We start from the raw sequence: 57,671 nt of genomic DNA, 5'->3' as shown, positions 1-57,671 counted from the left end.
GTATTTGGGATAGCCTACAAACGTTTTGAAGACCTTCAATATGCGGAAGCGCAAGCAAAAGAAGCGCAAATCGAACTATCGCTGGAAAGGATACGATCCAAAGTAACTTCCATGCAGGAATCCACTGACCTTTTAGATATCATGGTCAGTATCCGAAGTGAATTTGTTTCGCTTGGCCACCAAGCTCAATATTTCTGGTACATGCGTTGGCTTACTAGCAAATATGAGAAAGCCATGACCTCTGGAGATGGCGCACAAGTAGGCATGGTCATGACCTTACCTCGGCATATTCATCGAGATATCCCGTTGGTGGCCAATTGGGAGCGCGGCAATGAACCTACCCTGATTTTTCCGATGGATGTAGACACCGCCATGGACTATGTTCAAAAAATGGTCTCCCTAGGCGATTTTGAAAAGGTAGACCCCAATGCCCCAACCATGGATGACATCAGGCATATTGGAGGGCTTACTTTTATTATGGCCAAGACATCCCAAGGAGAAATTGGCTATAGTTTGCCCGGCTATGTACCTAATCCTCCTGAGGAAGCAGTAAGCACTTTAGCCAGATTTGCAGGTGTTTTTGACTTGGCATATAAGCGTTTTGAGGACTTGAAAAAGGCTGAAAAAGACTTGATAGAAATCAAACTTGCCAAGCAAAAAGCTGAAAAAGCCCTATCCGAACTCAAGTCTGCACAGGCTCAGCTCATCCAATCCGAAAAAATGGCCTCGCTTGGAGAGTTGACCGCAGGCATCGCCCATGAGATTCAAAACCCCCTGAATTTTGTCAATAACTTCTCCGAAGTCAGCGGAGAGCTGATTGACGAGGCTCAGGAAGAAATCGAGAAAGGCGACCTGGAAGAAATCAAATTCATCCTCCAAGACCTGAAAGACAACCTCAGCAAAATCAATCACCATGGAAAAAGGGCTGGCTCTATCGTCAAGGGAATGCTGGAACATAGCCGAAAATCTGAAGGCAAAAAAGAACAGGTAAACTTGAACGGCATAGCCGATGAATGTCTCAAACTGAGCTTTCATGGACTGCGTGCCAAGGACAAGTCTTTTTCAGCTGATTTCAAGACCCATTTCGCAGAGGATCTACCCGAAGTCTCAGTAGTCCGTCAGGATATCGGCAGAGTCCTGCTCAATCTGATCAACAACGCATTCTATGCCGTCCATGATTTCGGAAAAACTCAAGACAAGGGATATAAGCCAACGGTCACGGTAAGCACCTCCCAAGTAAAAGACCAAATAGAAATCACCGTTTCCGATAATGGAAAGGGCATTCCAGAGCAAATTCAGGATAAAATTTTCCAGCCTTTCTTTACCACCAAGCCTACTGGAGAAGGGACTGGCTTGGGACTTTCGCTTAGCTATGACATCATCAAAGCGCATGGAGGAAGTATTGCTCTCTCAAGCTCTCCCGGACAGGGCGCTGCCTTCACAATAACTCTCCCCAAAAAATGAAAAGAGCGCTTCTCATATCCATTCTTTTCTATTTTGGATTGACCCAAATCTCAGCAGCCCGAGCTGATGTGTTCTTACTACGCGCAGATCAGTTTCAGTCACACCAACGCCTGTTTTTATCGCCGCTCGAAGAATGGGAATTTAGAGCTGGACCAGAAGACCCTTGGTCCTATCCTGAAATCAAAGATCAACCTTGGATAAAAATGAATCCCATGGCATTGTCGCCGGATCTTGGGGGCACCAATGGCCGCATAGAAGGCTGGTTTTTGATCAAATTCAAGCTGGATCAATCTTTTCAAAATATCCCCCTGGGAATCAGTCGGAATCTTTGGGCAGCCACCGATGTGTATCTGGATGGAGAATTGATTCATTCCTTTGGTGATACCGGAAAGCCTTATGAAGCCTACAATCCTATACTTAAATACCCCATTCCTTTAGACTTGAAAATCGGTAAGGAGTACCTTCTGGCTATTCACTTTGTGGATTATGAAAGTCTTTTTACCCAGCGAGAAATACGTCTCAGTCCTACGAATCTGAAAGATTTTATCAATTTAACAGGTCCAGGCTATGTAGATTGGGTTACCAAGCAACACAAGCTAACTCATATTTATACCACCCTCTGTATATCCGTATCGTTCCTGCTTTTTTTCCTGTATTGGTTTTTAGCCTACCTCAATCCTGACCAAAAAATCTTCCTTATTATCGGTGGTTTCACCACAGTAGTGCTGATAGGCACCCTATTGACTTTTGGAAACACGTTTTTTGAAATCTCCTATACCCTAGAAAAGATACGTTTTGTTCTTTTTGTCACTTGTCAGGCGATTATGGTTTTGTTTGCTCTATTTATTCTAGAGTGGGTCTTGACGGCAAAAATTTCTCGGCTTTCGTGGATCATCTTATCCATACTCCTTCTGGTAAATATCTTAGCACATGTTTTCTCCATTTCGCTTCCTTTTGGTTTGGTTTTTCTAGCCATGCTTCTGCATTTCGCCAGAATCATGAGATCACACCTGCATTTAATCAAAGGGGCCAAAATGGCACTGATTGCCGGAACAGTGGTGCCTACTTTGGCGACCTTGGTGTATATCATGCTACACAAGTACGACCTTGACCTTTACAATGAGTATGACAAATTACTTTTATCACTAACCATTTTAAGCCCCCCTCTTTTTCTCCTGGCTTACATTTCTGTACGATTCAAGGAAACACTTGTAGCACAGAAAATAGAGGCCGAGAAGGTCTTGAAAGTATCAGAGGAGAAGAAAACCATTCTGGCTACCCAAAAGGAACAATTGGAAATATTGGTGAAAAAGAGAACCGAAGAACTATCTAAATCCCTTGAAAATCTCAAATCCACCCAAGCTCAACTCATCCAATCCGAAAAGATGGCCTCGCTTGGAGAGTTGACCGCAGGCATCGCCCATGAGATTCAGAACCCCCTGAACTTTGTAAATAACTTCTCGGAATTGAATAAGGAACTGGTCGAAGAAGCAAATGAAGAACTGGAAAAAGGAGATTTAGAAGAGACCAAAGCAATTTTAAAAGATCTAAGAGAAAACTCTGAGAAGATTAACCTTCATGGCAAAAGAGCAGGTGCCATTGTCAAAGGTATGCTGGAACATAGCCGTAAATCTGAAGGCAAAAAAGAACCGGTAAACTTGAATGCTTTAGCCGATGAATGTCTCAAACTGAGCTTTCATGGACTACGGGCAAAGGACAAGTCTTTTTCAGCTGATTTCAAGACCCATTTCGCAGAGGATCTACCCGAAGTCTCAGTAGTCCGTCAGGATATCGGCAGAGTCCTGATCAATCTGATCAACAACGCATTCTATGCCGTCCATGATTTTGGAAAAACTCAAGACGGGGAATATAAACCTACAGTCACGGTAAGCACCTCCTTAGTAGAAGACCAAATTGAAATCACCGTTACCGATAATGGAAAGGGCATTCCAGAGCAAATTCAGGATAAAATTTTCCAGCCTTTCTTTACCACCAAGCCTACTGGAGAAGGGACTGGCTTGGGGCTTTCGCTTAGCTACGATATTGTAAATGCCCATGGTGGAAAATTGACCGCTAGAAATTCCCCATCCGGTGGCGCAGAATTTACAATTACAATACCCACTAACTCTATTTCTCATGGATAAATCAAAAAAGGATCTGCTCCACAAGACCTATAAGGAATTCATGAAAATCGGTCTGTCGAATGAGAATCTATCTCGTTTGGATCAGTTGGTTGACAAAAACATCTTGGGATTCGGAACAGCTATAGACGAAAAAATTCGAGGCTCCGAAGAGTTAAAAAAGCTCTTAAACACACAAAAAAAACAAGGTGAAAGTCTAGATATCACCTGGCGAATAGACCCTTTTGATCATATTATTTCTGAGGATGAAAATACAGCAGTCTTTGCTGAAAATATTTACGCAACCATCAAAAGCGATGAGGAAACAGTCGAAATGTACATGCGGTTTTCTTCGGTATTGAATTATTCTGATGAGAAATGGAAAGTAATCCACTGGCATGGATCTAAACCTGAGGAAGTAGAAAGTGAAAAAGATACTTGGGGAATAGACATTTGGAAAAAAAAGACTGAAGAGCTAGAAAAGCTCGTCAAAGAAAAAACCGCCGATTTACTGGAGAAAAACAGGGAATTGGAGATTGAAGCAGCATTAGAGAGGATTCGGGCACGGACTATGGCTATGCAATCCAGTAACGAGCTAGCAGCTACTGCATCCTTATTATTTCAAGAATTGCAGGGGCTTGGAATTAGTACCTACAGCTCAGGATTCACTATTTGGGACGAAAAACAAAAACATCTTATTTCTTGGATGTGCAATGCGGATGGATCCTTGAACCCTCCATTCAGAATGCCCATCGAGGAAAACGATTGGCACAAGCGCCAATTTGAATCTTGGAAAAAGAGGGAAGACTTTTTAATAAAAGACTTTTCAGGAAAAGAGATGCAGGCCTATTTCAAGTATTTGCATTCCTTCCCAATGCTTAAAAAAGCATTTCAAAAATCAATGGATGCAGGATTTCCTTTGCCAGAAAGGCAAATCCACCATGTGGCAAATTTTGCTTCTGGCAATCTGTTATTTATTACACTAGAACCCCTATCAGGGGCACAGCCTTTATTTCAACGATTCGCCAAGGTATTCGAACAGACCTATACTCGCTTTCTCGATCTTGAAAAAGCAGAATTCCAAGCGCGTGAAGCCACAATTGAAGCAGCATTGGAGAAAGTCCGTTCAAGATCACTTGCCATGCACAAAAGTGATGAATTGAATGAGGTAGTAGCTGTGCTCTTCGAAAAATTGAAAGAATTGGAAATCCCATTTACAGCTGTTGGAATCGCTACCGGTATTGAAGATTCAAAAGACCTCAATGCCTTTGTTTGTGGACAGAATGAAGCAGGTTTGGTCATCACCAATTATCGTCTTCCTTACTTTGAGAATCCTGTTCCGAAAGATTTATACCATGCACTGGAAAAGCAATTGGATTTTTTTGTCGGGAATTATTCCAAAGAAGAAAAAGATGCTTTCTATCATCATCTGATTGAGCATACTGAGGAATTCAAGCATTTGCCAGAGGATATTCTTAAGATGATATTCAATAGTGAGGCCTATTGCATTTCCATGATCGCAGTCAAAAACGCTGTGTTCAACATCAATGATTTTGAAGGGAAGTCCTTAGCTCAACATGAAATTGATATCATCAATCGATTTGCAAGAGTTTTTGAACAAGCATATACCCGATTTTTAGACCTCCAAAAAGCAGAAGCTCAGGCAAGGGAATCCGAAATTCAATTGGCTTTGGAGCGAGTGCGTGCCCGTTCCATGGCGATGAAAAGCACGGATGAACTGCATGAGGTACTTAGTGTTTTGTTCAGACAATTCGATCAACTAGGCATCCATCCAATGAATGTCTACCTAAGTCTTTTTGATCGGGAAAATAGAACACTCACCTATAGGGCTTCAGGCAGATCAAGACATAGACAACCTAAAAAGCAGGTTGTTCATGTAGATAGTATGGAAGAGTTAAAGGGGATTTATGATAAGTTTATCAATGACAAATCCGACTCAGTAGAAGTCATTTTTTATTCCAAGGAAGTCCTTCCACAGGTTTTTGAAATATTCTCAGAAGCCTTTGATGCGATGCCGGAGGATGAGAGAATGAAGCTCGAGTATTTTCCAGAAGGAGGCTATTCCATGGCAGGTTACACACCTTTTGGTTACTTGGGCTACGACCACCAGCGGCAGGCTTCTGAAGAGGAAAAAGAAATTCTATCGCGCTTTTGTAAAGAGTTTACAAGTGTGTACCAGCGCTTCTTGGACATCCAGAAAGCAGAAGCACAAGCCCGAGAATCACAAATTCAATTGTCCCTCGAGCGGGTACGTGCCCGCTCTATGGCCATGCACAACTCCAATGAACTGGCGGATGTATGTCAGATCTTATTTGAGGAAATAAGCAAATTGACCAAGACTCCGGATCGATTTAATCTCGTGATGCCTCAGGAAGGCGGTGAGTTTTTGGAGGTTTGGCTGACAGATCAGGAAGGGCATAAAGTCAGTAGAAAATTCTTGATGTCCGCCAAGAAATCCGGAATCATCAAAGACATTTTCAAAGCCTTTAAGAAAAAGGAACCTGTCGTGATTTTTGATTTGAAAGGTAAGAAACTCAAAGACTGGATATCCTACAGTAGCAAGGTGCTCGGGATTCCTTTTAAAAAGGGGAAACAGTTGAAAGAAAGGTTCATTACTTCTACCCTGTTTGAGTACGGCTATCTGGGCACTACCGATCACACCGCTCCAAGTCAGGAGCTTATAGAATTGATTCAACGATTTGCCAGGGTATTCGAACAAGCCTTCAGACGATTTCTGGATTTGGAACGTGCCGAAAAGCAAGCCCGAGAGGCTCAAATTGAAGTAGCACTGGAACGAATTCGTGCAAGATCAATGGCTATGCATACCTCGGAAGAACTGAATGAAGTTCTGAGTGTCATGTTTAAGCAAATTGAAGAGCTGGGCATAGACGCCAAATGCGCCCATCTCACCTTGATGGATCTTGAAAGTAACGCATTCAGCTTTAGGATTACCGGTAAAAATGGGGCATCCAATATCGGTGAACAAATCATTGATTTGGATGCCATGCCTACTTGGAAGGAAACCGTAACTAATTGGAAAAAGCAAAAACCACATAGTCACCAATGCCTGGTATATCCACCGGAAGTATTACCGGATTTATTTCAAATTATCAATGAATCTCTTCAATCCCTCCCTCCGAAAGAAAGAATAACATTTGAAGATTATCCTGAAGGAATTTTCGACTGCGAAGGGCACAATAAGTTTGGTTATATAGGATTTAATAATTCCCGTCCTCCAACAGATGAGGAAATCGCAATCGTCATTCGGTTTGCCCGGGAATTTGAACGCGTTTACCAGCGATTCCTTGATATTAAAAAGGCCGAGGCGCAGGCCCGAGAAGCACAGATCGAAGCATCCCTTGAGCGAATTCGCGCCCGGGCTATGGCCATGCATCATACCGATGAGTTGACCGACGTGCTTTGTGTTCTCTTTGAGCAATTCGACCTGCTCGGAATCAATCCAGTTCTCACTCATCTGACTTTGTTTGATGAAGCGAATGAAACCTTCAGCATCAGGCTGACGACTACCGCTGACAATGGCGTGGTGGCAGAACAGCTAATCGATATTCATGCCATTGAGCCTTGGAAACAGGCCTTTGCACAGTGGAAAAGCTGTGAGCCCAATTCGGTAAATACCATTGATTATGCGCCAGAGGATCTTCCCTATTTATGGGAATTGCTATCCGAAGTAATGGGTGCGCTGCCGGAAGGGCACAAAATAAATCCAAAAGACTTTCCAAAAGGACTATTTACCACACAGGGTCATTTTCAATTTGGTTACTTGGGTTTCAATCATTCCCGTAAAGCCACCGAGGAAGAAAAGAGTATAGTCAGTCGCTTTGCCAGAGAATTCGGCCGAACCTACCAGCGGTTTTTGGATTTGCAAAAAGCAGAGGCACAGGCAAAGGAAGCACAAATTGAAGCGGCCTTGGAAAAAGTAAGAAGCCGCTCATTGGGTATGCAAAACACCAAAGAGATGCAACTCGTGGCCAACGAAATCCGGGAGCAGTTGCTGGCCTTGGGAGTTCCAATAGATGCTATGGCCATGAGCGGGGTAATTGATAATGACTCGGATTACGATGTCTGGGTAGGAGGAGCTATTTCAGAAAAGCCCCTTCGAATCACCCACAGTAGTGGTACCCAAGTCCAACGCGAATACAATCAAGTGATTAAGGAGCGACCAGAACTCTTTATGAAAACCTATTCAGGTAAAATCATGAAAGAGTATTACCAACAATTGTTGGACACCAATTCCTTCAATCCGGAAATAGAGAAATTCATGAAGGAAAGTTCTGCTTTTACGACGACTTTAACTTTCATGAAAAACTCAGGATTACAAATCCTCCGGTATACTGAAGAGCCCTTTTCTGATAGTGATAATCAAATCGTCATCCGTTTCGGTAAAGTTTTCGAACAAGCCTATATAAGGTTTCTGGATTTGCAGAAAGCAGAAGCTCAGGCGCGAGAAGCCCGAATTGAGACAGCATTAGAAAAAGTCAGGTCTCGGACCATGGGCATGCAAAGCAGTTCGGAACTACCCGAAGTAGCCAATTTGCTTTTTTTGGAAATACAAGCTTTAGGTATCCCTGCATGGAGCTGCGGATATAATATTCTGGCGGAGGATAAAAAAACAGCTTCCTGTTGCATGAGTAGTGAAGGAACTCTTCAAACCCCATTTCAACTTCGCCTTTATGGTGAAGCTTCATTCGATGAGATGGGTGAATTCATTCGGAGTGACGATACGATGTTAGTTCAGGAGCTTGGAGGTAAAGCCTTGGAGGAGCACTATACCTACATGAAATCCTTCCCTGACCTGAAGCCCACTTTTGACGAAATTGAAAGGCTTGGGCTTTCGCTCCCCACCTATCAGATCAATCACTTGTGTAAATTCAATCAGGGGTTTATTCTGTTCATCACCTATGAAAAGGTGCCCGATTCCCATGATCTTTTCAAAAGGTTTACCAAGGTTTTTGATCAGACATATACCCGATTCCTAGACTTAATAAGAGCTGAAGAGCAAGCAAGAAATGCTCAGATAGAAGCGTCTATGGAGCGGGTCAGAGCAAGAGCGATGTCTATGCAAAAACCAGATGAGTTGGTGGATGTGGCAACTCTCCTCAGAAAAGAAATGGGACTCCTGGGGGTCGAAGAGTTGGAAACCAGCTCCATCTACATCCACCATGCAGACGAAGGAACTACCGAATGCTGGTATGCGATTCAGGATGATAAAAAATTGATTTCCGACTACATGACTATCCGCTTGGAGGATACATGGGTAGGAAGAGAAATGCGCTCATTTTACAATTCAGATTCTTCCAAAACCTCCATAAAGATGCAAGGCCAGCACCGAACGGAATGGATATCCTATTGTGCAGAAAAGTCACATCACTTCAGCATTCAGGAGTTTTATGGAGACCAAATTCCCGAGCGAACCTACCATCTCTACAAATTCAGTCACGGATTTATGGGTGCGGCCTCTCCAGGAGAAATTTCTGAGGAAAGCTGGAAACTTTTAAAAAGAGCGACTAGCGTTTTCTCTTTGGCTTACACCCGATTCAGCGATCTAAAGCAGGCAGAAGCCCAAGCACGGGAGGCTCAAATAGAGGCTGCCTTGGAGCGGGTTAGATCCAGAACTATGGGAATGCAGCGATCTGAAGAGCTTTCCGAAACAGCCTCCGTGCTTTTCGAACAGCTGCAAAATCTAGGAGTAACTCATGAGCGAATCAACATCGGAATCATCAATGAGAAAAATCAAACGATTGACTTTTGGATCACCGCTCAGGGTGGAAATCGGTTAGACACAAGATTTTCTGGAAGAATCAGCGAAGAAACCACCCTTTCTAAAGCCTACCAAGCTTGGAAGAAAGGGAGAAAGTCCTTGGTAATTGATCTTCAGGGAAAAGAATTGGATCAGTGGTTATACTACATGGAGCATGAAATCAAGATTCCCTTTAATCGAAAATACTTCCACAGCAGACGTGTGCAGACCGTAGGCTTCTTTTCCAAAGGTATGCTGGTAGTGACCAGTCCCGAGCCACTTCAGGAAGAAGCCCTCTACCTGTTGGAAAAATTTGCAGGCGTATTTGATCTGACCTATACCCGATTTACAGATTTAAAAATCGCAGAAGCTAATGCTGTTCAGGCAGAAAAGGATTTGGAAGCAATTAAACTGGCAAAATCCAAGGCAGAATCGGCTTTGAAAGACCTGAAAGCTGCTCAAGAGCAACTAGTACAGCAGGAAAAGCTAGCGAGCCTAGGACAGCTGACAGCCGGCATTGCCCATGAGATCAAGAATCCGCTGAATTTTGTGAATAACTTCTCCGAACTCAGCAAAGAGCTGATTGAGGAAGCCTTTGTTGAGCTGGAAAAGATCGAACCTAGCCCTCATCGGGATGAAGTCAAGGCACTTCTTGAAGATATTCAGAGTAATCTTACCAAAGTCTATGCTCACGGATCCCGGGCAGACAGTATCGTCAAGTCCATGCTTCAGCATAGCCGGGGAAGTTCGGGGAAAGCAGATGACCTGGATGTCAACAGACTTGCACAGGAATTTACGAATCTAGCCTTTCATGGCATGCGAGCCAGCAAAAATCCGATCAATGTATCGCTAAACTTTGACTTGGAAGAGGGCCTGGGTAAAGCCCATTTGATCATGGAAGACTTTTCCCGTGTCATTCTCAACATCTGCAACAATGCCTTTGATGCGATGAGAGATAAATTCAATGTACAAACCCATCCCGGGTACTCGCCCGAATTGAAGATCCGAACCTTCTCCGAAAAAGGAAACATCAAGCTATCCTTCAAGGATAACGGCTCAGGGATTCCAAAAGAGATTTTGGACAAAATCCTTCAGCCTTTTTTCACCACCAAAAAGGGTACCGATGGAACAGGTTTGGGGCTTAGTATAACTCATGATATCATCAAAGCCCACGGAGGAAAACTAAGCGTAAACAGCAAAGAAGGGCAAGGTGCTGAGTTCCTTATTTCTCTACCCGGAGTCCATTAATTGTACTCCGGCTAGGAAGCGCTTCCCCGGATTTTTGCATTTTTTGCAAAATAAAATGCTGATTTTCAGCGGTAATACAGAATTTTTGAAATAGCTTCATTGAGCAAACAGGCTCAGATTACCTAGAGATTCTTTTGCTCCAAGGCTGATTGCTTTTTTTCAGCACATTACTTTTCCCTAGTTCTATTCAATTGTTAATTCTCGCCAATGACAGAACTTTCTCTTTCTTACTCTCCATCACCAACTGGCCAACACCGATTAGAGAAATTTCGAGTTCTCAAAAGTCAAAATATTATCCTCTGCTCTTAAACCTATTACTCCCACCAAAACCACTGATTTTATGTAATTCTTTATTTCACTTAACACAACCCTAGCTATGAAAAATGTAATTGGATTAACCCTTATCGTCTGGATACTCATGTCCTGCCAAAAAGAATCACGGTACACCCAACAGGCGCCGGAAATCGAATCCGTAAAGGCAATGTTTGCGGCCTATAATGCAGGAGATTATGAAGCTCAGCGGAAATTTTACGATGCCAATGCGGAGATTTTCATAAATGCCCCTGAAACAAAGCCTACTACCCTTGATCAGGCCATTGCAGATATGAACAAGGATAAAGACCTCTTCAACAATGCCCAAATTACTATTCAGGAAGATGCCATCGAGCGAGTGATTACCGATAAAGGAGAGATTTGGGTAAATGTCTGGGGAGAATGGAAAGCAACCTTGGCAGCAACAGGAAAGGAGTACCTCTTACCATTTCATGAGACTTTTCAATTCATGGATGGGAAAATCGTCAAGGAATTCGGGTATTGGGACAATAGTCCTATTGTGCAAGACATGATGAAGGCAGAAATGGCCAAAGCCTCAGCAGATTCTACGATGAACCAATAACCCTGATTTCTCAACAAATTAGGCAATGGCCAAGAAAATCTTTTTAAGCCTGCTATCGGTGATGGTGGTCTTGATTCTGGGTCTGTTTGCATTTGTAGAAGCCTCTTGGGATAAAACCTATGATATTCCCCTTCCACAACTTCAAACCAGTACCGACTCAGCCGTAATCGCAAGAGGTAAATACCTTGTCCATGGTCCGGCTCATTGTTCCAACTGCCACGTAGGAAGCGTGGATGAAATGATTGCGGCGGATGCTGGACAAGATATTCCTCTGAAAGGCGGTGTAGCATTTCCTTTTGGGCCTTTGGGAACCCTGTATGCTCCTAATTTGACTCCGGATCCCAAAACAGGGATTGGAAGATTCTCCGATGGCCAGATTTTCCGGATGATGCGGCATAGTGTGAGACCTAGCGGCATGGCTTCCATTCCCTTGCTGATGCCTTTTTCGAATATGGCAGATGAAGATTTGATCGCTGTGGTCTCTTACTTAAGATCCATGCCTCCCATAGAAAATGAAGTCCCTCCTTCCCAATGGACTTTAATGGGTAAAATCATGAAGTCCTTTATGCCTATTTTCAAACCTATCCAAAATCCAAGTCCTCCCTCCCAAGCTCCGGCCATGGCTCCAAGTATAGAGAGGGGAGAATACATCGCTCGCTATGTAGCCAATTGCGTCGGATGTCATACCGAAAGGGATTTGACAACTTATGATGCCATAGGGCCGGAGTTTGCAGGAGGAATGGAATTTGAGCCAGATCCTGCACTCAACATGGCTGTGGGGGAGGACCCTGAACTTTGGATCAAGACTCCCAACATAACCCCCGATCCAGGAGGTGCCTTTGCCAATTTCAAAACCCCAGAAGAATGGAAATCACGGTTTAGGCAAGGAAGGACCATTAAAATCTCCCCTATGCATTGGGGCCCATTCTCGAGAATGAGTGATGAGGATATCGAAGCCCTTTATCTGTATCTGAAAAGTTTGGCGCCGGTACCTCATGAAGTAGAACCTTTGGTTTACAAAAAATAGGAGACTTGTTGTACCAAGCTTATTTGGAAAAAAGAGAGGTCGACTGATGAAATCGACCTCTTTTTGTTTACTAATCAAAAGACTTAATTCTTCCCGTTCTTAAAGCTGTAATCCGGATAAGCTGGGGGATTCGGCACAGGTCGAGGATCCTTTTGAATCAATTCCTTCAAATGCTCTATCGCCGCATCCAATTGGGCATCTTTTCCTTCGAAAGTCGCCTTCGGCAGATTGATGACCTCGATATCAGGAATAAAGCCCACTCCCTCAATTAACCACTCGACATTTCCTTGGTTGTTGTCCTCACCAACCACTCCATACACCCCCATCATCGGAGCTCGGGCAATTCCATTATCTGAAAGCGTATTTACCCCGGAAAGCCAAACCTCACCTCCCCAAGTCCTGGCACCGATCGATTTCCCCAATTCCAGCCTACGGAATCCTTCTGCAAAGGCTTCTCCATCGGAAGCAGTAAACTCATCCACGAGCAGCACCAAATGGCCGCGGAAGGCATACTGCATATTCCAGTAAGGCTCCCCGGCTCGGGATTTCCAATAGAAAAAGGCCTCTCGCATCAGTTTTTCCAGAATAAAGCTGTCAATATTTCCCCCTCTGTTATTTCGGACATCGATAACCAATCCCTTTTTCTTGAACTGAGGGTAAAAATCCCTATACCATTGCGAAATATCTCCTGCAGTCATCGCACGTAAATGCACATACCCGATATCTCCGTTTGATTTTTCCTCCGCCATCAGTCTTCGGGTATATTCCCAGTCGTTGTATCTCAAATTGCTTTCCTGGCTGGAACTCATGGGCTTCAGAATAAAATCTCCCTTTTGGGTTCCGTCGGATTTAACCACGGCAATTCTCACCTGCTTACCTGCCTTATCCCGAAGCAAAGACTGCATATCCGGAACCTCCATGACCGAAACCCCATCAATGTGAGTGATTACATCACCTTTCACCAAAGCTATACTTGGGTGTGCCAAAGGCGATCTTTCATCCGGATAATCCGGGTCACTTTGATAGATATAATCCACCTGATATCCTTTCAAGGATTGGTTTTTTGAAAACCTGCCTCCCAGCATTCCGAATTGGATTTTATCCTCTCCCTCGCGAATATCTCCTCCACGAACGGAGGTGTGCAGCACACTCAGTTCCCCGACCATTTCTCCGATGACATCAGAAAGCTCTTCCCGGGTAGTGACCCGATCTACCAAAGGCAGATATTTCTCGTACATCTTTTTCCAATCTACCCCATGCATTCCGGGATCGTAGAAATAATCACGCTCCATTCTCCAAGCATCGGTAAATATCTGTCTCCAGTCTTCTCTGGGGCTCACGCTGAATTTCCATCCATTAAGATCCAAGCGGTTTTTGGATAAGTCGGAAATCGGGGAAGTGCCCAATTCGGCCACAAAATGCGAAGAACCACTGCGAAGCAGCACAAACTTATTGTTGGCAGAAGTGACATAGCTGTTGATTTTATCAGCAAAAACCTTGGTCTCCGGCTTTTCCCCGATTGTGGTCATCATCAAAGCCGGATTATCCTCTGAGGAAGCCCCTCCACCATAATAGACTCCTGGCCCAGGTCCTACCCGGTGGTAGTAAAGTGCCTTATCGGTAACAATCAGATTTTTATAGTCCCCGGCAGGTATCGGCACCTCTTGGACTCTTTCGATCAGCCCCTTTTCCTCTATGGTTACAGCAACAGGCCCGTTGGATTTCTTTTCCTCCTCCACTTTCAGCTCGTTTTTGGGAGTGAAAGGAGAAACCAGCCCTGACTGAAGCGGAATATGATAGATTTTCATTTGCTTCTCCCAAAAAGGCTCCGGCTGACGCTGTCCCCAAGGTGCGCCTACCCGAGAATCAAAATTCCGGTCCGAGAGAAAATAAATCCATTTTCCATCGGCGCTCCATTGGGGAGACATGCTATTGGTTCGGTCCGAGGTCAAGACAATCCGCTTAGAAGTCTCCGGATTGAAGACAAAAAGTTGCATAAACGTATTGGATGCTGCCTGACCAAAAGCTAACCACTTACTGTCTGGGGACCAGGCCATCGCCCCATTGATATCTTCTTGGTTGACGGAGGCTTTTACAGCTTTTCCAGTGGCAATATTCATCACCCATAGATCATTTTTCAGATCATACCAAGCTAGCCATTTGCCATCGGGAGAAGGCTTGAGTCCAAACCTCAATGTCTCTCCGTTGCTTGTCAGCTTTTTCCCTTGGTCAAGCCCCAAGCCCGAATATTGATGGATTTCAAACTCCCCACTTTCATCCGAAAAAGAAAAAACCTGCTTAGAATCTGAGGAAAAAACAGCGTCTCGATAGCGAACCCTGTCCTTTTGACTTAAGCGAAGCATTCTCCCGTCTTTAGCAGGAAAGACAAATACCCTTCCCCTTGCCGTCAAGACCACTTTTTCACCATCATTGCTGATGTCCGAATTGGTAATAAAGGAGGCGGGATTATCGATCCAGTTTTCTCTCAACTGATCAAAATCCGAAACCAGTCGTATGGGAATGAGCTTTTCCATGCCTGAATCCAGCTGATGCACGTACAAATCAGCTCCTGCTCTATAAACAAGCGTGTTTTGAGATAGACTGAATTCTCTGACATCAAAGCTATTCTGACGAGTATGCTGCTTAATATCTGTTCCTGATTCGTTCATGGACCAGATATTTTGGATTCCATCCCGGGAAGAAATGAAATAAACTCGCCCTTGATGATGAATGGGATGATGGTCCTCACCCCGATAGTCCGAGGTCAATTTGATGGCTTCCGCCTGACCAGAGGTATATTTCCACAGCTGTCGTGCAGTGCCACCTTGATATCTCTTAGTCACATTGTTATGAAAAGTCGGCCGAACAAAGAAGAACGTCTGTCCACTGGGGTCAAAGCTTCCTTCAGCAGCCATTTCCAAAGGAAGGAGTGCCTTATTTCCATTTTCAATATTGTACACAAGGGTATTAAGTCTGGGCAAGGTGGAGTATTGACTCGTCACATAAGCCACTTCGGTGTTGGATTTCCAACTGGTAGGAATTGAAGCTGAAGGCTCATAAGTCAATCTCCTTGGAATGCCACCCGAAATAGGAATCAGGTAAACTTCAGTGGGCCCTTCGTAGGAAGCCGCATAGGCGATCCATTTTCCGTCAGGAGAGATTTTGGGATAAGACTCATCTCCGGGATGGGTCGTCAGGCGGGTGGCCATTCCTCCGGAAAGAGGAGCCCTCCAGATATCTCCTTCGGCTACGAAAACGAGGGTGTTTTCATGCACATCCGGATGCATGAAGTAGCCGGGAGTGCTTTGGTTAAACCCGATCAATGGGGATAGTAGGGCAAAAAGAAAAAGCGTAAATTTTTTCATGATCATTCTATCATTTGGTCTAGCGGAACAATTGGGAATTTAGGAAAAATAAAAAGGTATACCGGATGAATTTATTTTAATGAATCCTTAGCTACTGCTATTGGTCAAGTGAATTTTTCAGAATAATTTAAGAGGAACAAAGTCTTGATATAAAAGGATTTGAATGAATAAATCCTTTGAAAACGGTTAGTACTCCAATTAAGATTTTGATTTACTTCATTTCCACCAAACTAGTGCCTATACACATTTCTATCTATTCTTCTTCTATGACACTTTTTAGAAATAAGATTTCCTCAGCCGTTTTATTTGTCATACTAGTTTATTTTTTAACAAAGCCCAATGTCAGTTTTTCCCAGTCTGGATTAGAACAGGTGGGCAGGCTGCCAGTCACTAGCTATTCTGCTGAGGAGTATGGCGGATTTCCTCAAGTATGGGCAACCATTCAAAGTAAGGAGGGGCTGATGTATTTTGGAACTGGCCAAGGCCTACATGAATACGATGGGGTATCTTGGAGATCTATTTTTGATAGAAAAATTTCTTCAGGCGTACGCAGCTTTGCCCAGGATGAAGAAGGTAGAATTTTTTATGGAGGGTTTGACTTCGGATACTTAATGACCAACCCAAACGGTGAAACCAAACCCATTTCTTTGCTTCACTTATTAGGAGACCAATTACAATCAAGTACTGAATTTCGCGCTATAAATTTCCTAAATGGGTTTCTATTTCTTCAAAACTTGAATCAATTAATCAGAATTGAGCTTTCGGAAGACTTCACGTTGAAATCACTAAGGACTTGGACTGCAGAGAATTCTTTTATTTATAGTTTCGTTCAAAATGGCAACTTTTATGTCCATCAATATGAACGGGGACTTTACCAGTTGGTAGCAGATGAGCTTCAACTTGTGCCCGGAACAGAATTTCTTGGAAAAGACCGCTTCAGGATTATGCTTCCATTTAAGAGTGAAAGTGGTAATATTTTTCTATTGGGAGGTTTTTCCACCGGGTTTTATCTTTTCGATGGGACTACCCTAACCAAATTCCCAACCAGCGTAGATCGGATCCTTAAGGAAGAAGGCGCTGGGAGTCTATATCATGCAATTCCTTTTCACGGGAATTACCTCCTTGCTTTTACCGGTGCAGGAATAGTCCTAATGAGTCCTTCAGGAGAAATCCTCAACCGATTTGGTACCGAACAGGGTTTACCTTCTAATGTCGTGACCAGTGTATACCTGGACCAAGGCCAAGGACTATGGGCAACTACCGAGGATGGAATGGCAAGAATTTCCATAGATTCTCCTATCCAAACCTTTGGAAAAGAATTCGGAATTACCTCAGCAGTCTACGCAATTCAAAAACAAGGTGGGGAGTTCTTTTTAGGCACTTCCAATGGACTGCTTGGATTTGATGAGGAAACCAAAACCTTCAGATCAATTGAAGGAATTCCTTCCAACCAGACTTTCAGTTTGATTCGTGACGGGAAAGACTTAATCGTGCCCGCAGGAGGAGAGTTGAAAGTATACCGTGCGGGTAAAACCATCCCATTAGAATTTCCGATAGATGGAAGCCGCCCCATAGCATCCTTCATTCCAAAAAGAAACCCCAACATCTTATTAGTCAGCACCAATACAGGACTGTTACTTTATGAACGTGGACTTTCCAAAGACTTTCCTTGGGAATTGAAAGGGCGAGTTCCTGGCATTGGTCCTGCAAATGAGTACTTTTTTGAAGGAAAAGAGGGGACGATCATTATTCAAGGCCTAATGGGAAAATTATATGCTCTTGACCTAAAGGAAGGCCTAATAGAATCCTTAGGACCTGAGTCCATTAGCTCGAAAGAATTTGATATATCAAATTCAACTACTTACTCCAAGATTGATGGAGAATTGTATATCAAGACATCAGAGGGCATGCGAAAGTTTTCGGAACAGGAAAAGGACTTTTTACCCACGGATGCCTTTGAGGAAGTAGAATCAGAAATTTGGGATTTCAACCAAGATAAATCTGGAATAATCTGGTTTGAATCTACCTCTGGGAAAAAAATAGTCCTCAAAAGGAATGGACAAGGGAAATATATAAAAGATAATGCACCCAATTCCATCGCCCCATATCTAAGTCTATATGACTTTATGGATGAAGACAGCATCCGATGGTTTGGCTCTCCCAAAGGTCTGATTCGCTATGACGCCAAGAAAGACCATCCCAATCAAAAACCGTTTTTCACCTTAATCCGTCGTATAGAAACCAAAACGGATACAATTCCCTTGCCTTTTTATGGAAGAAAAAAGGATTTGGCTCCTGTAGAAAGAACCGAAAATTCTTTCCGCTTTGAGTTTGCAGCCCCTTATTTTGAAGACGAGAAGAAAACCAAATACCAGACTTACTTAGAAGGCTTTGATCCGGAATGGGTGGACTGGAATGATAATCGCTTTAAGGAATACACCAACCTTTCTCCAGGAACCTATACTTTCCATGTCCGGGCGATGAGCTACACCGGAAGAGTCAGCGAAGAGGCTGTTTATTCCTTTATGGTCTTGGCTCCATGGTATGCCACATGGTGGGCTTGCTTGATTTATGCCTTCCTTATTGGAGGGCTGATTACCGCTATTGTCAAATGGCGCTCCAAAAAGCTCAAAGCTGAAAATCGCCACCTCGAAGACCGAGTGAAGGAGCGTACAGTAGCATTGGAAAAATCTCTAATGGAACTTCAGTCTACCCAAGCTCAACTCATTCAATCCGAAAAAATGGCATCGCTCGGGGAACTCACTGCCGGTATCGCCCATGAAATTCAGAACCCTCTCAATTTTGTCAACAACTTCTCCGAGCTCAGCGTGGAGCTTATCGAAGAATTGAATGAAGAAATCGAAAAAGGTGATTTTGAGGAGGTAAAGGCACTTGCCAGCGATCTTAAGGAGAATCTATCCAAAATAGCCCACCATGGAAGCCGTGCTGGATCTATCGTCAGAGGAATGCTCCAGCACAGCAGAAAAAGTGAAGGAAGTAAAGAAATCACGGACCTAAATCAATTGGCGGATGAGTGTTTAAGACTGTCATTTCATGGCATACGAGCCAAAGACAAATCCTTTCAGGCTGAGTTTAAACTTGAATTAGACCCCAACCTCCCTAAATTAAATGTGGTGACCCAAGAAATTGGCCGGGTTTTAATCAATTTGATAAACAATGCTTTTTATGCTGTCAATGAGCGTAAAAAAGTTGAATTAAATGAATACTCTCCCCGAATCCTTATTTCCACCAAGTACTTAAATGGAGATGTGGAAGTCTCTATACAAGACAATGGCCTAGGAATTCCAGCTGAAATCAAGGAAAAAATCTTCCAGCCATTTTTTACTACCAAGCCAGCCGGAGAAGGTACAGGTCTAGGCCTCTCCTTGAGCTACGACATCATCAAAGCACATGGGGGTCAGTTAAATGTCAAAAGTGAAGTGGGAGTAGGAACTGAGTTTACCATTATCTTAAAATGATAATGAAGTCGGCAACCGAATTTTCTTCCTGGTAATAATGCTGTTCTGTCTATCCTTATTTCGAAACAATGAGTCTTTATGGATTAAACCTTCATTGATGGCAGTCTAATACTCATTTTCTGATGGATTGAATAGCCGAAGGACTTATCTGAACACCGGAGTGATTCTTTAAGATTTTAAAGGATTTCTTCCCCCGATTAGCCTGTTATTAATTAAATGAAGTCGATTCCTGATTTCCAGAACAACAGAAAAAAGTCTATGACAACGATAATCCCGGCAAAGCCATCTCCAAAAGTTACCCTGCATTACTTGTGGAATTAATTCCTGCAGACTGGGCAATCGATTAAAACTCAAAGGTTGAACCTCCACTCGTCCTTCAAATATTTGCCTTGCACTTATCCTTGATTTTGGAATTGGCTATTTAATTTGCTTTTTGGGAGGTGAGAAAAGATTATTTTTCTCAATTATCACATGCATTTTCTCTTCAAATTCCCAGATTCTCTTAACTTTTGAACTACAAAATCAACCTATGAACGAATTCAAAAATTATACTGTCCCTTATCAACCAGCCCCGGAATATTCCAAGTCTGTGGCCTATTTTTCCATGGAATTTGCCGTCCATCAACCTTTGAAAATCTACAGCGGTGGACTGGGATTCCTTTCTGGATCACATTTGCGCAGTGCTTATGAGCTCAAGCAAAACCTGATTGGAATCGGGATTCTCTGGAAGTATGGCTATTATGACCAAAGCCGGAATCATGACCAAACCATGAAAGCTGAATGGTATGAAAAGACCTACAGCTTCTTGGTGGACACCGGGATCAAATTCACAGTACCGGTTCACAATCAGCCTGTCTGGGTAAAGGCCTGGTATCTTCCCCCTGACACTTTTAAGTCGGCACCTCTCTTTTTGTTAAGTACCGATCTTCCGGAAAATGATTACTTGAGTCAGACCATTACCCATAAGCTTTATGACTCGGATACTGCTGCCAAAATCGCCCAAATGATGATCCTGGGTCTTGGTGGAGCCAAGCTTTTGGAAGAGCTGAATTTCAATCCTGATGTCTATCATCTCAATGAGGCTCATGGGCTCAGTAGCGTTTTCTATTTATTGAAGAAATTCGGCAGCAAAGAAGAAGTCAAAAAAAGGCTGGTGTTTACCACACATACCCCAGAAGAAGCCGGTAATGAGAAACATGATTATTTCCTTCTGGACAAGATGAGCTTTTTCTATGGACACTCCATCCAAGAAGTCCAAAAGCTCACCGGAATGGAAGGCGGCACCTTTAACCACAGCTTGGCTGCTTTGAGGTTTGCAAGGGAAGCGAATGGTGTCAGTCAGCTGCATGGAGAAGTAAGCCGAAAAATGTGGGGAGATTATCCCGATGTCCCGGAAATCAAAGCCATTACAAATGCTCAAAACTGGAAATATTGGGCTGACAAGCAACTTTACCGGTTTATGGAGGAAGGGGACAATGAGGCTTTTGACGACCGGAAAAGATACTTGAAAAAAAGAGCTTTCGAAGTAGTCGCAGACCAAACCGGCAAGCTGATGGATCCGGATGTTTTAACCATTGTGTGGGCAAGGCGATTTGCTTCCTACAAAAGAGCCGAACTCATCACCCGGGATCTAGAAAAATTCGAAGCATTGGTCAACAACACCCAACATCCTGTTCAGATCATCTGGGCAGGAAAACCATATCCTATGGATTATGGGGCCATTTCGATTTTCAACTCGCTCGTTCATTTAAGCAAGCGATATAAAAATGTGGCAGTCTGTGTGGGCTATGAGCTTTCACTCAGCAAGCGACTCAAACAAGCATCTGACCTCTGGCTCAACAATCCAAGAGTACCCAGAGAGGCTTCCGGTACTTCGGGAATGACTTCCGCCATGAATGGCTCCGTCAATTTCAGTACTTACGATGGTTGGATATGCGAATTTGCCCGGCATGGAGAAAACTCCTTCATTATTCCCCAAGCAGATTATCATAAACTGAGCATTCAAGATCAGGATGAGTGGGACTTGAATCATATGTATGAAATTCTTCAAAACGAAATCTTGCCACTTTATTACAGCAACAAGCGGAAGTGGAGAGATATCACCCAAGCGGGAATGACCGATGTCCGATACGAATTTGAAAGCGACCGAATGGCGAAGGAATATTATCAGATGATCTATAAATGAATCAAAATGGACCGGGAGGATGAATTCCGGTCTTTTTTTAAAAAGTGATCACAAAATGGGCGCCTTCTCCGGGAGAGCTGAAAACCTCCACTTTCCCTCCCATTTTGGTGACATGATGATGCACTAGATATAGCCCAACGCCTTTACTGTCCTGATTGGAATTAAACTTCTCCTGAAGGCCAAAAACTCTGTCACCGACTTTCTCTAAATCCATCCCAATCCCGTTGTCCTTCACATGAAGCCTCTTTACTTGAGCCGATTGGTCGGTCCAAATCTCGATGGAAGGAGGTAAGTCTTTCTTCGCGTATTTGATGGAATTGGTCAATAGATTCAAGAGAATACTTTCCAGCATAACCCGGTTAAAATCCACTTCTTCGAATTGAGAGAAGTTATATCGCACCTCGGCTTTGGAATCCCGGATCAAGTTAGGGATTGAATTCATCACAGATTCCAGAGTATCTACCAAGTTGATCTTTTCTTTTTTGTTTTGAAGGGCACTGTCACCTATCAGTGTATCCACGTAGGAGTTGAGTGTGGATTTTAGATTCTGGCTGGAAAGCTTTAAGATTTCGAGAATTTCTACAGTCTCTGGATCTACTATTTTGCTGGTATCCAACAGCCGAAATGCCGAAATAAGGTTGTTTACAGGAGTTCTTAGGTCATGGGAAGTCATGTAAGAAAACCGTTTTAGATCTTCATTGATCTGGGTCATTTGGGCAATGAGCGCATTTCGGTCCGCTTCCTGTCGCTTTTTGTGGGTGACATTTTTGGCAATCGCAAAAACCACCTTTTCCTCCTCCAAAGGCATGGAAGTCCAGTAGAGCCAGACGATTTCACCGGATTTGGTTAGATACCTATTTTCGAAATAATAAAGCGGATTGGACCGATGCAGCTGCACCCGCACTTCTTCGGTAGTCTTTTGGTCATCCGGATGGACAAATTCATTGATAGGCTTGCTATATAACTCCTCTTCGGTATAGCCCAAGGTATTTACGACAGCGGGATTGATCCGCTTGAAATACCCATCATATCCTGCAATACAGAATAAGTCAGGAGAAAGGTCAAAGAATAACTCGTAGTTAAAAACAGGCGCTGGCATAAAAATTCAATTAGTCCAAATTACAAAGCTTTGGATATCTCCAATCTAAAATTTTATTAATGGACAAATAAAATTACACAATCCCCCCCCGAATAAGCTCTTAGGGGTTATTGCATTTTAATTCAAGGCCTTAGGTTTTGGATCTTTCCTTACTTAATCCGGTAAATTTTCCCCTGATTTTTGCTCATGATATACACTCTCTTTTCGGCATCAATCCCAAATTTCAAATCCACTCTTCCGCCAACGAGCTCTTCCATGGTCATCTCCTTTCCTTCAAAAATCACCTTCAGACTCTTGACTTCAGGAGATGGTTTTTGATTCAAATCGGCAAAAAACAAACGCCCGGAAAGAATATCGCCAAAGAGGAATTTCCCTTTGAGAGGTCCGTAAGGCATAATATATCCGGCAAAAATCGCCGCAAGTTCATCATGCTCCATTTGAATCAAAGGATAGGTAATCCCTAGTTTGTGATCGTCCTCAGGCAAAGGAAAAACTTTTCTGAAGCTTCCATAGGGATTGATTACAAATGTCCCTTCCCGAATCGGCCAGCCATAGAATTTGCCCGGCTGCACCAAATTCAGCTCCTCGATCGTATGCTGCCCAATATCGGTAGCATACATCCTTCCCTCCTGATCCCAGAATATCCTGTTGGGGTTGCGGAATCCGTAGGCATAAACCTCCCCGGCTTTGCCTTCTTGTTTAGCAAATGGATTGGAAGGGGGAATACCATATTGGCCATTCATTGAGTTTTTCCCAGCAGGATCAATTCTCAAAATACCGGTATAAAGCTGTCGGGCTTGATTGTGGGCAATGTTTGGAAATCCCCTTTCCGCCGAGGCTCCGTCTCCATACCCGATGTAAAGTAGTCCGTAATCTTCGTCACCCTTTTTGGCATTTGGATTAAAAGTAAGCTCCTGCATTCCATGCGCTTGGGAAGGGTTATCTACTCGAAGCAATTCTCTGCCGATTCCTTCGAAAGTTTTTGCAGCCGGGTTGGTTGCTTTCCACTCAGTGAGAACCCATTGCATAAAAACCTGAAGACTGTCTGTATAGCCGACATCTGAGGGTTTGGTCCCTCCGGGTTCGGTGTGTGCGGTATAAAACAATCCATTGTTGACAAACTCCGGATGAAAAGCAAAACTCCCCAAGCCTGTAGCCCATCCCGGCTTACTGACCAAGTCAGGTCTGAGCTGAAGGAGATTCATGTATAGTACCGGCTTGCCCTCGATCATTTCATACAATCCGATTCTCTGATCATTGATGAACAAACGCTTGGAGACAGCTTCTGGCTCCATTTTGGTCATTTTGGCCATCGGAGGAACTGTATCTGATGCTGGCAATTGGGCTACAAATTCAAGCTCAAGCCGGATTCCTGAATCTTGAATGGCAGGCTCGATCAGGTTTACCACCGCATCCGCATCTGTGTCAGGTATGACCATTTCAAAAGTATGGAGATAGCTCAAGAGCGATCCTATTTTTTCATCGCCCAAATGGGCAAAAGAAGGCATGACGGATTTATACTTTGCCAATAATTCCAAGGCTCTGGCATCCTGCGCTTCTAATTTTGCTTGGGGGTTTTTAATAAAATCCCGGATCCAGGAACTTTCCACTTGCCGGGTCAGCCCACTCAAATTTGGGCCAATCGCGTTTGCATTAAAATTATGGCAGGTACTGCACTCCTGCTCAAAAATCGCTTTTCCCTTGAGGATTTGATCTTGAGCAGTGGAAATATCCTCTCCAAATTTTTCGCTTTCCTTGCTAGAACACGCAAGAAAAACCCCACCAAAAAGCAGAATAGTTAGAAGCCTAGAAATCATAAGAAATACTACGGAATACCGGAGGTTAAATTGAGTTTCAACCGAAATTATGCAAATACTTCTTGTGATTAAGAGGATTACAAATAAATGAGCTGAAATTTTACGGAAAGGAATCCGTGAAAATGAATCTATAAAAAAGCCGGACCCTTAGCTAAAAGGAGTCCGGCTTCGGCTAAAACCCTGACGGGGAGTTAGAATTAGGAGAATAAAAGTCCTCCGTTGATATCGATATTAGTCCCGGTAAGGAAGGAAGACTGATCAGAAGCCAAATAGGCCACCAAGTCAGCTACCTCAGAAGCTTTGCCTTCTCTTCTAAGTGGAGTGGACATGGCTACTTTTTCTCGTACCTCATCTTTGGTGAAGGTATCGTGGAAGGTGGTGGCAATCATGCCAGGACAAAGGGAATTCACGCGGATATTTTTTGGTCCTAATTCCTTTGCCATAGATCGGGTGAAAGTAATTACTCCACCTTTCGCGGTAGAATAGGCTGAAGCTCCAGGGCCTCCTCCGTCTCTTCCTGCCTGGGAGGCAAAATTGACGATGGATGCACCGCTTTTCATCAAAGGAACCACTGCTTTGGTTACCAAAAAGTTGGAGGTCAGGTTTAGTTTAATCAAGAAGTTGAAGAAATCTAGATCCATTTCTTCCAAAGTCTTCCTAGCAACCAATCCTCCGGCAACGTTCACCAAAACGTGAACTTCCTCGCCATACGCTTCTTTGGTTTTAGCTACCAAATTGGCGATATCCGCCTCACTGGTCATATCTCCTTGTACCAAAATAGCCTCTCCGCCTTCAGCTTTTACTTCAGCCAAAGTGGCTTCTGCCTGATCTGCATTATCAAAATAATTTATGACAACCTTCGCTCCCAGAGCGGCTAATTTTTTCGAAACTTCTTTGCCGATGTCTCTTCCGCCACCGGTCACAATTGCTACTTTTCCTGATAGGTTCATAACTGTCTAGATTTAATATTATTGAGAAACTGATTTTTTAATTGGGGTGATTTTTCCACCAAGCAATCCGAGGGAAAGCAAGGCCATAGGTACTAATGCTGCTCCCAAAACAAAGAAGGGAACATAGGAGGTGACCGTAATTACCGGAACAATCCACGTGGTAATCAAGACTCCGAGTACAGCAGCAGATCCGCTGACTCCGGCTAGAGATCCCACAGACTTGCCGGAGAAATAATCACTGGGAAGGGTTTGGATATTACCGATGGCAACTTGAAACCCAAAAAGGATCACGGCAATCAACAAAACTGCAATAAGGGGAGTGGCCGCATAAGCCGTCATTACCAAAGGAGGAAGCATGATCAGGCAACCCAAATAAATGACTGACTTTCGGGCTTTGTTGACTGACCAGCCTTTGCGAAGCCAAAGTCCGACCAACCAACCCCCGAAAAGGCTACCCATCGCAGCTCCTACATAAGGAACCCAGGCAAACAGACCAATCTGTTTGACATCAAAGCCAAACTGGTCCGCCAGGTAAATCGGTAACCAGGATACGAATAGCCACCATACGGGATCGATGAAAAAGCGCATCAAGATCACCGCCCAGCTCTGCTTGTGCTTGAGCAATTGGGACAAACTAGGGGCATAATCATCCGTACTTTGAACCGAAGCTTCTTGCTCAGGCTTTTGCCCCTTGAGGATATAAGCCCGCTCCTCCTCAGTAATCCAAGGGTGGGTGTCCGGAGAAGATTTGTAAACAATGAGCCATGGAATGATCCAGATCAAACCCAAAGCAGCGATGATCACAAACGTAGCTTGCCATCCAATACTCACATAGAGCCAGGCAATAATCGGGGCCGAAATTACAGCACCCAGAGAAGCTCCTGAATTGAATATTCCCTGCGCCAAAGCCCGTTCTTTTACCGGAAACCACTCCGCATTGCTTTTGGTAGCTCCCGGCCAGTTGCCGGCCTCTCCAAAGCCCAAAGTGAATCGGAATATCCCAAAGGAAAGCACCGATTTTGCCACTGCATGCAAGGCAATAGAAGCTGACCAGATCACAATCGACAGGAGAAAACCTACCCGTGTGCCTACCTGGTCAAAGATTTTTCCAAAGGCTGTCTGCCCGATCGCATAGGCGATCATAAAGAAGGAGAGGATCAAGGCATAATCTTCTTTGCCCATGCCTAAGTCCTCAGCAATCCCCGGCCACATGACCGCAAGGGCATTTCTGTCAATATAGTTGATGACAGTAGCCAAGCCCACCAAGCTGACAACCAGCCACCGAAGTCCTTTTACTTTCTTCATGATTACTTCTTGTCAGCAGGGAAGAAGTCCTCACGGATAGGACTAAACACATCGATTAAAACGCCAGCCTCAAGGCACACTGCGCCATGGGGAGCATGAGGAGGGATATAAAACCCATCCCCAGCCTTCAGGACTTTCTTTTCTCCATTGACGACTACTTCAAAAGCACCTGACTCCACATACGTGGCCTGGCTGTGAAAATGGTCATGAATAGGTCCGATGCTGCCCTTTTCGAAGGATACCTTTACAATTAAAATGTGGTCATCGTGGCCTAGAATCTGTCTTTTGACACCTTCTCCCACGACTTCCCATTGAATTTCTTCTCCGTTTTGAAATACCTCACTTTGAAATTTCATCTGCTCGTTTTTTAAGATTAATAATTAGCTTAATCCACCGGATAGGATTTGCTTCCAGCGTCCTTGGTGGTGATTTCTATATATTTTTTACCGTCTTTCTCGATGAGCTCCAACCTTTTGATTTGGTTGGAAGCATTCACTGTCAGCTCATTCTTAGAGTCAAATGATCCATGGGTCTCCAAGGCTGAAAGAAAATAGTGATTGCCCTTGCCTTGACTTCTGAGAATCAAAGCCCGCTCATTTCTCAGATTGAAGTTGGGATCGTTTGCTCCGAGCTCCACCATGATCAGTTCATCTGAAGTACTGGTCTTGGTGCTCCACGTGTAAAAGCGGTCTTTTAGAAGCCAGGTAAATTGGCTGAGTTTTTCATGGGCCTTGCCTTGGGCAAGATTCCAGAGGTGCTCATATCCGTGAGTTTTTCCCAAGGGAAGCAATTGGCTTTGATTGGCCGAAAGGGGCGTGTTTAAATAAATAATCTGCCCATTGAAATGGAGTGGCAAATCATATTGGTGCTCGCCCTGACTTTGGATTTCAAACAAATCAAGAACCAGCGGATATTCGAATGCCGAATCCTGTACATAGATCATCGTTCGTTTGAAAGCCACACCCGGATAGATTTCCTTGATCTGGGCACTGGCGATTTGAAAGTTCGGGTTGCTCGTGTCGAAGCTCAGCTCCGTAGGATAAGCCGATTCAGCTATGGAATACTTCCCATTGAAGTGGGATTGCTGATCTACCACCACAGTGTTGTGGGCGATAGACTGCTTTGCCCAGGTATTGTTTTCCGGAAGGTAGTGGCCTCCATACTTCGCCTCAATATTCAAAAATCTCGCAGCGCCATAGTCACGGATGATCTCTTCTCCATTGTCATAAAACAACCAGGTAAACTTATCATAATGCCCGTGACCCATACCCTGAGCGGTGTATTTATAGACTAAGGCAGAGGAGTTTTTACCGGACTCAGCTCGGAATATCGCCAGCCCACCTTGGTCCCCTTTCTCTCCGTCCCTAAATCTTCTTGATTTGAAAGCAAATGGCTTTTCTTTCCCCTCTCCCAATGCTTGAGCTACCTCAAATCCAGCATCTATCGGGGCAAAATTTCCCTGGTATTTCGCAATGGAAAGCAGGCTTGGATCTTTTGTGATGCTGTAGGCGATGTCAACTCCAAAAACCATTTCGGAGGTCTTAAGATTCTTTTCTTTTAGGGCATCGTTGATGGGGAAAAAGAATCCGTCATACGTCAGGTCAATGGCCGCATAGATCGCTTTGATCAAGATAGAATCCCGATATTCAAAGATTTTCAACTCAGGATTGTTGATCGCCACTGCCTGCGCAAACACTACAAATGGTAGAAGGGCATAGCGCTGGTAATAAGGTCCTTCCGAATAGTATCCATCCGGAGAAAACAACTGGTCGAGCTGCTTGATAAAGCCCCCGGATTGATCCTCGGCCGTACCGTAAAGAGCCATCTTCACCCATTTTTCATCCTCAAGACTATAGCCAGCCATCCCTACAGCGGCAACTGCCCAAGTGCCGTGATTATGGATTTTATTGAAAGTCTCAGCACCATCGACACTTAGGAAATCCACATAGGGCTGGAACAATTCTGATTTGAGGTATTGCCTTTCCTCCACACTCAGATAGGACTTGATGGCATCGAATCCCTGAATGCTGTACACCAGCCAAACGGCTTCATTCAAACTTTGCCAGAAAAGTTTTCCCGGAGTTTGCTCTTTCTTTTCGGGATGAAGCGGCAAGGATTTGTACATCTTGGCATAGGCATATAACAATTGCTTGGCATGCGCCGCATACTTGGTGTCCCCTGTCAGTTGGTAAAGAATACCCCCATAAAAGATCGATAGCTGGTTGGCTTTATGCTGCTCATGGGTATAACCTCCACCAGCATCTTTCGGGATTGGAACCTGGATAGGCTGTCCAAGTTCTGCATCTATTTTCTGCTTGATTTGAGCAATTTCCTGCACCGAGGCAGGATTTTGCGAGGCCAATCGGGAATAGTCCTTCACTCCTTTTTCTGTGAGGAGCAGTTTACTTTGGGTAGAAGGTGCTACTTTCTGAGCAAGAGCGGAGCCCAATCCCATCCAAAAAACCAAGGCAATTATTTTAAGGGTTCTCATTTTTGATTTTGGTTTTTGGAATGAATGATTGCAGGAGTATCCTGGAGTTTGTTTTGGGCAAAGCAGGTATATGGCTTTCCTACCAGCTCAGTGACTTTGACAGGAGCGGAAGCGATCAGCGTATTTTTTGAGAAAACCAGCCATTGCACCCCGATCAAGCTAAAGGAAGCAGACTCTTTGTTTCGGCTGTTTTTCCCGGAGTTTTTCACCGTATTGCTTTCCGCGATGAAGTAAGGCCCGAAAGTACTTTCGTCAGTGCCTCCACGATAGACATCAGCCACCATTCCACCAACTTCCTCAAACTGATTGCCTGTGAGGATCACATATTCTGCATTGTACTTTCCCAGATCATCGATTTCCTTTCTCAGGGAAAGAATTGATCCGGTAAATTTTTTGAATTCAGAATTGAGGATCTGAATCGTATCGGCAAAGCTTCCAGGAGAGACTTCCAGAAAATTGAAAGAATGATTGACATTCATATCACTGAAGCGACTGTTGGCAACCTTCAGTTTATAGTTATAAAGTGTTCCGGCGCGGTTGATCTTGATGACGGCATTTCCGGCAGCATCTGCGGATTTCTCACCAGTGACCTGAATCCCTTCCAAGCTCAAGGATCCCCCGTCATAGATTTCAAAAAGATGAGTACCCACAAAGCTGATCGATGCTTGCTTCCCTGAGCGGATACTCAAAGGAAAAGTAATATCCAATACCTTGGTTTGCTCGAAATTTCCTTCTTTCAGCTCCAATACATCCCCAGTTTGGGCCAATTTCATGGCATCTGAGATCGTATTCAATCCAGGATCAACCGGAATAGACTTTCCTGTCCCAAAGACAATTTCCTTAGTAGCCTTGGGATACCAAGACGGACCCGTTTCAGAAATTTTCAAAACTTTTAAATCTCTTGGAGCTCCGGCTTGAATGCTGGGATCCACGGGATATAAGAGCCCATTTTCTCCTTTTTCGAGCTTGATTTTTTGGATAGAGATGCCGGCACCTCCAGCCGAAGGTTTGAAATTGGCAAAGTTGCCCTTGAAGGAAATTCCATCGATTTTGTCATAGACCTTGAAGATTTCACTTCCTTCATTAGAATAGATCAGGTTGTTGGTAAAAGAGCTCTCCACAGGCACGGCTGTTCTTTCGGCATCACTGCCCACAGCCAATTCGATCTTGGCCACATTGACTAGGGAATTGTTGGAGATTTGTGCGTTTTTGACCTGATGATATCGGTTGATGGAGGAATTTGGCACCCCATTCATGATGGCAATTCCGGCTCTAAACTCTTCCCCCCTTAAATCCTGAAAATAATTGTTGACGATCCTTTGGTCGGCATTGATCACTCGGACTCCCCCGGTTTCAGATTTTCCATTTCCCAGGAATACGTTCCTTTCCACCACATTTCCATTGCCATGACGTAGGGTAAGGGAGCCTTTGGATTCAAAGAATACATTGCCACGGATGATATTTCCTCCGGACTTGATCGAGATGATTTCCGTCTCCCCATTACACTTGTCAAAGAAGTTATTTTCAATGAGTGTATTGGAATTGGTCAGGGAATAGGGGCTAGTTCCCACTCGGAGAGTTTCTCCACCATTTGAGCCCAAGACGGGCCGGGGACCAAAGTAATTGTGATCGATTTGGTGACGGTTGTCTTGACTTTCTTCCGAATTCAGTCTCACGGCCATGGTCACGCCTACATTTCTTTTCCCCTCAATATGGTTGTGGTCAAAGCGGTTGTTTTTTCCAAACATCATCACCCAAGAGTCCTGGGCATTTCGGTCGGGGTTATTGAAGTTGTCAATGACACATTCGGTGACTCTGGAATGGTATGCGAGATTTTTGCTGTCAATGCTGAAGGAAATCACCTCGGATGAAGGGGTCCAGCCATTTCTAAACACCAGTCCTTTGACAACCAAATATTCCCCGCCGATTCTCAGATTAGACTTTCCTTCCAAAAAAACTTTCCCCGGAGTCTCTGCTATCAAGACAATCGGCGCTTGAGCAGTGCCCTTCCCTTTGAATACCATCTCTGCATCCTTCCAGGTTCCATTGGCCAGCATCAGGGTATCCCCGGGCTGTAGGCTCTTCAAGGTTTGGTTGTACTCTTCGAGGTTAGTGACCAATACAGTTTTCTTCTGCGCAAAAGCATTCACACTGACCAAAAAAAGGAGGGTCAGCAGGGAAAAAAGGAATGAAGGGATGACTTTATTTTTCATGGTTAATTTGGGTCGGGGTAGAGGTAAGGGTAATGGATCCGCTTGTACTTTCCAGCAAAACCGGGCCTGGCTCAAAGGATTTTAGCTCCATTCCTGAGGTAGCAAGGGACACTTGAACATCGACTGGGTTGGAAGATTTCAGTGTAAGACTTTCGGATTGGATGCCTTTCATTCCCAAGAGAAAAAGAAGATCTCCTTTCCTCAGGATATAATCTGCGGTGAAATTGATGCCATTCATATCCAGATTTTCCCGGAATGCCTCCCAATCTCCCAGTTGAATTTTCTCTTTAAAACCCTCTAAGGAAGTTCTGTCTTGATAGGAATCGTAGGGTCTGAGTACAGTCACAAACTCCATGGCATTGGAAGGTTCGGAGTGGAAAGTCACCCGGTTTTTTCCGTTCATTCCTGTGGTATTTGCACCTGTGACCTGAGCTCCCAACTGAAGGATGTCCAGTCCTGAGGCGTCCGCATTACTGGATCTTGCCACAATCGGGCCCTCTTCGAGAGAATAGTTCCCCTGAAAGTTTTGGTAATAGGTATGTTTTTTATCACTGGAAAAGCGATCTCTGACCAGCCAAAAGTCTCCCGAAATAAAGAAGATACTTCGCTCATAGCTTACTCCTATTTCCTGGTATCCATCATGACTTCCTTTTAAAGCCTGGATTTTTCCTTTTGGCTCCCAAAGCAAGACTTTCGCCTGAGGTAATTTGCCAAACTTTCCAAATCCACTTCCGCCTTGATTTCCTGTCCATTTCTGACCTTGTGGGATAGAATCGACCAGGGCGACATTTTTAACCCAAGAGTTTTTGAAGAAAGGAAATTCCGGAACAGGGTATCGAACCTGATAATTTGGAACCAACATGTCTCCATTGGCAAAAAGTTGGAACCCTAACACATCTCCGTGCTGGTGATCCGGCTTTTCTTTGGAAACACCCGTGCTGATCAGCATGTATTGGTCTTTTTCTTTCCAGCCTTCTCGGAACACATAGTAACCTGTTGACTCCAAAGCAGTGGATTTTTGGGTAGGCTTGGTTTCGGATTTGGAGCGAAGTTTCGCCAAATCGGTCTGGGAAAGCAACCAGTAGTATTCCTCTGAGGGATTGGTGCTGGCAAAATATCCAAACACAGGATCCGGAAAGAGAGCATATCCCAAGGCCATCACTTCGTCCATTTGATTGACCGTGGCCATGGGATTGTCGGTGTCATCTTGAATCACCGGGGCAAGTTTATTCGGTAAGGCAATAGCCGTCATCGCCTCAAACATGCCTCTAAGCTTCCCTTCCCAAGCTTCAGGAATGGGATTGCCAGTGATTTGGGCGAGTTTGAAAACGCGGAAATAATTGTCGATATCTCCTACATGGTAGTGAAAGGAGCGCTCAAACTGAAAGCCATCAGAGTTTACCTCCAGCTCCAAATGCTTTCCTAAATTGGCAATGGCGAAATCGTAGTATTTTTTTGATGCCTCAAATTCTGGGTACATCATGGCAATCACCGCCAAAGCGACCATGCCTTTGGTTTGGTGGTTACCAAACTGAAATTCTTGATTGGTTTGATAAAGCACCTCTGCATGGTGCAAAAAAGTCCGGAGTAGCGTAATCTGATCTGCATCGGTATATTCCAGAGATGCCAGGAATAGGTGATGAGTAAGGACCCAGTTTTCCATTCGGTTTCCTCCGCGGAAACTTTCATAGGCACCATTTCCATCTGCAATCAGTTCCACTTTATCATTTTGAAAAGCCTGATTGAGGCTTCTTGCCTGATTGGTAAAATAAGGTAGGAGTTCCTTTTTGTCCGACAGAAAATAGCTAAAGGCAAAATCCCCGGATTTATGCTGCCGGAAAAGGTGACGGATTTCGTAAGGACTTACCTGCTTGCCCTTTTTGTTAATAAAAGGAAGCTTCCAAGGAGTATCGGCATCATACAGCTCAGTATGAGAATCCGCATCTTTGAGGTGGTTTTTGGCAGCATTGGGATAAAGCTGCTGGTATTCTTGGAGTCTGGTTGGGACATTTTCCCAGTTGAAATAAAATCTAGACTTGGCTTTTTCTTTGAAATAAGCAGCCAACTCTCTGTGGGCTTCTGCACTATTTCCTTGCGCGTAAAGAGCCTTTATTTTCCCGGAATTAGGGATTGAGGTCGGTAGCTGCGCAAAAAACTGCGCCTCCTCCAAGAGAGGAAAATCTACAGTTTCCACCTGTGCAACAACCCTCTGAAATGCCAGAAAAGCTGCAAGAAAAAGAAATAATCTGAGGCTATACATTGGGTAAATCTTGGGATCCAGATTACTGGAAAGAGGGGGATAAGAAGGCGGAGCAGTCCAGTAAACCCATAAACTGGACTGACCGCCTTCCACCCATCTATCTACAAATTAGGTTTGGTTTTTCTTATTGATTAAAGATGTCAACCTCTCGCTGTGGAATCGGAATGAGGATTTTATCTTCTGACACCGGAGCTACCCCGAAGGTGTATTCGTTGTAGAAAATTTCAGATTTAAACTGCTGATCCAAAGTCTTTTTGACCAGGCCAAAGTGCACCAAATCAAACCATCTCTGATTTTCAAATGCAAGCTCGAGCCTTCTTTCCAGAAGCAGTTTTTCGATGAATTTCTCCTTGGTATCCACATCCGCCATGGTGTAAGCCGCTAACCCCGCTCTTTGTCTTACTTGATTCAGGTAAGTAAGAGCCATGGAAGTCTTTCCATTTTCCATTAGAGCCTCTGCATAGAGCAGGAGCACATCCGAATATCGGATTACCGGGAAGTCATTTTCGGAATCCTGGCTGATAGCTGGATTGGAATAGTACTTATAGATGTAATTATCCGGAACGAATTTTCCTCCAGATCCAATGTAGCCTGTGCGGAAAGAGGTGGTTTTGCGCAGGTCTTTTTCATCAAATAGACTTACCAGTTCATCGGTAGGCTTGTTGAAATGATTTCCATCTCCGTTGATCACAAAAGCCCCAGAGTTTTGCGGAGCAAAATAGTTTGCCAATGGTGATCCAAGACCAAGTCCTCCAGCTTTGAATCTCACCGCAAAAAGGATCTCCTTGTTCATCTCGTTGCTGATGGAAAATACTTGCTGAAAACCAGTGCTTCCTGTAAGCAGAACTGCACCACTTCCTGAGACGATTTCGGCAAGGAGTGTTTCGGCTTCTGCATATTTTCTCTGGGTACGGTAAACTTTGGCAAGCAAGGCTTTGGCAGCCCAAGAAGTAGCTCTGCCTAAGCTGGCAGTAGGATACGATTTGGGAAGCTTAGCTGAAGCTACAGTCAGATCAGAAATGATAAACTGGTAAATTTGCTCAGTAGTGGAAGGGGTAAAATTCACTGCCTCTTTGGCATTGATTCTTCGATCCACCAAAAACACTTCCTTGTACAATCTGACCAAGTTGAAGTAATGGTAAGCTCTGATAAAAGAAGCTTCACCCTGCAATTGATCTCTCAAAGTTTGACTTTGGATCCCATCGAGCTTGTCCAAGACGGTATTTACCCTGGAAATATTGTGGTAAGTGTCCGCCCAATAGTTATAGATATTGGCTTGCTCAGAAGTAAAGGTCATCAGGTCCAGCTCCCGCAGAGGGATATAAATATTGCTGGCCGTCTGCGAATTGTGCATTCTGGTATTGTCCGACCTTAACTCAGTAAGTGCCCATTCATTGAGAATTGGAGCCTGCATACCTGAATAGGCGGCGATGATTGCCGTATTGAAATCAGCATCAGTTCTATAAAAGGTCCCTTCTCCAATTTCGGAAATTGGCTGAAGATCCAATTCACAGCCAGTCAATAGTCCAAGTGAGAATAAACCGGCTAATATATTTCTAGTTAAATTTTTCATGTTGATCTGGATTAAAAGCTTACATCTACACCGAAAACAAATGCTCTAGGCACTGGGAATGACCCTCTTTGATAACCTGATATCAAAGGAGATGCATACTGGGAAGAGGTAGATCTAGCCTCTGGATTGATTCCACGGTAATCTTTAGACATGAAGTAGAAAGCATTTTGGGCTGATCCATAGACTCTTACTCCTTTGGTCTTCATTTTGGAAGCAATCTGTTGTGGAAGTCTGTATCCCAAAACCACATCCCGTACGGAGACATAAGATCCGTCTTCAATCATGTAGTCTGTAAACTGCCAACCCATCCCGTTGGTGCTGTATGGAGTTTTTCCATCTCCTGGAGATTCCGGAGAAACCCAACGGTTTTCCACATATTTTCTATTGGTTCGCTTGGTTTCGTTGTAAAACCCATCTCCGTTGAAGACATCGATGCCTTGCACTCCTTGTAGGAGAACGCTCAAATCAAAGTTTCCGAAAGTGAAGTTGTTGGTAATCCCCCAAGTAAAATCAGGGAAAGGGTTGCCTAAAACCACACGGTCATTGTCATCAATTTTACCATCTCCATTCGCATCAAGAACTCTCAATCCTCCCGGACGGTCCAAGCTGCTGCTTGGATTAGCATTGATTTCTTCCTGAGAATTCCATACGCCGATGGTCTTGTAGCCAAAGTATTGAATGTAAGGCTGTCCAACCGCTGCTAAATAAATCTCACTTCTTTCCCCGTAAGAGAGCACTCGATCTTCGCCGCTAAATTCAACCAGTTTATTTCTAACTGTCGATAGGTTCAAAGAAGTGGTCCACTGGAATTTGGTTTTGTTGATGTTATTGGAACGGAATTCCATTTCGAAACCCTTGTTCTGGATTTTTCCGATGTTGTTCCAATATTCTGTAAAGCCCGTAATGGCCAGAGTCGGCTGTCTCAAAAGGAGCTGATCCGTCTGAGAGCGGTACATTTCCAAGGAAAGGTTGAATCTGTTTTCGAAGAAGGCTACATCTACACCGATGTTGCTGGAGAATGTTCTTTCCCAAGCAATTGCTCTATTGGCCAGTGTATTACCAGATTGAGCCAATCCTGGAGTCAAGATTCCTGTGCCTGATCCCAGAGGGTAATTTTCAGAATAGAGTCTGTTGACATAAGCATAGTTCTGAATGTCATTATTTCCAGTCACCCCGTAGCTTGCTCTCAATTTAAGCACATCAATCACACGGCTTGTCTTTAGGAAATTTTCCTCGGACAGAACCCATCCAGCGGATACAGATGGGAACCAACCCCACTTGTTTTCAGGACCAAACAATGAGCTTCCGTCAGTTCTGGCACTTGCAGAAAACAGGTACTTGTTTCCATAAGCATAGCTGGCTCTCGCCAAATAGGACAACAATACCGTTTCGTCCTTCAGGGTGTTGGTGCTTGCCAAATCGATAACAGTCGCACCATTTAAAGTAGGTACATAGTCCGTTGGGAAATTGGTACCCACGATATTGGCGTAGCTATTGGTTACTTTTTGAGCGGTAAAACCACCTACTGCACTGATCTCATGCTTATCAAATGCTTTTGAGTAGCTGATGATGTTTTCAGAAAGCAAATCAATTCTCAAGCTATTGGCATAAGAACCACGGTTTGGATCACCAGCACGGTTGGTACCGGAATTTCTAAACTCCTCTTGAATTCTATTGGTGATGTAAGCTCCTTGTGAAAATTTCAAGAAGAAGTTTTTAGCCAAATCAACTTGAAAGTAAGTAGATGCCAACATTCTATATTGGTTGTCTACTCTGGAGTCATTATCACTAATGAACTTTGGATTGTTGTTGGAAGTACTCCAAGGTCTGGCAGCAGTGGTAGAAACAGCTACTCCTTGAGGAGTGGTGAACTGATACAGTACGTTGCTGAAATGACGTCCATGTGCCCATTCTCCTATAGGAATACCTGTCAAGGCTGAGGTCTCGGCGGTATGCCGCACAGGCATGAAGGAAGGAGTTCGGAAATAATCAGTGAAATTGGAAGCTGGTAGAATTCTCTTGGTATAAGAAGGATTGAAGTTGACTCCTACTTTCAGCATTTTGCTCAATCTGGCATCCATTTTCGCTCTTAAGTTGAAGCGCTGGAAGTCATTGTTGATCAACATCCCTTTTTCATCATTGTATCCGGCAGAGATCAAATAGGTCAAATCCTTTTTACCTCCAGAGACACCCAATTGGTAGCTACTAATGACGCCAGTACGAAGACCTTCTCGCTGCCAGTCTGTTTCATTCTGGACAGACCAAGCGGCCTGTTCATGGATGGTTGGTGCAGCACCTCCACGTGTTTGTTCTTCCCAAAGCAATTCTGCATATTCTTTGGAAGTGAGCATATCATGAAGTTTGTAAGGATTGTTTACCCCAGAGAACATTTTGAAGGTGAATGATGGCTTGTCCACGATACCATTTTTGGTGGTCACGATGATTACGCCATTTGCTCCTCTGGATCCGTAGATGGCAGCAGAAGCAGCATCCTTCAATACTTCGATGGATTCAATGTCATTAGGGTTGATGAAGGAAAGTCCGTCTGGAGTTGGGAAGCCATCGACTACGACAAGTGGCTCATTATTGGCCCCGATGGAGCTATTACCACGGATTCGAATGGATGGAGAAACACCTGCTTCAGATGTGGTATTTTGAATCTGCACCCCGGCGATTTTTCCCTGAAGGGCCTGGTCGGCTCTTACGGTTGGAAGGTCACCCAGATTGCTGTTCTCAAATTTTGATACAGCACCGGTCAAATGTGATTTCTTCTGAGTACCGTAGCCCACGACAATTACTTCATCCAGTTGGGTCAAATCCTCACTCAGAGTAAGCGAGATTAATTTTTGAGCTCCCACCAGAACTTCTTGTGTGGTGTATCCAATGAAGGAAAAAATCAGGGTATCGGTAGGCTTTGCCATGATTTTGAACTTGCCATCGATGTCTGTCACGGTAGCATTGACAGTTCCTTTGACCAGAATGTTTACTCCAGGAATTGCCAGTCCCTGGTTGTCTAAAACCTGCCCCTCAATGACTGAGGCAGCTTCTCCCTGAAAGGCCGCTACTTGGGCGACACTGCCTAAGAACAGGCAGATACACAGTGAAATGATTTGAAAATAATTCACTGACCCAATCCAAATTTGTTTTGGTAATGGTTGTTTCATTTTGGGTAATGTTGTTAAGAGTTGAGATTATTAAAGAAAAATCAGGGAGATAAATCCGCTTCAAGGCTCCAAAAAATTCCTTAATTTTGAGGAGACATTAGGCTGCTACACAAATAGGACCTCGACAATCTTTAATGAGTAGTATTTAAATCCTGATGTTGAAATTTGGTGGATTCTATCCACCATTTTTTTTTAGCATAGGCAAATCACTTTTTATTGATGATATCCGATAAATGATTGATCATGGCCTTTTCAGCCATCTCTGGATCTTGATTTTTGATATGTTCCAAAATTTCTTTGTGCTCTTGCAAGGCTCCGAATGGCTTTCCTCCACCGCAGACATTGTGCTTGGTGAAATGCGTCAAAATATCCGGAGTCACGATCAGCATGAGGGATTTCAAGACATTGTTCTTGCTTGATTCGGCTATTTTGATGTGGAATAGTAGATCCTCATCAATGGCTTGCTCTCCTACTTTTACCTTTGCTTCATAGAGGGACAATGCCTCTTCCAGCTCTTCAATATCACTTTCCGTTCTGCGGATAGCTGCAAATTTTGCTGTTTGGGCCTCCAGAATCAGTCGGGTTTCGATCAGGGAATGAAAATCACTTCCTTCCATTTTCAAAACATCAGTTATCAATCCTTCCAAAGCAGTGATTCCTAGACCTGCGATCACAGTTCCACTTTGAGGATGCGTTTTGACGATTCCGTAGAATTCTAATTTTTTGATAGCTTCTCGGACATAGCTTCTGCTGATTCCGAGTTTTTCAGACAATTTCCGTTCTGGCGGAAGTTTGTCTCCCGGAACTAATTCTCCGGATATTATCAAGTCTCGAATCTGACCGATAATGATGTCTACGGGACTATCGATTTTTATTTCTTTGAAGTTATTTAGGGTCTCCATCTTAGATTGGTTAACCAATTATTGGTTGACCAATTTTGAATAAAAAAATTTATGCTCCAAATATTTTTTCCCAGTTGGGTAAAAAAAAATGAGCGGTCTTGGAAAAAACCGCTCATTCAGGACGTATTCGCTATTTTTATCAATTAAATTTTTTTATGATTCTAAGCGTTTCACTGACAGCACCTTGAAGTTTTTGATATTCTTCTTTCTCAATCCATTCTTTTTTAAAGAGTTGAGAACCCATTCCAACACATGTTACTCCTGCTTTAAACCAACGCTCCAGGTTCTCCGAAGTTGGCTCCACTCCTCCGGTTGGCATGTAATGCAAGTCAGGAATTACGGATTTTGCGGCAGCAATAAATTCAGGACCCAAAACATTTCCTGGAAAGGCTTTGACCAGTTTTGCTCCCATTTTTTTCGCTTGATACACTTCTGTGATCGTCCCACAGCCGGGCACCCACATCACTTCGGCTTTTTCAGATATTTCTGCTACTTCTGGAATCAAAGCTGGGGAAACAATAAAGTCCGCTTCTGCCTCGATAAAACTTTGAGCTTGCTCTTGGGTGAAAATTGTCCCAATACCGAGGTATAAACCTGGAAATTTGGGAGCCTGCTTTTTCAATTCTTTAAAAACTTCCAGGGAATTTTCATTCCGATCAGTGAATTCAAAAACCCTAATTCCTCCCGCATAGCAAGCTGTCATCACCGACAGGGATTTTGCAACATCGGAGTGGCTAAATACCGGAATCATCCCTGTCTCAGACATGATTTCCAAAATTGGATTAAATAACTTTTTCATGATTAGCGTAATAATTTTCCGACGTTTTCCCCTTTGATTAAATGATTCACCTCTTCTATGGACACCAAGTTGGCATCACCCGGGATGGAATGTTTGAGAACTGAAGCTGCAACTGCAAAATCAATCGCCTCCTGATCTTTAAAATGCAGCAGCCCATAAATCAATCCAGCCATAAAGGCATCTCCTCCTCCAATCCGATCCACGATATGACTCATGCGGTAAGATTTGGACTTCAAAAACGTCTCAGTATTCCACAATTTCCCTTTTAATTTATTCTCTGAGGCACTTATGGATTTTCTTGAAGTCGTGGAAACATAGGCCAGATTAGGACAAAACTCCTTCGCAGCCTGACAGGCTTCCTCGTAATTGTCTGTTTGGATGCCCATGCAGTTTTCAAAGTCCGTTAATCCGGCAATTATCAGGTGTGAAGGACGAATTAGCTCAGGCATGATGTCCATTGGCTGCTTTCCGTATTGCCAAAGGTTTCTTCTGTAATTGATGTCAGCGCTAATTTTTACCCCGAGTTTTTCTGCAGCGAGCACCGCCTCTTTGCAAACCTTTGCTGCTGATGCAGAGATCGCTGGGGTAATCCCCGTCCAATGAAACCAATCCGATCCTTGGAAAATCTGCTCCCAATCCAGCTTCGAAAAGTCGAAATTGGCAAAAACAGAGTCAAATCGGTCGTAAATGATCTTGGAAGACCTTTGCATTGCTCCGTTTTCGACAAAATACAATCCCATTCTGCCGGGACTGAATTGAAGATAAGAAGTGTCCACCCCAGAGGAGCTAAGGTATCTTTTTACCGCGTCCCCTATTTCGTGATTGGGAAGGGCCGTAATGTGCGCCACAGAACAATCCCAATTGGCTAGAGAAATAGCAACATTTGCTTCAGCTCCCCCATATACCGCCTCAAATGAATTGGCATTGACAAAGCGATGATGGCCTGGCGTGGAAAGTCTAAGCATGACTTCGCCAAGCGTAATGATACGTTTTTTCATCAAAATTGAAGTTTTGAGAAGGGTTAAGAAATAGGAAGGAGATTGTCGAGAAAAAATTCTCAGCCGGCAGGTAGGGCTAAGGTCCTGGCCAAAATTAGAAGGAAAAATGGAAAAATTAATATTTGCCTTTAAGAACTTGGGCTAAATAATCGAAGTAGTTCCTAAAAACCCCTTCATTTTTTCAATACCAAAAACAAAAAAAGCCTCCGAATAGCTTTTCCGGAGGCTTTTGCAATCTTACTTTTTTTAGAAAGGATATTTTCCTTCTGCTATCATATAGTCAGCTATTTCTCTTCTGAGTTCCTTGACGTTGATAAAATCAGGCTTGGTAAATCTCTTCAATCCCATTAGCATGACTTTTTGCTCGTCACCTTTTGCAAAGGAAACGATTGCTTCCTTAGCTGCAGCCTCGATCTTATCGATCGCCTCATAAAGGTAAACTCTCGCCATGGCAATTTGATATTTGGCATTTTCTTCACCTTTCTGAAGGGCCAGCTTTTCGGCACGGAGAATTCCGGATTCAGCAGCATAGATCTCAGTCATCACATCTGCAAGATTCATCATGATTTCCTGCTCGTCCTCAATTTTATCCTGAAGAGCCATAGCGGCCTTACCGCCGACCATCAGAAATACTTTTTTCAGCTTCTTGAGAATATCTTTTTCTACTGCGAAAAGCTCTGAAGCATCAATCGTCTCGAAAGAAGGAACGGAGGTCAGCTCTGCTGCAACAGCCATTGCCGGTTCAAACAAATTAATCTCCCCTTTCATCGCACGCTTCAAAATCATTCCCACCATCAGCATGCGGTTGATTTCATTGGTGCCTTCATAAATTCTGGAAATCCTGGCATCCCGATAAGCTCTTTCCATAGGAGCCTCAGCGGAATAACCCATGCCTCCATAAATCTGTACGCCTTGATCCACCACGTAATCCAACACTTCGGAACCATGGATTTTAGAAATGGCACACTCGATGGAAAATTGTTCCAAAGCTTTAAGCTTGGCTTCAGCGTCAGAAAGACCCTCCGCAGCCAAAGCGTCCATGTGATCTTCAATATCCTGACCAGCGCGGTAAGACAAAGATTCACTGACGAAAGTGCGGATTGCCATTTCAGCCAATTTGGATTTAATGGCTCCAAAAGTATTGATGCTTACTCCAAACTGACGTCTTTCGGTTGAGTAAGCGATGGATTTGGAAATTACTGTACGAACTCCACCCAATACACCTGCTCCTAGTTTGACACGACCGACGTTAAGGACGTTTACTGCGATTTTGAATCCGTTTCCTCTTTCAGAAAGCATATTTTCAGCCGGAACCGGACAGTCGTTGAAAAATACCTGACGGGTAGAAGAACCCTTAATACCCATCTTTTTTTCTTCTTCATTCATGGTGATTCCACCAAAGGTCTTTTCAACAATGAAGGCGGTCAGATTTTTGTCGTCTTCAATCTTGGCAAACACAATAAAAAGATCTGCAAAGCCCGCATTGGAGATCCACATTTTCTGACCATTTATCAGGTAGGTTTTTCCATCCGCGGAGAGAGTAGCTTTGGTTTTGCCGCTGTTTGCATCAGAACCTGCATCAGGTTCGGTCAAACAATAGCATGCTGCCCATTCTCCAGTCGCTAGTTTTGGAAGGTATTTTTGCTTTTGTTCTTCAGTGCCATAGTAAAGAATCGGCAAGGTACCAATTCCCGTATGTGCTCCATAAGTGGTAGAAAAAGACCCAGCAGCACCGATAATGTCAGCAATTAACATAGAGGTGTTGAAGCTCATACCAAGTCCTCCGTATTCCTCAGGAACGGATACACCCAAAAGACCCAATTCTCCGGACTTTTTGAAAATGCTCGGAACCAAGTCAGGGTTTTTCATGCTGTCAATTTCCTCGATTTTAGGAGTGATCTCCGTGTCGATGAAATCCTGACAAGCCTGTGCCATCATTTTTTGCTCTTCGGTAAATTCTTCTGGGATAAATACATCCTGAGCCACTGTTTCCCGGATGAGAAATTCTCCTCCTTGGATAGTTTTTGATAAAGTAGTCATATGGTTAAATTTTCTGTTTCTTCTTTATTCTTGATTCGGAGTTCTCCATTCGATATTCTTCTAAAAAGAACACTGAATGTTGAAGCTCGAATTGCGAAGGGTCTTTACTTCAGCAACTCGTATATCCCGGCAACTCCCTGACCACCGCCGACGCAGGCTGTGACCATTCCATATTTTTTATTCTGTCTTCTCAACTCATTGAAAAGCTGAACAGATAACTTGGCTCCTGTACATCCCAGCGGGTGACCGAGTGCCACAGCACCTCCATTCACATTTACTTTATCAGGATTCATATCCAAGGATTTAATCACTGCCAGTGCCTGTGCTGCAAAGGCTTCGTTGAGCTCAATCAAGTCAATATCCTGGAGGGAAAGGCCGGCCTGCTTCAAAGCTTTTGGAACAGCTTCTTTAGGCCCAATTCCCATAATTCTAGGGTCAACCCCTGCCACAGAATAAGACATCATTCTTGCGATAGGATCCAGACCTAGTGATTTCATCAATCGCTCAGACATCACGACCACAAATGCTGCTCCATCGGAAGTTTGGGAAGAATTACCTGCAGTCACCTGACCTCCCATTTTGAAGGCCGGCTTTAATCCTGCTAGGACTTCCAGAGTTGTTCCTTCTCTTGGACCTTCATCTGTATCGACGACAAACTTTCGGGTTTTCTTTTTCCCTTTATCATCCAAATAGGTCTCTTCTACTTCCACTGGAACTATTTCATCTTTGAATTTGCCTGATGAAATCGCTGCCAAAGCTTTTTCATGAGATCTCACGGAGAAAGCATCTGCTTCCTCCCTGGTTATGCTATAGTCTTTTGCCAATTCCTCTGCAGTCAAACCCATACTGAGGTAATAGTTTGGAGTTTGGGTCGCTATTTTGTAATTCAGGGCAGTCTTGTAACCCATCATAGGAACAAGAGACATAGATTCTGTCCCGCCGGCGATAATACAATCCGCCATTCCGGCTTTGACTTTACCTACTGCTAAGGCTATGGCCTCTACACCAGATCCGCAATATCGATTCATGATAAATCCTGGATTGTCAATTCCTAAGGCCAGAAGAGAAATCATTCTTCCCATCTGCATTCCTTGTTCTGCCTCTGGCACCGCATTTCCGACGATCAGGTCATCCACCATTTTTGCTTCAAGGCCTGGGGTATTTGCAACCAAATGCTTGATCACATCTGCAGCCAAATCATCCGGTCGATAAAATCTAAAACCTCCCTTTTTGGACTTGCCAACTGCTGATCTATATCCGTTTATTATATATGCTTCCATTAGTTGTTTTTTTAGTTTTTAAATGTCTTTTAGAGCCCGAGAAACAAGATCCTAGAGACAAGAATCAAGATTGAATCTGCCTAATAAGGATTTTCCTCTATGGTGTTTTTTAATCCAATTATCATTTTCTGAACTTCAGAAAGCTCTTCACTGAATGTGGTGAACCTTTCTTCACTTAGGATTCCAACTCTTCTGGCAATAATTCCTTGAGTTTCTAATTCGAAACTTTCTCCTAAACTGATATCCAAACAATTCGAAAATGATTTTGAAGAATTTCTAGCTGTTCCCTCTGCAATATTTGATGGAATAGATACACTGCACCTTCTCATTTGAGAAGTAATCCCAAACCTTTCTTCAGAAGGAAATGATATAGTCAATTCATACACATTGACAGCTAAATCCACTGCTTTTTGCCAAACTTTCAGGTTCTTGAAATTATGTTTAAGTCTCATTTTCGGATTTGTTTAAAATCTTTTTCAGGATTTAATTTCTTACTTCTTGACTCTTGACTCTCGATTCTTGGCTCTAGTTTCTCAGAGGTTTTCCTTTGAACAAAATACTGTGAATACGCTCGAGGGTTTTTTGCTCTCCGGTCAAGCTGAGGAAAGCTTCTCGTTCCAAATCGAGTAAGTATTGCTCACTCACCTCTGTGGCTGAGGACAAATCACCGCCTGACATCACCCAAGCTAATTTTCTTGCGATTTTGGCATCATGTTCAGAGATATAGTTGCCATAGAGCATTCCTGTGATTCCGGCTTCAAACAAGGCCAGGGAAGTTTTGCCCAAGACCTTGATATTGGTTTGCTGGACGGGCTGAGAGTATCCCAAATCAGATAGGGAAAGTACCTTGGCTTTCGCATCGGCCAGTTGCCTTTTTCGGTTCAACGTGATTCCATCGGTTTTTCTCAAGTATCCCAATCCCCTAGCTTCTTCCGCTGAAGTAGAAACCTTCGCGGTGGCGATATTCATGAAATATTCCTGAAGCTGATTAAGCTCAACATCTCCGTTCATTACACTGTTGGAAAAACGAAGCGTCATCTCCTTGGTGCCGCCTCCAGCAGGAATCAATCCTACTCCGACTTCCACTAATCCCATATACAATTCAGCATGAGCCTGGATATGATCAGAGTGGAGAGAAAGTTCACATCCTCCCCCCAAAGCCATATTGTGTGGGGCAACTACCACAGGAATAGAGGAATATCTTGCCCGCATCATGGTATTCTGGAATTGGGCAATCATCATGTTGATCTCATCAAAATCCTGGTCACCGGCAAACATAAACAGCATCGCCAAATTGGCTCCTGCGGAGAAATTGCCTCCTTCATTACCAATAACCAGTCCTTTGTATGACTTTTCTGCCATTCCAATGGCAGTGTTGATCCCCTCGATGACTTCGGCGCCCATAGAGTTCATCTTGGTATGGAATTCCAAACCGATAACCTCGTCACCCAAATCATATATACTTGCTCCTGGATTTCCCCAGACTTTTTTGCCCGAGGACTTCAGCGTATCCAAAATGATGAAATCTTCAATTCCAGGGATTTCTTGGTAAGATTTGGAAGGGATATCGTAGAAATGCTTTTTCCCTCCAATGACTTTGTAAAAAGACTCATTTCCTGCAGAGAGCATTTCATGTACCCAAGGAGCTGCTTTTTCTCCTGCAGCTTCCATTCTTTCTACAGTCTCCTTGACGCCTAATACATCCCAGGTTTCGAAGGGTCCTAATTCCCAACCAAAACCTGCGCAAACTGCTTGGTCAATTCTATAGAGCTCATCGGAAATTTCCGGAATTCGGTTTGAACAGTACTTGAATAAGTCATAGAAAGAAGCACGATAAAATTCTCCTGCTCTATCTTCAAAATTGACAAGGAATTTGATGCGTTTCTTGAGGTCTTCGATGTCTTTGGAAGCTTCAAGAGCCTTAAATTTTGGCTTTTCAACGTCCTTGTATTCAAAAGTCTGGAAATCCAGTTCTTTGAGTTCTTTGCGCCCGTCCTTATGACGGATCATTTTGAAATATCCCTGTCCGGTCTTATCTCCAAACCATTTGTTGTTGTAGAGGACTTCTACAATTTTTGGCAATTTGAATTTATCACGGGATTCATCGTGTGGAAGTGCTTTGTACAGGTTATTGGCCACATTGACGGTGGTATCGAGTCCGACCACGTCCATGGTTCGGAAAGTCGCTGACTTGGCTCTACCAATTACAGGTCCTGTCAATTTATCCACTTCGGAGACTCCAAAGCCCATTTTTTCGATGGCATGCATTCCGGAAATGATCGCATACACACCGATCCGGTTGGCAATAAATGCCGGCGTATCTTTACAGAGTACTGTCTCTTTCCCCAAAAATCTATCCCCATAATCCATCAAGAAATCAATGATTTCGGGATTGGTTTTGGGTCCGGGAATAATCTCCAAAAGTCTGAGATACCGTGGGGGATTGAAAAAGTGCGTTCCGGCAAAGTTTACCTGGAAATCTTCACTTCTACCTTCACACATCAAATGCATCGGGATCCCTGAAGTGTTGGAAGTAATCAGGGAACCGGGCTTTCTGAATTTCTCAACTTTTTCGAAAAGCTGCTGCTTGATATCCAATCGCTCTACCACTACCTCGATCACCCAGTCGTAATCCTTGATCTTGGGTAGATCGTCGTCAAAATTTCCCGTCGTGATTCTGGAGGCAAAAGCCTTGTCATAAATCGCTGAGGGATTTGACTTCAAAGTATTTTGCAAAGCTGTATTGACCAATCGGTTCCGAACTGCCGGATGCTCTTTGGTCAATCCCTTGATTTGTTCCTCTTTAGTTAGCTCAAAAGGAACAATATCCAATAAAAGTACCTGTACACCGATATTGGCGAAATGGCATGCGATCCTGGATCCCATGACACCTGAACCTAATACGGCAACTTTTTTAATGGTTCTGTTCATTTTTTTGGGTTTTGATTTTAGCTCCCTTTCGGGAGGAGTTTAAAGTTCATAAATGGGTTTGTTGACATTGCTTCCATTAATCTGGTCGATGACCATTTGGATTTTGTCAAATACTCCGAAAAAGGTCTTCAAGTCGTTTTCCGAAACGACCTCCCGGATTTGCTGATTAAAGTCCATGATGGTGTTAATGGATCTTTCTTTTTTTGCCTTTCCTTCCTCGGTGAGAAAAATTCTTACCGAACGCTTATCATTTGGATCGGCCTCTTTATAGACCAATCCTTTTTCTTCCATGGTTTTAAGCATCCTCGTCAGACTGCGAGTTTCCAATCCAATCATGGGAGCAATTTTGGTAGCAGGGGTCCCTTCCTTGGAATTAATATTGATCAGAACAAATCCGATCGCAGTAGTGAATCCTTCTTCCACAGCTTGCTGATTGTACATGCGGGATATGGCATGCCAAGCGCTTTTGATGTGATAGTCAACGGTTTCTTCTCTTTTCATAGGATTCATGCATCCAAAAATGGTTCATCCTAAGTTAAGTAAATTTTGTATGCATGCATACTATTTTTGAAAAAAAGTTATGCATGCATCACAAATTATAAACTGAAAAACAGAGGTTTTATAAAATAATAATCTGAAATTATTATTATGAAAGCTATTTACAGAATAAAATAGATTTTTAAACTAAATTTTCCCAAAAATATTCTGAGATAAAATTTATTTGAAAATTAGTTAAATCTTAACTTTTGTAGAGTTCTTCAATCTGAGAATCAAACTTTTGTAGGATGACCTTACGCTTCAACTTCATCGTTGGGGTAAGTTCACCCGTTTCAATGGACCAGGATTTATCCAGCAATTTGAACCGCTTCACCTGCTCCCATTTTCCAAAAAACTTATTGTAGTGTTCTATCTCCTGCTGATATTTTTCCATGATTTCCGGTTTTTTCACCATTTCCGTATCGGTCAGATAAGGAATATCCTTTCGCTTGCAGAAATCTCTCAATCCCTCAAAACTTGGAACCACCAATGCGGCAGGATAATTTCTGCCATCGCCTACTACCATGAGCTGCTCAATCAGGAGCGATTCTTTGAATTTATTTTCCAAAACCTGGGGAGCAACATATTTTCCACCCGATGTTTTGAACATTTCTTTCTTCCTATCGGTGATCCGGAGGTATTCCCCGTCAAACTCCCCGATATCTCCCGTATGGAACCAACCATTTTTAAGTACCTCTGCGGTGAGTTCGGGTTCCCGATAGTACCCTTGCATGACATTTGGCCCTTTGACCAAAATTTCCCCGTCCTCTGCAATTTTTACTTCTACGTCCAAAACTGGCTTTCCTACCCATCCAATTCTGATTCCCTCGGGAGTACCGATAGATGCGGTGACCACAGGAGAGGTTTCTGTCAATCCATACCCTTCGCATACGCGGATCCCTGCAGCCCAAAAGACTCTCGCCAATCTGGGTTGTAAGGCAGATGCACCTACGTTGATTTGAGCAATATTTCCGCCCAAAGCCTCTCTCCACTTCGAAAAAATCAGCTTGTTAGCCAATTTTAGTTGGAAATCATACCAAGCTCCCATCGAAGTGTTCGGCTCATATCTTAATCCCAAATTAAGGGCCCAGAAGAATAAACTTCTTTTGATCCCAGTAAGCTCATAACCTTTTGCGACGATCTTATCATAAACCTTTTCCAATAGTCTTGGGACAGTATTGAACAGATGGGGTTTAACTTCTTTGAGATTATCTCCAATGGTATCCATACTCTCAGCATAATACACTGACAATCCCATTAGGATAAAACAGAAGGAGGCTGTTCTCTCGAAAATATGGCAAAGAGGAAGGAAGCTAAGAACCGTAGAAACTCCTTTTGGAATGATAAACCGGTCAGAAACTGAAATCACATTGGATAAAACATTGGAATGAGAAAGCATCACTCCTTTCGGCTTTCCAGTAGTTCCTGAGGTATAAATGATGGTAAACAAATCCTCAGGTTTTACCTTGGCTTTTGAAGATTCTAAAACGGCCAAATCACCTGATTTACCTTTTTCTTCCAGGGAAGACCAGTGCTCAATTCCTGCCAACACATCAAAAGAATAAATTTTCCTTCCTTCAGCCGCTTGTTGGGCTTTTTCTGTAATCAGCTCATTTCCCGTAAAAATCAGCTTTACATCGGCGTGATTGAAGATATAGGAATAATCTTCGATCGTGATGGTGGGATACATGGGTACAGAAATGGCTCCAATTTGCTGAAGTGCCAAGTCCACAAAATTCCATTCCGGGCGATTATCCGATATGATGGCAACTTTATCGCCTTCTCCGATATTGATGGCCAGGAGTCCAAGACTGAGATTATCTACAATTCCTTTTACATCTCTGGATGAGTAGGTTTTCCATTGTCCATCCAGTTTTTGAGCAAATGCAACTTCTTTTTCATAAGTAGAAATCTGGTAGGAAATGAGATCGAATAATCGGCTTGGCTCCATTTTTTTTAACAGGTATTGGGTTTATGCTGATTAAGATAATTAAAAACCCGACATGAAGCCAAATCTCGTTTTTCCACCAAATCCACACACTATTTATTCTATTAGAATATTTATTAAAGAAAATCTATTAAGGTTATTAAGGCTGTGGATTTGTGGACAAAGCAGCTTCAAATTGTTAACCACAGTCTTACGAGGGTTTCTAAGATTATCTTAACAGGTTATGCACTGTTTATCCACTTTTAAATCTTTGAAAAATAATGACTTATTGGAAATTGGTAGTTTATGTGGAATTCTACCTGATATTAATCGGTGTGTAATCTCTCTGTGGATAGTAGGATTTTTCTTTGTGGAAAATCTTTGACTTATCCATGTTCATGAATGATTTCGGTTTTAGACTCACTCCATTTGGGGAAAACCCCTGTATTGTCCCAAAGATTTCCACCAATATCCACCGCTCTGTACTGGATTATCCACAGAAAAATTCTCTGTTTTTGTGAATTAATTTTCCTTACTCTTAGTAATAATCTGGTCAGTTAGGGTCCATCCTGCCCTAATTACGAGCTCATTTTTTGTTTCTGGATTGGTGTAATAAAAGACTGGTTCTGCCTTCCTTCGTTGCGTGAAATTGGCAGGATCCCATCTTTTGTTACCATTTAAATCTTCGATTACTCGGATTTTGTAGTTTCCTGGCTCTAATAATTTAAAGGAATAGGTATTTCCGGTAGGAATAAATAATTCACGTGAAACAGTGCCTTTGGAATCCATTAGCTGCACGATATATGGTGGGCTTGCACCTATGATGGTTCCTGCTATTTCGTCTGCCAGGGACTCTCTTTTGATCTTTTTATAGTTTGCCGAGAGGACTGCTTCATTGTATTGGTTTTCCCAGTCTAGGAATGTGGAATCTGCTGCTTTTAATGTAAAAATTTCTTTACTGATGGAATCTGGGATGGAAAGAGATATTTTCAAAAGATCTCTCCTTGCAGAATCTGTAAAATGGAACATGGATTGTTCTATCCTGATTATTCCTGCACTGTCATATTGAACATATAGAGAATCTGTGTTGATTTTGGAAATGGGTTTGTTGAAAGTCAATTCCATTTCCATTTGACGGTAAAAGTTTCTACCTGAATTTGCAGATAGGGTCAGTTTATCTGGTTTTCGTTCGCTTTCAGGAAATTTAGCCCAGATCAAAGTGTCTATTTTAAAACCTACTGAATCTGTCAGTTGGATTGAAAACTGTGTACTATCGGTGATGCTATTTTTTGGATAAATTCTTATTCTTTTATCTGATGTATTGTATTGATAATCAATTTGTTTTGATTCATTTTTTATATCAATACTTACTGGATTTTTATTCAGGATTACATCAAAATTTCTCCCATAGTTTCCTGTTCTTAGGATTCTAATGGGAGTGAAATCAGCTTTTGATAGATTAAATTCTAGATTGCTTAGATTCTGTTCAAGATGGAGAGTATCCAATAGAAAATCATAAGCTTCGGATTTGTATTCTGCCTTTATGCTTCCATTTTCATCGTTCCATGCGTAAGCGAAGTAAGATCCATTTTTAATATTGGAAATTTTAAAGTTTCCTGAAGAATCCACTTGGCTGAGGTAATAAGGTGCTCCGGTGAAGATGTCTGTGGTATCACCTATGGGATACACTCCTACTAGCACATTTTTGTATTCCAATCTGCTATCTGGAAAAAGGTAATTAACCTTTCCTTCTAGAGTAAGGCTGTCTATGGAGTTTCCTGTTGAAAAAACCAGCTTCAGATTTTCTGCCGGGTTTTCTTCTGAAATATCGACTACGGCTTTTTGAAAGTCGAAAACATAAGTGGTGTTTTCCTCAAGCTCTTGATTGAGCTCAACCGTGATCGTGTTTTTGTTTGAAGAGAAAATGACTTCGTCCTTTTTGATCCTCGGAGTGATAACTATGCCTTTGCTTGGATTATCCAATTTGACATATTCATCAAATATCAAAGTCAGTTTTTCTGGTTTGATGTTAAGGGTTTCATTTTTGGGAAAAGACTCCTGAAGTTTGGGAGGATCCTTATCTACAGGTCCACCCATAGGAGTACTTTGCTTCGCACAAGAGGCGATGATGCACACCAGAAATGCTAAAACTATTGAATTTAACTTGTTCACCTTTTTTGAAAAATGAAAATGTTACTGGAGTAGTTGTTGGTTTTTTTTGCCTCAATATTTGAACGCATCCCGGAAGTGAATCCTTTTAGAAAGTTTCCAAGAGATTTTTGGTTTTGATAGCCTTCTGAAAGTAGAGAAACGTAGAAGCTATCCATTTTCATGGGCTTCTCATCTATTAGCTTCATTGTAAATAGTTCTTCGAGGCCTTTGATGCAGGTTTTGTTGAAATGATAAAGATGTCTAGGTACATCCCATCCTGCCCAGAAAGGTCCATATTTTAATGCATCCCAAGATTCCGGATTTGGTACAGCAATAATGATGTAACCATCTGGTTTTAAATGTTTTAATAGTGATTTTATCGTTTTTCTCAAGGAATGGATATGTTCTATAACATGGAAAAGGGTAATCACATCAAATTTCTTTGTTTCTCTGATTTCCTCGATGCTCTGAAAGACTTTATTTTCCAATTTAGCATTTGCCAAACCTCTAGCTTTTTCATTCGGTTCTATTCCTGTGACCTTCCAAGATCGATTCTTTGCTGCTGAAAGCAATTCTCCTGTACCGCAGCCATAATCTAACCAGCGACCACTGTTTTTATAAGACTCGATGAGATTGATCTTTTTCTTTATGTTTTGTTTTCGTGCAAGGTTATAAATGAATTGAGTTAAAGAAGAAGATTGATCATTGTGGGAAAAATATTCCGGGAATTCATAATACCGGGCTATTTCTGTTTCTTCCGGTCTTGGGTTGGTAAATAAAAGTTGGCACTGGGTACACTTACAAATCACAAAGGACTCCTTGGTGACTGCATGATCGATTAGCTCTTGGTGGTTAAGAAAATGCCCACTTTTACAGAGTGGGCATTTGGTGAGTCTTTCTGACATTTTACCTTCCTAAATAGACTGTTAAAATGGATAAATCTGATGGAGAAACTCCGCTAATTCTTGAAGCTTGTCCCAATGTTTCGGGTCTTATTTTGTTAAGCTTTTGTCTTCCTTCAGCTGATAATGCCGTAATGGCTAAATAATCGAATTTATGTGGAATTCTGAAGTTTTCCATATTAGAAAGCTTCTCTACCATCTGCTGCTCTTTTTCGATGTAGCTATCGTATTTTATTTGAACTTCGGCTTGTTCGAGAACTTCTTTCGGGTATTTCTCCAGATAAGTCTTCAATTCTTCATGGATATTTTTCAAATGTTCCATTCCGATTTGTGGTCTCTTAAGGAGTTTTTCTGCACTTGTTTTTTCTGAAATTGTAGCGGTTCCTATATCCTCCAGAGCTGAATTGATCGAATCAGGGCTGAATCTTTTTTGTTTGAGATCATTTAGCAGTTTAGCGGTATTGGATTTTTTCTCCAGCATTTTCTGATGTCTTTCTTCAGATGCCAGACCAATTTCATGACCCATTTCTGTCAATCTCAAATCTGCATTGTCTTGCCTTAGTAATAGTCTAAATTCAGCTCTGGAGGTAAACATCCGATATGGCTCTTCTGTACCCTTGTTGATCAAATCATCTATTAATACTCCGATGTAGGCATCAGAACGTTTTAAGATAAATGGATCTTTTTCCTGGGTTTTCAAACTTGCGTTGATTCCTGCGATTAAGCCTTGAGAAGCTGCTTCTTCATATCCAGTAGTACCATTGATTTGGCCTGCGAAATATAGATTTTCTATGATTTTGGTTTCTAAAGTCTGCTTTAATTGAGTTGGTGGAAAGAAGTCATACTCTATTGCATAACCGGGTCTGAACATCTTTGCATTTTCAAATCCTTCGATTTTTCGAAGTGCTTTGTACTGAACGTCTTCAGGAAGTGAGGTTGAAAATCCATTGACATAGATCTCTACTGTATTCCATCCTTCGGGTTCGACGAATATTTGATGGCGGTCTCTTTCTGCAAATCGGTTGATTTTATCTTCAATGCTCGGACAGTATCTCGGTCCAAGGCCTTGAATTCTTCCATTAAACATTGGAGATCTGTCAAATCCTGTTTCCAAGGTTTGGTGGACGTCTTTGTTCGTGTAAGTGATCCAACAAGACCGTTGTTCTTTCAATGGTTGTGTAGAATCTAAATAGGAAAATTTTTCAGGGTTTTCATCTCCAAATTGTTCTTCCATTCTAGAATAATCCAAACTTCTCCCATCTACTCGAGGAGGTGTTCCGGTTTTCATCCTTCCTGCCTCAAAACCTAATTGCACCAGTTGTTCAGTGATTCCTTTTGCTGCAGATTCTCCTGTTCTACCTCCTCCAAATTGTTTTTCTCCGATATGAATAATTCCATTGAGGAATGTTCCATTGGTCAGAACCACAGATTTACTTTCAATTTCCAGTCCAATGGCTGTTCGCACGCCTTTTACCCGTCCATCTTTGACGATAAGTCCGGATATCATTTCTTGCCAAAAATCCACATTTGGTGTATACTCCAAAGCGAGTCTCCATTCTTCTGCGAATCTCATTCGATCATTTTGAGATCTTGGGGACCACATTGCTGGCCCTTTAGATCTATTGAGCATTCGAAACTGGATCATTGATTTGTCTGAAATAATTCCAGACATTCCTCCGAGAGCATCAATTTCACGAACTATTTGTCCTTTGGCCACTCCGCCCATGGCAGGGTTGCAGGACATTTGCGCAATAGTGTTCATGTTCATGGTACACAATAATACCTTTGAACCCATCTTTGCTGCAGCATGTGCGGCTTCACAACCAGCATGCCCAGCTCCCACTACTATCACATCGTATTTTGGAAACATGGTATATTTTCTGTTAGTGTTTCACGTGGAACAGTTGAATCAGAAATTGCCAATCTATTCGAACATGTTTCACGTGGAACGTTTACATTTCCTGATATTTTTTAATTGCAGATTCTTCTTTGATTCGCATTGTAGAAGCCTGCTCTTTGGTTTTGTCTTTGTAACCCATCAGATGAAATAAGCCATGGGAGATTACCCTGCTTAATTCCTTTTCTTCTGGTTGGCTAAGTTTGATTGCGTTTTCTTTTACCCGATCCACACTGATGAATATATCCCCTTCTATGAATTCCTCTTCTTCTGAATTATCAAAGGTGATGATATCAGTATAGGTATGATGGGAAAGGTAGTCTACATTAATCTGGTACAGATATTCATCTGAGCAGAAGATGTAATTGAGCTCCCCTATTTTGAAATTTTCAGAATTGGCAATTTCCTTAAGCCATTTCTTTCGTTTGAGTTTATCAGAAAGTTTGAAGGGGACGTCCTCGGTAAAGAAATTAATCGCCATGATTTAATCCATATAAAATGAGAGAACTGTCTTTTTTCCCCCATCTTCAAACTTTACCTCATCGCTCAAATGTCTGATAAGGAAAATTCCTCTTCCTCCTGGCTTTTCGATATTTTCCGGCGAGGTGGGGTCTGGAAGTTCTGCTAAATCAAATCCCTCTCCTTCGTCTTCAATGGTGAATTTCAATTGATCATCTTCCATAGTTAATTCCAAGTGAACTAGCTTGGCTTTATCATTTCTGTTTCCATGAATGATTGCATTACTGATGCATTCTGTCACAGAAATCATGATGTTTCCATAGATGTCGTCATTAATCTCAAAGTTCTCCTTTGCATTATCAATGAAACTCTCAATGATTTTTATGTTCTCAATCAGAGATGGAATTGAAATTTTTATAGACTTCATTATGGAAATGTTCTTTGAAAGTGATCTTGTTTACTTATTCTTATTCAATTTCTAATCCAATGGGACAGTGATCCGAATGAATGATATCCGGCAAAATTACAGCACTTTTCAGTTTGTTCTGCATTTCTTGGGTAGCCATGTGATAATCAATTCTCCAGCCCAAGTTTTTTGATCTTGAATTTGCTCTAAAACTCCACCAAGTGTATTGGTGAGGATCTTGATTGAAATGCCGGAACGTATCTATAAATCCGGAACCTGTGAATTTATCCATCCAAGCTCTTTCTTCAGGAAGAAATCCTGAAGAGTTTTTGTTAGAGATAGGATTATGAATATCTATTGGCTTGTGACAGATATTGTAATCTCCACTTAAAATCAATTTTGGCCTCTCTCTTCTCAAATCCTGCATGTATCCATAGATATCATCCAGAAATTCATACTTGAAATCCTGTCGGACATCACCAGTGGTTCCTGATGGAAAATACGACGATAGGAATGAGAAATCATCAAAATCCACTTGGATCAGCCTTCCCTCATCGTCATACTTGGAAAGTCCCATTCCATATTTGACAGATTGGGCTTTTACCTTAGAAAATATGGCTACGCCGGAATATCCTTTCTTGACGGCCGGAAACCAGTATAATTCATAGCCTAAATCTTCAAATATTGCCGGATTAACATCCTTTTCCTGGGCTTTAATTTCCTGTAAACCAATAACATCCGGGTTTTCTTTCTTCAGCCAGTCCACAAATCCTTTGTTTATGGCTGAGCGGATCCCGTTTACATTATAGGAGATAAGCTTCATTTAAATTTCTATTTGGTATTCTTTCTCAAAGTACTCTAAGACCTGCAGCTTTAATAGCTTTTCTTGGTCTAAAAGATCAAAATGAGGTAGTTCTTTGATCAACTTCCAGTGTGGCCATCCTTCCTGATCCACATAATCCAATTCATAAAATCCGGCATAACTCAGAACTTTACAAACGGCAATGTGCATCAAATCCTGCTTTTGTTCTTTGGAAAAGGTCTTGGTTCCTTTGCCAAGTTCTTGGACTCCGATTAGAAAAAGAACCCCGTTAAGATCGTTTGGTTTTTTTCCAATGGTATCTTTTAGCCCCTCCAGAAGTTTTGCCCAGCGTTTTTCCAGTTCTAAATCTCGCTTAAACATCTTATGCCTGATTTTCTAATTCCTCCCAATATCCTACGGCTCTTCTCAGGTGAGGGATGACAATAGAGCCACCGATAATCATGGAAATGGAAAATACTTCAAATACTTCTTTCCTTTCGACACCTGCCTCGAAGGATTTGCCCAAATGATATTTGATGCAGTCATCGCATCTCAAAACCATTGAACAAGCCAATCCGATCATTTCTTTGGTTTTTACATCCAAAGCACCTTCCGCGTAGGTATTGGTATCCAGGTTGAAAAACCGCTTGATGACTTTGTTGTCTTCTGCTAAAATCCTCTCGTTCATTTTAGCTCTGTACTCGTTGAATTCGTCTATTAGATTCATTACCTTCAGGATAATTAGGGTCAAGGGGGCAAATATACGTCATATTGTGCCCCAAGCTGTTACAACACCACTTTTTAGCGATGCGTTTACTTTTTTGGAAAGATTTTTTGGATCTCATATTTCCCAGAAATTGTCCCCAATGTGGGACTAGTCTCCTGGATTTTGAGCCCTGCTTTTGTACTACCTGCCAAGGTTTGTTGCCAAGAGCAAGTTTTCATCTCAGGCCGTTTGATAATGAATTGACTTCCAAGCTTCAGGGCTTGACACAGGTCAACCAGGTCATGGCCTTTCTCAGATTTTCAAAAAAAGGGCAAAGCCAGCATTTACTCCATCTCCTCAAATACAGAAATAAGCCCGAAATAGGAGAAGAATTGGGAAGGCTATTTGGATTGGAATTAATACAAGCTGGTTTCGAAGGAGCTTGGGATGAAATTGTTCCGGTTCCTTTGCATCCTTTGAAAGAAAAAAGAAGAGGATAT

The 57,671-nt window shown here is 42.8% G+C and carries 36 protein-coding genes (2 of these 36 cut by a window edge); 8 read left to right on the top strand and 28 right to left on the bottom strand.

Features of this window, described 5'->3' with window-relative positions:
• From G458_RS22045 to G458_RS0104595, 5 genes are all read left to right on the top strand, one after another.
• A protein-coding gene (locus G458_RS22045) for an ATP-binding protein (RefSeq protein WP_084438816.1) crosses the window boundary here: on the top strand, window positions 1-1,464 show its final stretch. It extends 4,410 nt beyond the left edge of the window; 1,464 of the gene's 5,874 nt are visible here — the last part of the coding sequence; its start codon lies off the left edge, out of view; the stop codon is at window positions 1,462-1,464.
• Window positions 1,461-3,608 carry a sensor histidine kinase gene (locus G458_RS21940; protein ID WP_245579227.1) on the top strand — a complete coding sequence of 716 codons (2,148 nt, stop codon included), beginning with the start codon at window positions 1,461-1,463 and terminating at the stop codon, window positions 3,606-3,608. Before G458_RS22045 ends, G458_RS21940 begins: the two co-directional genes overlap by 4 nt.
• On the top strand, window positions 3,601-10,611 hold the full coding sequence (locus G458_RS20195) for an ATP-binding protein (RefSeq protein ID WP_035467718.1): 7,011 nt from the start codon (window positions 3,601-3,603) through the stop codon (window positions 10,609-10,611). Before G458_RS21940 ends, G458_RS20195 begins: the two co-directional genes overlap by 8 nt.
• 376 nt (window positions 10,612-10,987) lie before the next feature.
• Window positions 10,988-11,506, top strand: coding sequence for a nuclear transport factor 2 family protein (locus G458_RS0104600; protein ID WP_026950866.1), 519 nt, complete (start codon window positions 10,988-10,990; stop codon window positions 11,504-11,506).
• Window positions 11,507-11,531: 25 nt separating this feature from the next.
• Window positions 11,532-12,533 carry a c-type cytochrome gene (locus G458_RS0104595; protein ID WP_026950865.1) on the top strand — a complete coding sequence of 334 codons (1,002 nt, stop codon included), beginning with the start codon at window positions 11,532-11,534 and terminating at the stop codon, window positions 12,531-12,533.
• Window positions 12,534-12,616: 83 nt separating this feature from the next.
• Here G458_RS0104595 and G458_RS0104590 read toward each other — a convergent pair whose 3' ends face one another.
• Entirely contained in the window at window positions 12,617-15,898 is a 3,282-nt protein-coding gene (locus G458_RS0104590; RefSeq protein ID WP_157359699.1) for a S41 family peptidase, read from the bottom strand.
• Between the two features lie 266 nt (window positions 15,899-16,164).
• Between G458_RS0104590 and G458_RS21855 the strand changes: the two genes are divergently transcribed.
• Window positions 16,165-19,377 carry an ATP-binding protein gene (locus G458_RS21855; protein WP_169719252.1) on the top strand — a complete coding sequence of 1,071 codons (3,213 nt, stop codon included), beginning with the start codon at window positions 16,165-16,167 and terminating at the stop codon, window positions 19,375-19,377.
• Between the two features lie 529 nt (window positions 19,378-19,906).
• Window positions 19,907-21,562, top strand: coding sequence for an alpha-glucan family phosphorylase (gene glgP / locus G458_RS0104580; RefSeq protein WP_026950863.1), 1,656 nt, complete (start codon window positions 19,907-19,909; stop codon window positions 21,560-21,562).
• Window positions 21,563-21,599: 37 nt separating this feature from the next.
• Here glgP and G458_RS0104575 read toward each other — a convergent pair whose 3' ends face one another.
• The 27 genes from G458_RS0104575 to G458_RS0104435 all read right to left on the bottom strand — a co-directional run bounded on the left by G458_RS0104575 (window position 21,600) and on the right by G458_RS0104435 (window position 57,192).
• Window positions 21,600-22,661, bottom strand: a complete 1,062-nt coding sequence (locus G458_RS0104575; RefSeq protein WP_026950862.1) for a PAS domain-containing sensor histidine kinase — start codon at window positions 22,659-22,661, stop codon at window positions 21,600-21,602.
• A gap of 149 nt (window positions 22,662-22,810) precedes the next feature.
• Window positions 22,811-24,478, bottom strand: coding sequence for a PQQ-dependent sugar dehydrogenase (locus tag G458_RS0104570; protein WP_026950861.1), 1,668 nt, complete (start codon window positions 24,476-24,478; stop codon window positions 22,811-22,813).
• A 197-nt stretch (window positions 24,479-24,675) separates the two neighbouring features.
• The gene (locus G458_RS0104565) at window positions 24,676-25,428 is read right to left on the bottom strand and encodes an SDR family NAD(P)-dependent oxidoreductase (protein WP_026950860.1); all 753 of its coding nucleotides are present in this window, start codon (window positions 25,426-25,428) and stop codon (window positions 24,676-24,678) included.
• A gap of 18 nt (window positions 25,429-25,446) precedes the next feature.
• The gene (locus G458_RS0104560) at window positions 25,447-26,733 is read right to left on the bottom strand and encodes an MFS transporter (protein WP_026950859.1); all 1,287 of its coding nucleotides are present in this window, start codon (window positions 26,731-26,733) and stop codon (window positions 25,447-25,449) included.
• 2 nt (window positions 26,734-26,735) lie between these two features.
• Window positions 26,736-27,089 (bottom strand): cupin domain-containing protein, encoded by a 354-nt coding sequence (locus G458_RS0104555; RefSeq protein WP_026950858.1) that lies wholly within the window; start codon window positions 27,087-27,089, stop codon window positions 26,736-26,738.
• Between the two features lie 29 nt (window positions 27,090-27,118).
• Window positions 27,119-29,224, bottom strand: a complete 2,106-nt coding sequence (locus G458_RS0104550) for an alginate lyase family protein (RefSeq protein WP_035467717.1) — start codon at window positions 29,222-29,224, stop codon at window positions 27,119-27,121.
• Entirely contained in the window at window positions 29,221-31,437 is a 2,217-nt protein-coding gene (locus G458_RS0104545; RefSeq protein ID WP_026950856.1) for a polysaccharide lyase 6 family protein, read from the bottom strand. Before G458_RS0104545 ends, G458_RS0104550 begins: the two co-directional genes overlap by 4 nt.
• The gene (locus G458_RS20185; RefSeq protein ID WP_157359697.1) at window positions 31,427-33,697 is read right to left on the bottom strand and encodes a heparinase II/III family protein; all 2,271 of its coding nucleotides are present in this window, start codon (window positions 33,695-33,697) and stop codon (window positions 31,427-31,429) included. The genes G458_RS0104545 and G458_RS20185 overlap by 11 nt, the downstream gene beginning before the upstream one ends.
• A 124-nt stretch (window positions 33,698-33,821) precedes the next feature.
• A complete protein-coding gene (locus G458_RS0104535) occupies window positions 33,822-35,270 on the bottom strand; it encodes a RagB/SusD family nutrient uptake outer membrane protein (RefSeq protein WP_051287022.1) in 1,449 nt (482 codons plus the stop codon).
• An 11-nt stretch (window positions 35,271-35,281) separates the two neighbouring features.
• Window positions 35,282-38,434: a SusC/RagA family TonB-linked outer membrane protein gene (locus G458_RS0104530; RefSeq protein WP_026950854.1), complete on the bottom strand. Its 3,153-nt coding sequence runs from the start codon at window positions 38,432-38,434 to the stop codon at window positions 35,282-35,284.
• A gap of 206 nt (window positions 38,435-38,640) precedes the next feature.
• Window positions 38,641-39,336, bottom strand: coding sequence for a FadR/GntR family transcriptional regulator (locus tag G458_RS0104525; RefSeq protein ID WP_026950853.1), 696 nt, complete (start codon window positions 39,334-39,336; stop codon window positions 38,641-38,643).
• Between the two features lie 139 nt (window positions 39,337-39,475).
• Complete coding sequence (locus tag G458_RS0104515) at window positions 39,476-40,135, bottom strand: beta/alpha barrel domain-containing protein (protein ID WP_026950852.1); 660 nt, start codon at window positions 40,133-40,135, stop codon at window positions 39,476-39,478.
• Between the two features lie 2 nt (window positions 40,136-40,137).
• Window positions 40,138-41,133: a sugar kinase gene (locus tag G458_RS0104510; protein WP_026950851.1), complete on the bottom strand. Its 996-nt coding sequence runs from the start codon at window positions 41,131-41,133 to the stop codon at window positions 40,138-40,140.
• Between the two features lie 246 nt (window positions 41,134-41,379).
• Window positions 41,380-43,173, bottom strand: coding sequence for an acyl-CoA dehydrogenase family protein (locus G458_RS0104505; protein WP_026950850.1), 1,794 nt, complete (start codon window positions 43,171-43,173; stop codon window positions 41,380-41,382).
• Window positions 43,174-43,277: 104 nt separating this feature from the next.
• On the bottom strand, window positions 43,278-44,453 hold the full coding sequence (locus G458_RS0104500) for a thiolase family protein (RefSeq protein WP_026950849.1): 1,176 nt from the start codon (window positions 44,451-44,453) through the stop codon (window positions 43,278-43,280).
• 80 nt (window positions 44,454-44,533) lie between these two features.
• The gene (locus G458_RS0104495; RefSeq protein ID WP_026950848.1) at window positions 44,534-44,905 is read right to left on the bottom strand and encodes a four helix bundle protein; all 372 of its coding nucleotides are present in this window, start codon (window positions 44,903-44,905) and stop codon (window positions 44,534-44,536) included.
• A gap of 73 nt (window positions 44,906-44,978) precedes the next feature.
• Window positions 44,979-47,384 (bottom strand): 3-hydroxyacyl-CoA dehydrogenase/enoyl-CoA hydratase family protein, encoded by a 2,406-nt coding sequence (locus tag G458_RS0104490; protein ID WP_026950847.1) that lies wholly within the window; start codon window positions 47,382-47,384, stop codon window positions 44,979-44,981.
• A gap of 39 nt (window positions 47,385-47,423) precedes the next feature.
• Window positions 47,424-47,885 carry a MarR family winged helix-turn-helix transcriptional regulator gene (locus tag G458_RS20180; RefSeq protein ID WP_035467772.1) on the bottom strand — a complete coding sequence of 154 codons (462 nt, stop codon included), beginning with the start codon at window positions 47,883-47,885 and terminating at the stop codon, window positions 47,424-47,426.
• 238 nt (window positions 47,886-48,123) lie between these two features.
• Window positions 48,124-49,872: an AMP-dependent synthetase/ligase gene (locus G458_RS0104480; protein ID WP_026950846.1), complete on the bottom strand. Its 1,749-nt coding sequence runs from the start codon at window positions 49,870-49,872 to the stop codon at window positions 48,124-48,126.
• Between the two features lie 498 nt (window positions 49,873-50,370).
• Entirely contained in the window at window positions 50,371-52,020 is a 1,650-nt protein-coding gene (locus tag G458_RS20175) for an Ig-like domain-containing domain (protein WP_035467714.1), read from the bottom strand.
• Window positions 52,017-52,904, bottom strand: coding sequence for a methyltransferase domain-containing protein (locus G458_RS0104465; RefSeq protein WP_026950845.1), 888 nt, complete (start codon window positions 52,902-52,904; stop codon window positions 52,017-52,019). Before G458_RS0104465 ends, G458_RS20175 begins: the two co-directional genes overlap by 4 nt.
• Window position 52,905: 1 nt before the next feature.
• Complete coding sequence (mnmG, locus tag G458_RS0104460; protein ID WP_026950844.1) at window positions 52,906-54,771, bottom strand: tRNA uridine-5-carboxymethylaminomethyl(34) synthesis enzyme MnmG; 1,866 nt, start codon at window positions 54,769-54,771, stop codon at window positions 52,906-52,908.
• Between the two features lie 82 nt (window positions 54,772-54,853).
• Window positions 54,854-55,279 carry an rRNA maturation RNase YbeY gene (gene ybeY, locus G458_RS0104455; protein WP_026950843.1) on the bottom strand — a complete coding sequence of 142 codons (426 nt, stop codon included), beginning with the start codon at window positions 55,277-55,279 and terminating at the stop codon, window positions 54,854-54,856.
• 3 nt (window positions 55,280-55,282) lie between these two features.
• A complete protein-coding gene (locus tag G458_RS0104450; protein ID WP_026950842.1) occupies window positions 55,283-55,684 on the bottom strand; it encodes an ATP-binding protein in 402 nt (133 codons plus the stop codon).
• Between the two features lie 40 nt (window positions 55,685-55,724).
• Entirely contained in the window at window positions 55,725-56,486 is a 762-nt protein-coding gene (locus tag G458_RS0104445) for an exodeoxyribonuclease III (protein ID WP_026950841.1), read from the bottom strand.
• Window positions 56,487-56,846, bottom strand: a complete 360-nt coding sequence (locus G458_RS0104440; protein ID WP_026950840.1) for a hypothetical protein — start codon at window positions 56,844-56,846, stop codon at window positions 56,487-56,489.
• Between the two features lies 1 nt (window position 56,847).
• Complete coding sequence (locus tag G458_RS0104435; protein ID WP_026950839.1) at window positions 56,848-57,192, bottom strand: carboxymuconolactone decarboxylase family protein; 345 nt, start codon at window positions 57,190-57,192, stop codon at window positions 56,848-56,850.
• Between the two features lie 194 nt (window positions 57,193-57,386).
• Between G458_RS0104435 and G458_RS0104430 the strand changes: the two genes are divergently transcribed.
• Window positions 57,387-57,671 carry the start of a ComF family protein gene (locus G458_RS0104430; RefSeq protein WP_322786236.1) on the top strand. The gene runs 297 nt beyond the window's last position, so the window shows 285 of its 582 coding nt (coding positions 1-285); the start codon lies at window positions 57,387-57,389; its stop codon lies off the right edge, out of view.

This window comes from Algoriphagus mannitolivorans DSM 15301, from assembly GCF_000429425.1.
In the GTDB taxonomy this organism is placed as follows: Bacteria; Bacteroidota; Bacteroidia; order Cytophagales; family Cyclobacteriaceae; genus Algoriphagus; species Algoriphagus mannitolivorans.
Note: the sequence above shows the minus strand (reverse complement) of the source record. Positions and strands in the feature narration are given on the sequence as shown.

Bases quoted from the DNA above. Each gene is read 5' to 3' on its own strand.
- G458_RS21855 (WP_169719252.1), top strand. From the start codon at position 16,165: ATGACACTTTTTAGAAATAAGATTTCCTCAGCCGTTTTATTTGTCATA.
- glgP (WP_026950863.1), top strand. From the start codon at position 19,907: ATGAACGAATTCAAAAATTATACTGTCCCTTATCAACCAGCCCCGGAA.
- G458_RS20180 (WP_035467772.1), bottom strand. From the start codon at position 47,885: ATGAAAAGAGAAGAAACCGTTGACTATCACATCAAAAGCGCTTGGCAT.
- mnmG (WP_026950844.1), bottom strand. From the start codon at position 54,771: ATGTTTCCAAAATACGATGTGATAGTAGTGGGAGCTGGGCATGCTGGT.
- G458_RS0104565 (WP_026950860.1), bottom strand. From the start codon at position 25,428: ATGAACCTATCAGGAAAAGTAGCAATTGTGACCGGTGGCGGAAGAGAC.
- G458_RS0104440 (WP_026950840.1), bottom strand. From the start codon at position 56,846: ATGTTTAAGCGAGATTTAGAACTGGAAAAACGCTGGGCAAAACTTCTG.
- G458_RS20185 (WP_157359697.1), bottom strand. From the start codon at position 33,697: ATGTATAGCCTCAGATTATTTCTTTTTCTTGCAGCTTTTCTGGCATTT.
- G458_RS0104465 (WP_026950845.1), bottom strand. From the start codon at position 52,904: ATGTCAGAAAGACTCACCAAATGCCCACTCTGTAAAAGTGGGCATTTT.
- G458_RS0104495 (WP_026950848.1), bottom strand. From the start codon at position 44,905: ATGAGACTTAAACATAATTTCAAGAACCTGAAAGTTTGGCAAAAAGCA.
- G458_RS21940 (WP_245579227.1), top strand. From the start codon at position 1,461: ATGAAAAGAGCGCTTCTCATATCCATTCTTTTCTATTTTGGATTGACC.
- G458_RS0104505 (WP_026950850.1), bottom strand. From the start codon at position 43,173: ATGACTACTTTATCAAAAACTATCCAAGGAGGAGAATTTCTCATCCGG.
- G458_RS0104480 (WP_026950846.1), bottom strand. From the start codon at position 49,872: ATGGAGCCAAGCCGATTATTCGATCTCATTTCCTACCAGATTTCTACT.
- G458_RS0104575 (WP_026950862.1), bottom strand. From the start codon at position 22,661: ATGCCAGCGCCTGTTTTTAACTACGAGTTATTCTTTGACCTTTCTCCT.
- G458_RS0104570 (WP_026950861.1), bottom strand. From the start codon at position 24,478: ATGATTTCTAGGCTTCTAACTATTCTGCTTTTTGGTGGGGTTTTTCTT.
- G458_RS0104515 (WP_026950852.1), bottom strand. From the start codon at position 40,135: ATGAAAAAGTTATTTAATCCAATTTTGGAAATCATGTCTGAGACAGGG.
- G458_RS0104560 (WP_026950859.1), bottom strand. From the start codon at position 26,733: ATGAAGAAAGTAAAAGGACTTCGGTGGCTGGTTGTCAGCTTGGTGGGC.
- G458_RS0104510 (WP_026950851.1), bottom strand. From the start codon at position 41,133: ATGAAAAAACGTATCATTACGCTTGGCGAAGTCATGCTTAGACTTTCC.
- G458_RS0104545 (WP_026950856.1), bottom strand. From the start codon at position 31,437: ATGAAAAATAAAGTCATCCCTTCATTCCTTTTTTCCCTGCTGACCCTC.
- G458_RS0104435 (WP_026950839.1), bottom strand. From the start codon at position 57,192: ATGAATCTAATAGACGAATTCAACGAGTACAGAGCTAAAATGAACGAG.
- G458_RS20195 (WP_035467718.1), top strand. From the start codon at position 3,601: ATGGATAAATCAAAAAAGGATCTGCTCCACAAGACCTATAAGGAATTC.
- G458_RS0104445 (WP_026950841.1), bottom strand. From the start codon at position 56,486: ATGAAGCTTATCTCCTATAATGTAAACGGGATCCGCTCAGCCATAAAC.
- G458_RS0104555 (WP_026950858.1), bottom strand. From the start codon at position 27,089: ATGAAATTTCAAAGTGAGGTATTTCAAAACGGAGAAGAAATTCAATGG.
- G458_RS0104590 (WP_157359699.1), bottom strand. From the start codon at position 15,898: ATGAAAAAATTTACGCTTTTTCTTTTTGCCCTACTATCCCCATTGATC.
- G458_RS0104450 (WP_026950842.1), bottom strand. From the start codon at position 55,684: ATGAAGTCTATAAAAATTTCAATTCCATCTCTGATTGAGAACATAAAA.
- G458_RS0104550 (WP_035467717.1), bottom strand. From the start codon at position 29,224: ATGAGAACCCTTAAAATAATTGCCTTGGTTTTTTGGATGGGATTGGGC.
- G458_RS0104500 (WP_026950849.1), bottom strand. From the start codon at position 44,453: ATGGAAGCATATATAATAAACGGATATAGATCAGCAGTTGGCAAGTCC.
- G458_RS0104535 (WP_051287022.1), bottom strand. From the start codon at position 35,270: ATGAAAAATTTAACTAGAAATATATTAGCCGGTTTATTCTCACTTGGA.
- G458_RS0104530 (WP_026950854.1), bottom strand. From the start codon at position 38,434: ATGAAACAACCATTACCAAAACAAATTTGGATTGGGTCAGTGAATTAT.
- G458_RS0104490 (WP_026950847.1), bottom strand. From the start codon at position 47,384: ATGAACAGAACCATTAAAAAAGTTGCCGTATTAGGTTCAGGTGTCATG.
- G458_RS0104600 (WP_026950866.1), top strand. From the start codon at position 10,988: ATGAAAAATGTAATTGGATTAACCCTTATCGTCTGGATACTCATGTCC.
- ybeY (WP_026950843.1), bottom strand. From the start codon at position 55,279: ATGGCGATTAATTTCTTTACCGAGGACGTCCCCTTCAAACTTTCTGAT.
- G458_RS0104595 (WP_026950865.1), top strand. From the start codon at position 11,532: ATGGCCAAGAAAATCTTTTTAAGCCTGCTATCGGTGATGGTGGTCTTG.
- G458_RS0104525 (WP_026950853.1), bottom strand. From the start codon at position 39,336: ATGGAGACCCTAAATAACTTCAAAGAAATAAAAATCGATAGTCCCGTA.